Origin of the sequence: Flavobacterium sp. (assembly GCF_044377315.1) — a bacterium.
Classification (GTDB): domain Bacteria; phylum Bacteroidota; class Bacteroidia; order Flavobacteriales; family Flavobacteriaceae; genus Flavobacterium.
In genome coordinates, this window is record NZ_JBILJG010000005.1 from 1 (window position 1) to 57,671 (window position 57,671).

General features: G+C 32.2%; 48 protein-coding genes, 3 tRNA genes, 3 pseudogenes and 1 riboswitch (1 of these 55 running past the window's edge). Of the genes and pseudogenes, 28 read left to right on the forward strand and 26 right to left on the reverse strand.

Translation table 11 applies throughout. The features are described from left to right. Nucleotides 1-226, reverse strand: a pseudogene (locus ACIQ66_RS02470) (TonB-dependent receptor); the annotation flags it as partial. Nucleotides 227-256: 30 nt separating this feature from the next. Then, nucleotides 257-525: riboswitch (cobalamin riboswitch) on the reverse strand. A 77-nt stretch (nt 526-602) separates the two neighbouring features. Here ACIQ66_RS02470 and ACIQ66_RS02475 point away from each other — a divergent pair. The 4 genes from ACIQ66_RS02475 (at nt 603) to ACIQ66_RS02490 (ending at nt 4,724) form a co-directional block, all read left to right on the forward strand. Then, nucleotides 603-1,472 (forward strand): T9SS type A sorting domain-containing protein, encoded by an 870-nt coding sequence (locus tag ACIQ66_RS02475; protein WP_396211228.1) that lies wholly within the window; start codon nt 603-605, stop codon nt 1,470-1,472. A gap of 230 nt (nt 1,473-1,702) precedes the next feature. Further along, nucleotides 1,703-2,836, forward strand: coding sequence for an ABC transporter substrate-binding protein (locus tag ACIQ66_RS02480; protein ID WP_396211229.1), 1,134 nt, complete (start codon nt 1,703-1,705; stop codon nt 2,834-2,836). Nucleotides 2,837-2,899: 63 nt separating this feature from the next. Beyond that, a complete protein-coding gene (locus ACIQ66_RS02485; RefSeq protein WP_396211230.1) occupies nt 2,900-3,916 on the forward strand; it encodes an iron chelate uptake ABC transporter family permease subunit in 1,017 nt (338 codons plus the stop codon). A 28-nt stretch (nt 3,917-3,944) separates the two neighbouring features. Next, nucleotides 3,945-4,724, forward strand: a complete 780-nt coding sequence (locus ACIQ66_RS02490) for an ABC transporter ATP-binding protein (protein WP_396211231.1) — start codon at nt 3,945-3,947, stop codon at nt 4,722-4,724. Nucleotides 4,725-4,727: 3 nt separating this feature from the next. Here ACIQ66_RS02490 and ACIQ66_RS02495 read toward each other — a convergent pair whose 3' ends face one another. The 4 genes from ACIQ66_RS02495 to ACIQ66_RS02510 all read right to left on the reverse strand — a co-directional run bounded on the left by ACIQ66_RS02495 (nt 4,728) and on the right by ACIQ66_RS02510 (nt 8,154). After that, a complete protein-coding gene (locus ACIQ66_RS02495) occupies nt 4,728-6,077 on the reverse strand; it encodes a glycosyl hydrolase 53 family protein (protein ID WP_396211232.1) in 1,350 nt (449 codons plus the stop codon). Then, a complete protein-coding gene (locus ACIQ66_RS02500; RefSeq protein ID WP_396211233.1) occupies nt 6,078-6,530 on the reverse strand; it encodes a tRNA (cytidine(34)-2'-O)-methyltransferase in 453 nt (150 codons plus the stop codon). Nucleotides 6,531-6,542: 12 nt separating this feature from the next. Further along, complete coding sequence (locus ACIQ66_RS02505) at nt 6,543-7,109, reverse strand: pseudouridine synthase (RefSeq protein WP_396211234.1); 567 nt, start codon at nt 7,107-7,109, stop codon at nt 6,543-6,545. Nucleotides 7,110-7,176: 67 nt separating this feature from the next. Next, entirely contained in the window at nt 7,177-8,154 is a 978-nt protein-coding gene (locus ACIQ66_RS02510; RefSeq protein ID WP_396211235.1) for a DUF4476 domain-containing protein, read from the reverse strand. A 155-nt stretch (nt 8,155-8,309) separates the two neighbouring features. Here ACIQ66_RS02510 and rmuC point away from each other — a divergent pair, with 155 nt between their 5' ends. From rmuC to ACIQ66_RS02525, 3 genes are all read left to right on the forward strand, one after another. Beyond that, nucleotides 8,310-9,680, forward strand: coding sequence for a DNA recombination protein RmuC (rmuC, locus tag ACIQ66_RS02515; protein ID WP_396211236.1), 1,371 nt, complete (start codon nt 8,310-8,312; stop codon nt 9,678-9,680). Between the two features lie 749 nt (nt 9,681-10,429). Beyond that, nucleotides 10,430-11,605 (forward strand): hypothetical protein, encoded by a 1,176-nt coding sequence (locus tag ACIQ66_RS02520; protein WP_396211237.1) that lies wholly within the window; start codon nt 10,430-10,432, stop codon nt 11,603-11,605. A 22-nt stretch (nt 11,606-11,627) separates the two neighbouring features. Continuing rightward, the gene (locus ACIQ66_RS02525) at nt 11,628-13,676 is read left to right on the forward strand and encodes an FG-GAP-like repeat-containing protein (RefSeq protein ID WP_396211238.1); all 2,049 of its coding nucleotides are present in this window, start codon (nt 11,628-11,630) and stop codon (nt 13,674-13,676) included. A 73-nt stretch (nt 13,677-13,749) separates the two neighbouring features. Here ACIQ66_RS02525 and hisS read toward each other — a convergent pair whose 3' ends face one another. After that, on the reverse strand, nt 13,750-15,108 hold the full coding sequence (hisS, locus tag ACIQ66_RS02530; protein ID WP_396211312.1) for a histidine--tRNA ligase: 1,359 nt from the start codon (nt 15,106-15,108) through the stop codon (nt 13,750-13,752). 295 nt (nt 15,109-15,403) lie between these two features. Here hisS and ACIQ66_RS02535 point away from each other — a divergent pair, with 295 nt between their 5' ends. Continuing rightward, nucleotides 15,404-16,648: an ABC transporter permease gene (locus ACIQ66_RS02535; protein ID WP_396211239.1), complete on the forward strand. Its 1,245-nt coding sequence runs from the start codon at nt 15,404-15,406 to the stop codon at nt 16,646-16,648. Between the two features lie 78 nt (nt 16,649-16,726). Here the strand turns inward: ACIQ66_RS02535 and ACIQ66_RS02540 are convergent, their stop codons facing one another. Genes ACIQ66_RS02540 through ACIQ66_RS02550 form a run of 3 tightly spaced genes read right to left on the reverse strand, consistent with a single transcriptional unit; the run spans nt 16,727 to nt 18,542 of the window. Next, entirely contained in the window at nt 16,727-17,089 is a 363-nt protein-coding gene (locus ACIQ66_RS02540) for a four helix bundle protein (RefSeq protein ID WP_396211240.1), read from the reverse strand. A gap of 43 nt (nt 17,090-17,132) precedes the next feature. Then, nucleotides 17,133-18,038: a peptide chain release factor N(5)-glutamine methyltransferase gene (gene prmC, locus ACIQ66_RS02545; RefSeq protein ID WP_396211241.1), complete on the reverse strand. Its 906-nt coding sequence runs from the start codon at nt 18,036-18,038 to the stop codon at nt 17,133-17,135. 27 nt (nt 18,039-18,065) lie between these two features. Beyond that, entirely contained in the window at nt 18,066-18,542 is a 477-nt protein-coding gene (locus ACIQ66_RS02550) for a GNAT family N-acetyltransferase (protein ID WP_396211242.1), read from the reverse strand. A 58-nt stretch (nt 18,543-18,600) separates the two neighbouring features. Here ACIQ66_RS02550 and ribD point away from each other — a divergent pair, with 58 nt between their 5' ends. Genes ribD through ACIQ66_RS02565 form a run of 3 tightly spaced genes read left to right on the forward strand, consistent with a single transcriptional unit; the run spans nt 18,601 to nt 20,853 of the window. Beyond that, entirely contained in the window at nt 18,601-19,623 is a 1,023-nt protein-coding gene (gene ribD, locus ACIQ66_RS02555) for a bifunctional diaminohydroxyphosphoribosylaminopyrimidine deaminase/5-amino-6-(5-phosphoribosylamino)uracil reductase RibD (RefSeq protein WP_396211243.1), read from the forward strand. Continuing rightward, nucleotides 19,601-20,209 carry an HAD family hydrolase gene (locus ACIQ66_RS02560; protein ID WP_396211244.1) on the forward strand — a complete coding sequence of 203 codons (609 nt, stop codon included), beginning with the start codon at nt 19,601-19,603 and terminating at the stop codon, nt 20,207-20,209. The genes ribD and ACIQ66_RS02560 overlap by 23 nt, the downstream gene beginning before the upstream one ends. 38 nt (nt 20,210-20,247) lie before the next feature. Further along, complete coding sequence (locus tag ACIQ66_RS02565; RefSeq protein WP_396211245.1) at nt 20,248-20,853, forward strand: IMPACT family protein; 606 nt, start codon at nt 20,248-20,250, stop codon at nt 20,851-20,853. A 4-nt stretch (nt 20,854-20,857) separates the two neighbouring features. Here the strand turns inward: ACIQ66_RS02565 and ACIQ66_RS02570 are convergent, their stop codons facing one another. Further along, nucleotides 20,858-21,256 (reverse strand): acyl-CoA thioesterase, encoded by a 399-nt coding sequence (locus ACIQ66_RS02570; protein ID WP_396211246.1) that lies wholly within the window; start codon nt 21,254-21,256, stop codon nt 20,858-20,860. Nucleotides 21,257-21,444: 188 nt separating this feature from the next. On the opposite strand from ACIQ66_RS02570, the gene dnaA reads away from it, so the two are divergent. The 3 genes from dnaA to ACIQ66_RS02585 are packed head-to-tail and all read left to right on the forward strand — an operon-like array spanning nt 21,445 to nt 24,110. After that, nucleotides 21,445-22,872 (forward strand): chromosomal replication initiator protein DnaA, encoded by a 1,428-nt coding sequence (gene dnaA, locus ACIQ66_RS02575; protein WP_396211247.1) that lies wholly within the window; start codon nt 21,445-21,447, stop codon nt 22,870-22,872. A 50-nt stretch (nt 22,873-22,922) separates the two neighbouring features. Then, complete coding sequence (locus ACIQ66_RS02580; RefSeq protein ID WP_396211248.1) at nt 22,923-23,390, forward strand: low molecular weight protein-tyrosine-phosphatase; 468 nt, start codon at nt 22,923-22,925, stop codon at nt 23,388-23,390. A gap of 6 nt (nt 23,391-23,396) precedes the next feature. Then, nucleotides 23,397-24,110, forward strand: a complete 714-nt coding sequence (locus ACIQ66_RS02585; RefSeq protein ID WP_396211249.1) for an SAM-dependent methyltransferase — start codon at nt 23,397-23,399, stop codon at nt 24,108-24,110. Nucleotides 24,111-24,114: 4 nt separating this feature from the next. Here ACIQ66_RS02585 and ACIQ66_RS02590 read toward each other — a convergent pair whose 3' ends face one another. The 6 genes from ACIQ66_RS02590 to dapF form a co-directional block, all read right to left on the reverse strand. After that, nucleotides 24,115-24,750 carry a peptidoglycan-binding protein LysM gene (locus ACIQ66_RS02590; protein WP_396211250.1) on the reverse strand — a complete coding sequence of 212 codons (636 nt, stop codon included), beginning with the start codon at nt 24,748-24,750 and terminating at the stop codon, nt 24,115-24,117. 98 nt (nt 24,751-24,848) lie between these two features. Next, a complete protein-coding gene (locus tag ACIQ66_RS02595; RefSeq protein WP_396211251.1) occupies nt 24,849-25,760 on the reverse strand; it encodes a DUF2279 domain-containing protein in 912 nt (303 codons plus the stop codon). 21 nt (nt 25,761-25,781) lie between these two features. Further along, entirely contained in the window at nt 25,782-26,249 is a 468-nt protein-coding gene (locus ACIQ66_RS02600; protein ID WP_396211252.1) for a PEGA domain-containing protein, read from the reverse strand. 28 nt (nt 26,250-26,277) lie between these two features. Next, entirely contained in the window at nt 26,278-27,321 is a 1,044-nt protein-coding gene (gene mltG / locus ACIQ66_RS02605) for an endolytic transglycosylase MltG (protein ID WP_396211253.1), read from the reverse strand. Between the two features lie 89 nt (nt 27,322-27,410). Then, on the reverse strand, nt 27,411-27,941 hold the full coding sequence (locus tag ACIQ66_RS02610; RefSeq protein WP_396211254.1) for a GNAT family N-acetyltransferase: 531 nt from the start codon (nt 27,939-27,941) through the stop codon (nt 27,411-27,413). A gap of 25 nt (nt 27,942-27,966) precedes the next feature. Continuing rightward, nucleotides 27,967-28,755: a diaminopimelate epimerase gene (gene dapF / locus ACIQ66_RS02615; protein ID WP_396211255.1), complete on the reverse strand. Its 789-nt coding sequence runs from the start codon at nt 28,753-28,755 to the stop codon at nt 27,967-27,969. Between the two features lie 132 nt (nt 28,756-28,887). Here dapF and ACIQ66_RS02620 point away from each other — a divergent pair, with 132 nt between their 5' ends. The 5 genes and pseudogenes from ACIQ66_RS02620 (at nt 28,888) to ACIQ66_RS02640 (ending at nt 39,639) form a co-directional block, all read left to right on the forward strand. Further along, nucleotides 28,888-30,276, forward strand: coding sequence for a Do family serine endopeptidase (locus ACIQ66_RS02620; protein WP_396211256.1), 1,389 nt, complete (start codon nt 28,888-28,890; stop codon nt 30,274-30,276). A 149-nt stretch (nt 30,277-30,425) separates the two neighbouring features. Then, nucleotides 30,426-31,874, forward strand: a complete 1,449-nt coding sequence (locus ACIQ66_RS02625) for a glyceraldehyde-3-phosphate dehydrogenase (RefSeq protein ID WP_396211257.1) — start codon at nt 30,426-30,428, stop codon at nt 31,872-31,874. A 140-nt stretch (nt 31,875-32,014) separates the two neighbouring features. Next, nucleotides 32,015-32,760 (forward strand): annotated as a pseudogene (locus ACIQ66_RS02630) (ATP-binding cassette domain-containing protein). 2 nt (nt 32,761-32,762) lie between these two features. After that, complete coding sequence (locus ACIQ66_RS02635) at nt 32,763-35,054, forward strand: choice-of-anchor L domain-containing protein (protein WP_396211258.1); 2,292 nt, start codon at nt 32,763-32,765, stop codon at nt 35,052-35,054. 34 nt (nt 35,055-35,088) lie between these two features. Further along, nucleotides 35,089-39,639, forward strand: coding sequence for a T9SS type B sorting domain-containing protein (locus tag ACIQ66_RS02640; RefSeq protein WP_396211259.1), 4,551 nt, complete (start codon nt 35,089-35,091; stop codon nt 39,637-39,639). Nucleotides 39,640-39,778: 139 nt separating this feature from the next. Here the strand turns inward: ACIQ66_RS02640 and typA are convergent, their stop codons facing one another. Continuing rightward, on the reverse strand, nt 39,779-41,575 hold the full coding sequence (gene typA / locus ACIQ66_RS02645) for a translational GTPase TypA (protein WP_396211260.1): 1,797 nt from the start codon (nt 41,573-41,575) through the stop codon (nt 39,779-39,781). A 163-nt stretch (nt 41,576-41,738) separates the two neighbouring features. On the opposite strand from typA, the gene ACIQ66_RS02650 reads away from it, so the two are divergent. Both ACIQ66_RS02650 and ACIQ66_RS02655 read left to right on the forward strand, forming a co-directional pair. Further along, nucleotides 41,739-43,439, forward strand: coding sequence for a PAS domain-containing protein (locus tag ACIQ66_RS02650; protein WP_396211261.1), 1,701 nt, complete (start codon nt 41,739-41,741; stop codon nt 43,437-43,439). Further along, nucleotides 43,432-43,833 (forward strand): response regulator, encoded by a 402-nt coding sequence (locus ACIQ66_RS02655; RefSeq protein ID WP_396211262.1) that lies wholly within the window; start codon nt 43,432-43,434, stop codon nt 43,831-43,833. The genes ACIQ66_RS02650 and ACIQ66_RS02655 overlap by 8 nt, the downstream gene beginning before the upstream one ends. A 50-nt stretch (nt 43,834-43,883) precedes the next feature. On the opposite strand, the gene rpsT is transcribed toward ACIQ66_RS02655, so the two are convergent. From rpsT to proS, 4 genes are all read right to left on the reverse strand, one after another. Then, entirely contained in the window at nt 43,884-44,135 is a 252-nt protein-coding gene (gene rpsT / locus ACIQ66_RS02660; RefSeq protein ID WP_396211263.1) for a 30S ribosomal protein S20, read from the reverse strand. A gap of 157 nt (nt 44,136-44,292) precedes the next feature. After that, a tRNA-Glu gene (locus tag ACIQ66_RS02665) sits at nt 44,293-44,364 on the reverse strand. A 46-nt stretch (nt 44,365-44,410) separates the two neighbouring features. Beyond that, nucleotides 44,411-44,482, reverse strand: a tRNA-Glu gene (locus tag ACIQ66_RS02670). 83 nt (nt 44,483-44,565) lie between these two features. After that, nucleotides 44,566-46,044 (reverse strand): proline--tRNA ligase, encoded by a 1,479-nt coding sequence (gene proS / locus ACIQ66_RS02675; RefSeq protein WP_396211264.1) that lies wholly within the window; start codon nt 46,042-46,044, stop codon nt 44,566-44,568. A gap of 101 nt (nt 46,045-46,145) precedes the next feature. Here proS and ACIQ66_RS02680 point away from each other — a divergent pair, with 101 nt between their 5' ends. The 3 genes from ACIQ66_RS02680 (at nt 46,146) to rimO (ending at nt 50,257) form a co-directional block, all read left to right on the forward strand. After that, nucleotides 46,146-47,174 (forward strand): hypothetical protein, encoded by a 1,029-nt coding sequence (locus tag ACIQ66_RS02680; RefSeq protein WP_396211265.1) that lies wholly within the window; start codon nt 46,146-46,148, stop codon nt 47,172-47,174. Nucleotides 47,175-47,202: 28 nt separating this feature from the next. Continuing rightward, the gene (locus ACIQ66_RS02685; RefSeq protein WP_396211266.1) at nt 47,203-48,723 is read left to right on the forward strand and encodes an OmpP1/FadL family transporter; all 1,521 of its coding nucleotides are present in this window, start codon (nt 47,203-47,205) and stop codon (nt 48,721-48,723) included. Between the two features lie 220 nt (nt 48,724-48,943). Further along, nucleotides 48,944-50,257, forward strand: a complete 1,314-nt coding sequence (rimO, locus tag ACIQ66_RS02690) for a 30S ribosomal protein S12 methylthiotransferase RimO (RefSeq protein WP_396211267.1) — start codon at nt 48,944-48,946, stop codon at nt 50,255-50,257. 113 nt (nt 50,258-50,370) lie between these two features. Here rimO and trxB read toward each other — a convergent pair whose 3' ends face one another. Beyond that, nucleotides 50,371-51,318 carry a thioredoxin-disulfide reductase gene (gene trxB / locus ACIQ66_RS02695; RefSeq protein WP_396211268.1) on the reverse strand — a complete coding sequence of 316 codons (948 nt, stop codon included), beginning with the start codon at nt 51,316-51,318 and terminating at the stop codon, nt 50,371-50,373. 149 nt (nt 51,319-51,467) lie between these two features. Next, nucleotides 51,468-51,542 (reverse strand) — tRNA-Pro (locus ACIQ66_RS02700). Between the two features lie 121 nt (nt 51,543-51,663). Here ACIQ66_RS02700 and udk point away from each other — a divergent pair. From udk to scpA, 4 genes are all read left to right on the forward strand, one after another. Continuing rightward, nucleotides 51,664-52,272, forward strand: a complete 609-nt coding sequence (gene udk / locus ACIQ66_RS02705; protein ID WP_396211269.1) for a uridine kinase — start codon at nt 51,664-51,666, stop codon at nt 52,270-52,272. A gap of 20 nt (nt 52,273-52,292) precedes the next feature. Continuing rightward, on the forward strand, nt 52,293-52,634 hold the full coding sequence (locus tag ACIQ66_RS02710; protein ID WP_396211270.1) for a septum formation initiator family protein: 342 nt from the start codon (nt 52,293-52,295) through the stop codon (nt 52,632-52,634). A 155-nt stretch (nt 52,635-52,789) separates the two neighbouring features. Further along, nucleotides 52,790-54,154, forward strand: a complete 1,365-nt coding sequence (locus ACIQ66_RS02715) for a methylmalonyl-CoA mutase subunit beta (protein WP_396211271.1) — start codon at nt 52,790-52,792, stop codon at nt 54,152-54,154. A gap of 2 nt (nt 54,155-54,156) precedes the next feature. After that, nucleotides 54,157-56,340, forward strand: coding sequence for a methylmalonyl-CoA mutase (scpA, locus tag ACIQ66_RS02720; protein ID WP_396211272.1), 2,184 nt, complete (start codon nt 54,157-54,159; stop codon nt 56,338-56,340). Between the two features lie 415 nt (nt 56,341-56,755). Here scpA and ACIQ66_RS02725 read toward each other — a convergent pair. The 3 genes and pseudogenes from ACIQ66_RS02725 to ACIQ66_RS02735 form a co-directional block, all read right to left on the reverse strand. Beyond that, a pseudogene (locus ACIQ66_RS02725) lies at nt 56,756-57,092 on the reverse strand (tRNA-binding protein). 21 nt (nt 57,093-57,113) lie between these two features. Then, nucleotides 57,114-57,575, reverse strand: coding sequence for a DUF962 domain-containing protein (locus ACIQ66_RS02730; RefSeq protein ID WP_396211273.1), 462 nt, complete (start codon nt 57,573-57,575; stop codon nt 57,114-57,116). Nucleotides 57,576-57,588: 13 nt separating this feature from the next. Next, nucleotides 57,589-57,671 carry the 3' end of a c-type cytochrome gene (locus ACIQ66_RS02735; protein WP_396211274.1) on the reverse strand. The gene runs 208 nt beyond the window's last position, so 83 of the gene's 291 nt are visible here — the last part of the coding sequence; its start codon lies beyond the right edge, outside the window — the gene reads right to left on this strand; the stop codon is at nt 57,589-57,591.

A 57,671-nucleotide genomic window follows, 5' to 3' on the forward strand; every position in this document is an offset into this window, starting at 1 on the left:
TTTCTTTGAAATAAACTACCGAATTATAATTGAGTAAGGAAGTTAATGAAGATTGATTTTTAGAAATAATAGAATCATTCAGTTTTTGAACCGATAACGAACCCGAAAAAGTGTTTAAATGTAAATCGGAAATCTGAACATCTTTTAAGACAATAGTATCATTTTGCGCCAAAACAAATTGACACACCATCACAAGCACGAAAAAAAACAGTTTTCTTAAAGTCATAATTTCAGAATCTTTTTTCCCGAAGATTCGATATTTGTTAAGAAAAAAGGCAGGTCTCCTGGCTTGCGTCTTGTTGATTGTCTTCCCATTCGCCGGAGCGAACAGTGACCTTGTAGTATCAACAAGCTTAGTAGCTTACAGTTGCGGGAACAGCGTTAGATTTTTGAATTCTGAATTTTGATTTATTTGATTTTTGATTTTAAATCAGAAATCTAAAATCGTTAATCAGCAATCTCCAATCACTAACTTCCCTTTTAATGCGATTCGTGTGAACCACAACCTTAATTCGAGGTCAAAGGTATGAAAATAATTATTTATACAATTTAATTTTTTAAGAAAAATCTCTTATCTTTACACTACTAAAAACCAATTTGTTATGAAAAAACTATTACTTTTTACTTTTTTATTAGTAGGATTTGTTGCAAATGCCACATATGTTCAGGTAACTTTTAATGAAGGTTTTTATATTCAAATTGAAAACCCTAACATAGGATCGCCAAGCACTGGTAATTCTACTACTGACACTTCAATCAATTCGATTTTATTTGATCACAATGTATATAATTGTATTCAAGATTATTCTAGCTATCCAAAAATGATTATTTTTTTCAATTATTCAGGAACAAACATATCTAATTTTGTTGCTGATTTGAATAATAATGGAAACGTTTTTAAAGTTGGACTTTGTTATGAATCCCCTGAATATTATTTTCCAACTTATGCCGATATTCTTATAATTAATTTAGTTGATCTTTCAAATGGAAATCCAATAGGAATAAATTCCAATGGAAATGTATTAACTAACAATACACTATTGAATGAAATTTTTGAAACGTTTAATGTAAAAAAAATGGTTCAAGAATATCCAACTAGTGTTTGTTGTTTAGATGTTTATTCAATTCATTTTGATGGTGATATTGAAGAATTAAAAAATGCATTAGACAATTTAGATTCAATTATTGAATATTCCTTTTTTAAAGAAGTTATGATGTTATTATCAAATAAATCATTCGAAAAATTAGACATCCGAATTTTTCCAAATCCATTTCAAAATAATTTTACTATTGAAACAGAAAAAACAATTACAAATTATTCATTATTTGATCTTACAGGAAAAAAAATAATTGAAACCTTTTCAAAAAATGAAATTGACAACTTTTCATCTCAATTGAATTCAGGAGTTTATTTCTTAAATCTTGAATTTGAAAATGGACAAAAAACTAATCACAAATTGATTAAAGAGTAATTAATTATCTTCTTTCTTTTTAGAAAATTTATAAATCAGCAAAATAAATCCAACTACAAAATGTAGCAAAATGATTCCGCCAACTATGTACATGAAAGTATTTGAATTGTCTCTCATAACTTATTTTTCTGCAAATCTACTAGCTAATTAAATTAGATTTGGTATCAATTGCTTCACAAGCATCAATTTATTAAAACATTGTTTTACTTTTGTCAAAAAAAAATAGCACAATGCCTACTTTCAGATTTATTTTACCACTTTTATTCTTATTTATTTTTGTACAATGCAAACAAGAAACCAAAGCTCAATCTGAAATAACTACCACAAATACAGTCAAATACGCAAAAGGATTTTCGATTGAAAATTACTCAAATTATTCAATCGTAACTGTTAAAAATCCTTGGCCAAAAGCTTCAAAGTCATACCAATATATATTAAAAAATAAAAACGGAATTATTCCCGATTCTTTAAAAAACAATATTGTTATAAATATTCCGGTTCAATCGATTGTTGTAACTTCTACAACACATATTCCGTCTTTAGAAATGCTGAATGAAGAAAAAACGTTGGTTGGTTTTCCAAATCTTGCTTATGTTTCATCAGAAAAAGTTCGTGCTCTGATTGATGCAAAAAAAATCAAAGAATTAGGAAACAATCAGTCCTTGAATACTGAAGTTTTAATCGATTTACAACCTAATGTTATTATTGGTTATGGTTTAGATAACAATAATCCGACTTTAGATAATTTAGAAAAAAGTGGTTTAAAAGTTTTGCTAAACGGCGATTGGAACGAACAAACACCGTTGGGAAAAGCAGAATGGATTAAGTTTTTTGGTGCGTTGTATGACAAACAAGAACAAGCTAACGAAATCTTCTCTAAAATTGAAAACGAATATTTAAAAACGATTGAAATTGCCAAAAAAGCAATAGCAAAACCAACTATTTTAGCAGGCGATATTTTTGAAGGAAAATGGTATTTACCAAGTGGAACAAGTTGGGGAAGTCTGATTTTGAAAGAAGCCAATTCTAATTATTTATGGAAAGAAACAACAGGAACTGGCAGTTTATCATTATCCTTTGAAACTGTTTTTGAAAAAGCAAAAGAAGCCGATTTTTGGATAACATCGGGACAATTCTCTAAATTTAAAGAAATGACAGATGCGAATCCGCATTATGAACAATTTAAAGCTTTTCAAAATAAAAATGTGTATTCGTTTGCTGGAAGAAAAGGAAAAACTGGCGGTGTTTTGTATTATGAATTAGCACCAAATCGCCCTGATATTGTTTTGAAAGATTTAGTAAAAATTTTGCATCCAGAATTATTAGCTGGATATAAACCATTCTTTTTTGAGAAGTTGAAATAAAACACAGATTTCACAAATTATCACAGATTTTTTTTCAACTTTGCAGTTATTCAAACCTTGATAATGTACAAAACCCGAAATGCTTTTCTTTTTTCAATATTGTCATTGCTATTGCTAGTGGCATTTTTATTGAACATTACTTTCGGACAAGTTGCCATTCCTTTAAAAGAAGTTTTCAAGAGTTTATTGGGTTCAACGGCAAGCAAAAACACTTGGGAATACATCATTTTTAACTTTAGATTACCCAAAGCAATAACCGCCATTTTGGTCGGAATTGGATTATCAATTTCAGGTTTATTAATGCAAACTTTATTCCGAAATCCTTTAGCTGGTCCTTATGTATTAGGATTAAGTTCTGGGTCAAGTCTAGGAGTTGCACTTGTAATTTTAGCTTCAAATATTTTGGGTTTTGGAATTTGGAATTTGGAAGTTAGCATCATTATAGCTTCTTGTTTAGGAAGTTTTCTGGTAATGTTACTCGTTTTAATCATTTCTCAAAGATTAAGAGATACCGCAACTATACTAATTGTAGGCTTAATGTTTAGCAGTTTTACCAGTGCGATTGTTTCGGTTCTAACCTATTTTAGTTCGGCAGAACAATTGCAAAAATTTACGTTTTGGAGCATGGGAAATTTGGGTAACTTATCTTGGCAAAATATTTTCATTTTATTTATTGCCGTATTACTTGGTTTGCTATTAAGTTTACTTTCAATAAAATCGCTCGATGCTTTGTTGCTTGGTGAAAATTACGCAAAAAGTATGGGACAGAATGTGAAAAAATCAAGATATATAATCATAATTGCAACCAGTATTTTAGCGGGAAGCATTACGGCTTTTGCAGGGCCAATTGCTTTTGTTGGATTGGCAGTTCCACATTTAGCAAAATTACTTTTTCAAACCAGTAATCATAAAATTTTGTTTTGGAGTACGATTTTAATTGGTGGCATTTTGATGCTTTTTTGTGATATGATTTCGCAATTGCCAGGATTAGATTTTACATTACCTATCAATGCCATAACCTCAATAATTGGTGCGCCTATTGTAATTTGGTTATTGATCAGGAAGAAGAATTTAGTTTGATGGTTTTGAAACAAATAGAAATATAAAAATGAGTAACAACATACTTTCCGCTTCAAATTTATCCATTGGTTATGTTACCAAAAAGGAGAAAATTGTTATTGCATCTAATCTAAACTTAAATTTAAAGGCTGGAAAACTTGTAAGTTTGGTTGGTGCCAACGGAATTGGAAAATCAACTTTATTACGAACACTTTGTGGAATTCAAAAACCTATTTCAGGTATTGTTTTTTTAAATGAAAAAGATATTCAGAGCTTTCAACCGTTAACTTTGGCTCAAAATTTAAGTTTGGTTCTAACCGAAAAATTGCCACCAAGTAATTTGACAGTTTTTGAATTAATAGCATTAGGCAGACAACCTTATACTAATTGGTTAGGAAAACTTTCTGATGAAGATTTGGAAAAAGTTAATCAAGCGATACAACTCACACAAATCGAAAATTTAAAAGATAAAAAGCATTTTGAAATTAGCGATGGTCAACTACAAAAAGTTTTAATTGCTAGAGCATTGGCGCAAGATACACCTTTAATAATCCTTGATGAACCAACAACTCATTTGGATTTGTTACACAAAGTTTCTGTTTTTAAATTATTGAAAAAACTTTCAAAAGAAACCAATAAATCTATTCTATTCTCAACACACGATATTGATTTAGCCATTCAACTTTCAGACGAAATGATTGTTATGACAGAATATACAATTATACAAGATGAACCTTGTAATTTGATTTCAAAAGGTATTTTCAATTCACTTTTTAAAGATGAAAACATTGATTTTGATAATGAAAAAGGGAAATTTATGATTTCATAAAAATTACTCTACCACAATCTTTTTTACAATTTTTTCAGATGCTAAATAGATAGTAAAATAGTAAATACCAGTTTCTAATTCTGAAAAGTGTACTTTGTTTTCTATCAAAAAAGTTTTAACAATTTCTCTTCCATAAACATCAGAAATGATTATTTTAGTGTTGTTTTCAATTCCATCAATAGTAACTTCATTTCTAGCTGGATTTGGATAAATAGTAATCGAATTGAATTTTTGATTCATAACTGAAAGATTATCACAAAAATTGAAAACATCAAAAATTGGTAAAGCTTGGTTATTGTTAGAAAAATTAAAAAAACTCAAGTTTTCGTATGATGAACCTTGTCCCCATAAATCGCACAATGATGAAGAAATCCAATTAGGTTCCCAGTATAAAACACCTTTTCCACCTGCGTTATAAACTGAAGTTGTTAAATCTGAAAAAAACTGTTTTTGACCTTGTGGGCTTACTGGATAAGACAAATTTCCATACGTATTAATACTATTTGAATAACTATCGCTACTACTAGTTGTCCATGGAACACCCGTTTCAAAAATCATTACATCTTTGTTATAGGTTGTTTTTAGAGTAGTAATTAAGTTCCCTAATTGTGATAAATTAGTAAAATTGGACCATTCTGGATAAAAAGAAATTCCAATAATATCATAATTTGTAATGTTCTGTTCTGTAAACAAACCAGCAAGCCAAGAAGTTGTGTTATCTGTAAAATGAACTGCTTTTTTAATTACTGTTGCATTTGCAGCATTAAAATCGTCAACTGCCGAAAGAGCAGTATTAAATTTTGAAGCATCTTCTGTCCAAGACCAACCATCAGTGGTGTTGAAATTGTCTATAAATCCCCAGGTTGTTTCATTACCAATTGCAACGATATCAGGTATTACATTTTGATTTTTTAATTTTTCTAAAGTTGAAAAAGTGTAATTGTAAATGGAATCTAATAGGATCGTTCCCGAAAGTCCAGCCCATGCTTGAGGTCTTTTTTGTTTGCCTGGATCATTAAAATAATCGCCATAATGAATAGCCAACTTTAATTTCATTCCATGTGATTTGGCATTTGTGAAACCTAAAATAACATCATCAATTGTGTTTACTGAAATTGGAACGCCACAACTATTTACATTATTTTGTGGTGAATGAAACAAGCGCATTCGTACCATATTTGCTCCTTTTTCTGCAAACAGTTGATATGGATTTACAACAGTATTGTTTGTGTCTCTATAGATTCCACCATTGGAGAGCACAGTATTTGTATATGACAAATCTGCTCCAACAATAAAGCATTGAGCACATAATTTGATTGAAAAAAGAAAAAGAATTAAAATTAAATTTTTCATTTATTTCAAATTAATCTGTCTTTTTGCTTCACCAACAACAAATGCAACAGAATTAGCAATGTTAAAACTACGAATTAAATTTGACATTGGAATAGTTAAATGATTTTCAAATTTAGCTAAAACTTCTTTCGATAATCCAACGCTTTCTTTGCCAAAAACTAACCAATCACCATCTTTAAATTCGGCATTATATATCGATTTTGTGGTGTGCGAACTCATTAGAAAAACTCTTGACTTATCTACAATTTTATTTTCCCATTCTTCCAGATTTTGATATTCGGTTACATCAAGATGCACCCAATAATCCAAACCTGAACGCTTCAAGTTTTTATCATTTATCACAAATCCAAAAGGATGAATTAAGTGCAAACGACTTTCTGTTCCAACGCACAAACGACCAATATTTCCGGTGTTATTAGGTATTTCGGGTTCTACTAAAACTATGTTTAACATTTTTTATTGTATTTATAATTCAAAATCAGAAACTTCCAGAACTTCTCCAGCTTTTAAATCGTTTAGATATTGATTTCCAACACGAATTCGAACCAATCGCAAGGTTGGAAATCCAACTGCAGAAGTCATTTTTCTAACTTGTCGAAATTTGCCTTCGTTGATAGTTATTGTTAGCCAAGAAGTTGGTCCGTGACGATCATCTCTTATCTTTTTTCCTCGTTCGCCAAATTCTGGATTGTTATTTAAAATTGCTGCTTCACATTTTCTGGTTATATATTTTTTACCATTAAAACCAATTTCAACACCATTTTGTAATTTCTCAATCGCATCTTGATTGATAATGCCATCCACTTGAACATAATATTCTTTTTCAACTTTTTTACTACGAACAATTTCACTCATCATTCCATCGGTTGTTAACAAAAGTAATCCTTCCGAATCTTCATCTAATCTGCCAATTGCCATAATTCCTTCTGGAAAATCATATAATTCACCTAACAACTTTTTATTGCGCTTTAATTCGTATTTAAATTGCGATAAATAACCGTAAGGTTTATGAATAAGGAAATGTTGATGCATCTTTTTTTTACAAAAATAAAAAGACTGCCTAAAATGACAGTCTTTAATTACTATAATCTTTTAAAAATTAATTTCTACTTTGAACGTAATCTGATAATTCATCAACATTACTACTAAAAGTGAAAATTCCGTTTAGTTTGAAATAATTTCTTGGTTCGATACAATAATCGTAAGCGAATTTTGCAAAATTTAATTTAGTATCCTCAAAACTAAATGTATTGGCAATTTCTATAATTTGATCAACATTTAAGCAGTTTACAGTGATAACTTGTTTAGCCGTTTTTAGCCGAGTATCCTCAAAGCTCTGTTTGTTAATTGTTGCCAAAGCTGCATTAAAGTTTCCTGGCGTCATACAAGATCTTCCTCCACAACCTCTTGTATCGTTGTATTGATTACTGCTGTTACCATGGTCATGACCATCATGATTACCATGAGATGCATGTGAAGATGACCTAGTTGTTGTAGTTTGTGTAACAACACCGCCACCCATAGAATCATTTATAGATACACCCATATTGATACCTCCAATGTTTACACCAACACCCATGTTTACACCACCATTTTGAGTGGTAGTTGTGGTTGTTGTTTGTGTTGTACCACCTCTAACAGGCTCCCGAACAACCAAAACCTCTCTTGGCTGACCATAATGAACCACATGAACATTGCTTGGTGGAATAAAATCTGGACGAACAGGAATTGAAGAAAAGTAGTTTAACTTCATTTTTGTTTTGTTGTTCTTATCTCTTCTTATTTTATAGGTTACATCAGCAAAATTTCCATCGACATCTGTTAACATTAAACTATTTTTAGATACATCTTGTAATGTTGTATCAGCAAATTTGATTTTTGCATTGTAGTAAGGCTGATTCAAATCTTCAACTCTCAAATTAGTTTGCGGTTCGTCGTTAATGATTTCTCCGTTTAAAATAAGCGTAAATTTATCACCATCTTCAGAAAAAATGGTCAAATGTCCTACTGGATCAAACTGCGAAAATGATAAACTTGAAATCAGTAATAAGGCTAAAAGTGTAATTTTTCTAGTCATAAATTATGAATTTTAATTTTTTATGTAAATATAGTTTTTTTTCTAATAAATCTAAAATATTCAAAATGATGGCATTTTTTTTAACAAAAAAAAAATTGATGCAACTATTTTAAACAATATATGTATCTTTAAACTTTCAAATTTTATATCATATAATGGATTCATCAATTTTACTTTTACTTACATTTATAATCGCCTTAGCCATAGGAGTTTTCGTTGGCAAAATGCTATATTCAGCCAAATCACAATCAGAAAAAGCTTCTTTAGAAGAAAAATCAAATGGTTTGTTGTCCCAAATGAATCAACTGAAAGAGCAATTTCAAAACGAAAGAAATCAATTTGAAAAACAGTTGGCACTTTCAACTACTGAAAAAGAAACTATTCGCGCTGAGAAAGATTCATTAGCCATTCAATTATCAAAAAAAGAAACCGATTTTGAAAATCTTTGGGAACGAAATAAAGAGCAAAAACAAGAAGTAGAGCAACTTCAAGAAAAGTTTACCAAAGAATTTGAAAATTTGGCGAATAAAATTTTAGAAGAAAAAACTATTAAGTTCACCGAACAAAATAAAGAAAACTTAAAAAACATTCTTTCTCCATTGCAAGATAAAATTCAACTTTTTGAAAAGAAAGTCGAAGATACGCACAAAGAAAGTATTGATTATCACGCAGCTTTACGTCAACAAATTTTAGGCTTGCGAGAAATGAATGAGCAAATGAGTAAAGAAACACTCAACTTGACTAAAGCATTAAAAGGCGATAGCAAAATGCAAGGAAATTGGGGTGAATTGGTTTTGGAACGCGTTTTAGAAAAATCGGGTTTAGAAAAAGACAGAGAATATTTTGTACAGCAAAGTTTTGTAACCGAAGACGGAAATCGTGTTTTTCCTGACGTAATTATCAATCTTCCTGATGGAAAGAAAATGATTGTCGATTCAAAAGTAACCTTGACTGCTTATGAAAGGTATATAAATGAAGAAGATGATAATTTGAAAACGCAACATCTTAAGGAACATGTTGTTTCAATAAATCGTCATGTTGAGCAATTGGGAAACAAAAATTACCAAGATTTATATCAAATGGAAAGTCCAGATTTTGTGTTATTATTTATTCCAATTGAATCAGCATTTGCTATTGCTTTAAACGAAGATACAAGTTTATACAACAAAGCGTTTGAAAAAAACATTGTAATTGTAACACCGTCAACATTATTAGCAACTTTACGAACAATTGATAGTATGTGGGCCAATCAAAAACAGCAAGAAAATGCACTTGAAATTGCACGTCAAGCTGGAGCATTATATGATAAATTTGAAGGTTTTGTTTCCGATTTGGTAAAAATTGGTAAGAAAATGGACGAAGCAAAAATCGAGTATCAAGGCGCAATGAATAAGTTGGTTGAAGGAAAAGGAAACTTGATTACAAGTGTAGAAAAATTGAAAAAAATGGGTGCAAAAGCTAAAAAAGCGTTGCCCGAAAACATAATTAGCAGAGCTGAAAAAGACGAATCTAATAATTTAAACTAAAAACAACCCTAATCAACGTTATAAACATTCTCTTTTCGGGGCGAAACCACTATTATATAACGTAATTTGTTAAGAAAATTTTCCTTTTAAAGTTAGATAAATTGAAGAAATTTTGTAAAACCAAAAAAGTATCAAGGATTCCCATTTCTAAATTGATATTTTCGTCTCATACTAACTTTTATGGTAAAATTTATGAGGGTTATATTCTTTAGCTAAAAAATAAAATTACTTTTGTATGTACCCCAAAATATTCTAGTAGTTATTGTGTTTTGTATCAGTTGATACTTTAGATTTTCTTAATCCTAAATTGATGAGCCTATAAAAGCATCTTTAAATTATACCGTAAATAGCTCTATGGTTTTGGTATTCCAGTAAAGTTAAAAAACACAAACCGTAAAAAAGAAATATTGTAATTCTAGTTTTTTTGCGATAGTTGCAAAAAATGCAAAAGGAACAAATGTAAAGTACCAAAACTCATTTTATCTAAATTAGTCAAATGTTAGACATTTTTAATTGCTGTGTAAAATAATTTCGAATAGAAAAGACAAACAAGAACACGAGGAAGTTTTTGACTACAAATCTCTTTAAGCCTTGAAAAAACTAAAAAAACTATACTATAAAAGTAGCTTTAGATTAAGGCTTTTAACAAATAAATTATTGTTTTCACAAAAAAAACATAACATACCATGCGTTTGATTAGGTAATTATATTTTTTTTTTCTATTTTTGATGTTTATAACAAATTAATCAATGAAAAAAAATTATTTATTCTTATTACCATTTTTTTTATTTTCCCTGTTTGTTTCATGTTCAAAAAATGAAGATGAAAATTATATTAGCGTTGACACTGAAAGTAAGCAAATCGTGAATAACAATAATACCAAAGCCATTTCAATTGATTTATCACAAGTTCCTTACCCTAAATTATCTGATTATCATTTTTTTGTAGGGCAACTTAAACTTCAAAAACCTGGGCATAAAGTATTGCCATACGAGCCTGCAAGTACATTATTTACCGATTACGCGCACAAAAAAAGATTTGTTTGGATGCCTCCGGGCACCAAAGCAACTTATAATGGTGATACAAATATTTTAGAGTTGCCTGTTGGAGCTGTATTAATAAAAAATTTCTATTATGACAATGTTCAAAATGTAGTTCCAGCCGGAGCAACAAGAATCATTGAAACTAGATTAATGATACGTAAAGCAACAGGTTGGATATTTGCTGAATATGTATGGAATAATCAGCAAACAGAAGCCTTCTTAGATTTAAACGGTAGCACAACTTCTATAACATGGATAGATGAAGAAAACGTAACCAAAACTGTTCCTGAATATCGAATTCCAAATGAAGTTCAATGTATTATTTGTCACAAGAAACAAGAGACAATTAATAATGTTTTTGTAACAAAAAATATTCCGATAGCTATCAAACCACAAAATTTGAATTTTCAATATAACTACGGAACTGAAACTGTAAATCAATTGACTAAATGGATTCAGACAGGTTACTTAAATTCCAATTTTTCACTTCCTGCACAAAATGCTACAATTGTAGATTACAGCGATGTATCGAAACCTCTTGATTTAAGAGTTCGCTCTTATTTAGATATAAATTGTGCTCATTGCCATCAAAACGATAGACATTGTGATTACAGACCAATGCGATTTGCATATTCAGAAACCGGGGCTTCTAATGGTTTAACTAATTTAGGTATTTGTGTAAATACCGTTGATATGCAAAGCTTTGCACCAGCATTAAGTAAAATTATTACGCCAGGAAATAAAAATCGTTCAATGTTATACCACAGACTTAATACTAACGATGAAGCATTTAGAATGCCTTTACACGGTAGAACTGTCATTCATACAGAAGCTGTTAACATGATTGAACAGTGGATTAACACCCTACAACCTTGTCCTTAAAAACAATTAAATCAACTATAAAATGAAAAAAATTACTTTTCTAATTACAATGATGTTTTTTATACATCATACCTACTCACAAGACACATGTGACTCAGCTTTGCCTATAACAACAGCAGGTTTGTTTGTTGTTGATGTTGTAAATGGTTCTCAAGTTCCTACTCCTCTATGTGCCGCTAACGGTTCAGGAGCAAACTCTGGAGAATGGTATGCCTATACGCCAACACAAGATTATACAGTTACTGTAAGCAGTAGCATTTCGCAAAACACCCCCTCAGTAGATACACGTTTTCATGTATATACTGGAACATGTTCTTCATTAACATGTTATGCAGGAGATGATGATGCAGGTACAGGTTACTCATCTACCGATACTTTTAATGTTGCAGCTGGAACTACGTATTATATAGCATGGGACAATAGATGGACTTCTAACGGGTTTACATTTCAATTAACCGAAAACGAAATTATAGTTCCTCCAACAACGCCTATAACTTATACAACACAATCCATACCAACTATAAATAGTGCTTATAATATTTGTGTAGCTGACATGAATAATGATAAACTAGATGATATAGTGGGTGTTAGTCAAGGTAATTTAAAAATTCATTATCAGAGAGATAATGGGTCATTCAATATAGTAGAGTTTCCAGTTACTGGCGGTACAAGTAAAATGCCTACTTGGAGCTTGGCGGCTGGTGACTATAACAGAGATGGTTATAACGATTTAATACTTGGAGCAGGAAATGGTTTGTCTGTTTGGAAATCTAATCTTTTACCTGGTTCATTAACTTATACAAGTTTTAACCCAACTGATTATATTTTCTGCCAAAGAACAAACTTCAGCGATATTAACAACGATGGTAATCTTGATATTTTTTCTTGTCATGATATTGCTCCAAACTGTTATTATCTTAATGATGGTTCAGATAATTTAACTTTTTATCAAGCAACAGTAACTCCAGGCGCTATGAATGTTGGTAATTCTGGTGGAAACTATGCTACTTTGTTTTTTGATTACGACAATGACAATGATTCTGATATTTTTATTTCTAAATGTTCTGGCCCTCCTTGTGAATTAATTAGAAATGATGGCAACGATGTCTATACAGATATTTCTGCAGTAGCTGGATTAAACATTACACCTATACAAACATGGTCTTCTGCCATTGCTGATTTTGATAATGATGGTGATATGGATATTATCATTACTGCAAGTGCAGGAAATCATCACTTCTTCAAAAATAATTTAGATACCAGCAACAGTGTTGAGGAGACTTTTTCGGAGATAACCTCAGGTTCAGGATGGGATACTAATGCTTCTACAAATATCGATAACATTGCTTATGATTTTGACAATGACGGCTTTGTTGATGTTTTAGGTGGTGGAAACAAAATCATGTTTAACCAAGGTGATAATACATTTTTTCCTCAAACATATTCAGGAATAAGTGTTGGTGCCGTAGGAGACTTGAATAATGATGGTTATTTAGACATTTTGAATGGAAACACAATAAGATATGCTGTGCCAAATGGTAACAATTGGTTAAAAGTAAAACTAAACGGTGTTGAAAGTAACAGTAATGGTATAGGTGCACGAATTGAAATTTATGGTGCTTGGGGAAAACAAATTAGAGATGTAAGAAGCGGTGAAGGTTTTAAATATATGAGTTCCATTTTTGCTCATTTTGGAATTGGAACTGCTACTGAAATTACAAAGATAGTAGTAAAATGGCCTTCAGGAGTGGTTGATGAAATTCTTAATCCTGGAATAAATCAAATGCTTACAATTACTGAAAACCAAACTAATCTTGCAACTGTAGCTCCTGCAAGTTCATTTTTTAACATTACTCCAAATCCTGTGAATGATGTTATAAACATTACGTTCAAAAATTCAACTTCAGAAATAGCTTCTGCTCAAATAGTTGATCTTGTTGGAAAAGTCGTTTTGAAACCTACTGTAACTACTAACACTATTGATGTAAAATCATTAGCAAATGGGACATATATTTTAGTTCTAAAAGATAAAGATGGAAAACAAACATCAGAAAAATTCTTGAAAAACTAATTCAATTTTAGTTATAACAAAAAAGTCTCAACCATTTATTTGATTGAGACTTTTTTTTATTCACAAAATTATCTTATTGCAAAACTTGAAGCATTTCTTCAAATGAAAGCATTTCTTGTTTTCCAGAAACTAGGTTTTTGAGGGTGAATTTTCCATCTGTAATTTCTTTTACAACAAAAGGAATTTTTCTTCTTTCGGCATATTTAAATTGCTTGTCAATCTTGGTTGCATCTGGATACATTTCAACATTAATGTTGTTTTTTCTCAAATTGTAAACCGTTTGCATAACCTCAAATGACTGGCTTTCGCCAAAATTTAAAAACATTACTTTAGTTGAAGTAATAACCGTTTCTGGAAACAAATTCAATTCGTCTAGAACCAAATAGATTCTGTCTAAACCAAACGATATTCCCACGCCACTCATGTTTTTTAACCCAAAAATTCCTGTCAAATCATCATACCTACCACCGCCACCGATTGAGCCCATTGCAATAGTTTTGGGAGCAGCAACTTCAAAGATGGCACCAGTATAATAATTTAAACCTCTTGCTAAGGTTACATCAAGATCTAAAATGGCTTTTTGCAAACCTAATTTGGTTACGTTTTCGCAAATAAAACTTAATTCTTCAATTCCTTTTTTTCCTTCTTCTGAAGTGGAAAGTAAAGTGGAAAGTTTCTCTATTTTTTCTTGAATTGTTCCTTCAAAATTGAACAAAGGTTGCACTTTTATCAATGCTTCTTCGGAAATTCCTTTTTCGAGCATTTCTTTTTTTACGCCATCTTCACCTATTTTGTCGAGTTTGTCTAGAGCAACTGTAAAATCTATTAACTTATCGGAAGCGCCAATAACTTCGGCAATTCCAGATAAGATTTTGCGATTATTTATTTTGATAGTTACGCCATCCAAACCTAATGCGGCAAAAACAGCATCGTATAATTGCACCAACTCTACTTCTTGCCATAAAGATGTTGAACCTACTACATCGGCATCGCATTGGTAAAATTCTCTAAAACGTCCTTTTTGTGGACGATCGGCACGCCAAACAGGTTGAATTTGGTAACGCTTAAACGGAAACTCAATTTCGCTTTGGTGTTGCACCACATAACGCGCAAAAGGAACAGTTAAGTCGTAGCGAAGGGCTTTTTCGGAGATTTTACCAGTTAATTGTTTAGCGTTTATAGTTTGTAATTCTTCACTTGAAACTTTATCTAAAAAATCTCCAGAATTCAATATCTTAAAAATCAATCTATCGCCTTCATCGCCATATTTTCCCATAAGGGTTTCGGAGTTTTCAAAGGAAGGTGTTTCTATAGGTTGGTAACCGTATTTTTCGAAATGATGTCGCATTATCGAAATGATATAGTTACGTTTGGAAACCTCTACTGGTGAAAAATCTCTTGTTCCTTTTGGGATGCTTGGTTTTGATGCCATTTTAAGAGTTGGATGTTGGGTGTTAGATGAATAAATTTTATGCAAATATCTTGTTTTTTTGATGAAAACACAAGTTATAGTTTGCGGTTTTCAGTTGTGCATTGTCTTTCTGAAGGAATCTCATCAAATTTAGCAAACAAATTCTATAGATACGGTTAGCCCTAGCCCAGATTGCAACGGAAATCCTTTTTATTTTTTCTTTAAAAATAAAAAAATTGCAGTGTAAAGCTGGAAATAGCTTCAAAAAAAACTGAAAAATTGTAACAAATAGTGTACTTTCGTGTCAAACTTGTATATGTTTAAACTTTTTGTAGAAAATAGTAAAATTGCTTTTGGTTCGATACGAACGCAACTGCTGCGCACCGTTCTGACATTGGTGATTATCGCTTTTGGCATCATGTCGCTTGTCGGGATTTTGTCGGTGGTTTCGTCGCTTGATAGCATGCTGAACTCGAAATTTTCGTCGATGGGTTCGAACACTTTTAATATTACACAATACGAATTTGTGACCAGACAACGTGGCGGCGGTGAAGAAGAAAAAATAAATCCGATTATTTCGTATCCTGAAGCTCGATTTTTTAAGGATAAATATAAGTTCCCGTTAACGAGAAGTTCGTTATCATTTACCGCAACAGCAACGGCAGAAATAAAATTTGAAAATCAGAAAACCGATCCAGAAATTCAGGTGCTTGGCGTGGATGAGAATTTTGTAAGCAATTCGGGTCTGGAGGTTATTCAAGGACGAAATTTTAACTCTTTAGATATTCAGAATAACGCTTATATGTGTGTTGTTGGTTCCGATTTTGTGACTAAAGGTTTGCTGAAAGATGTAAATCCGATTGACAAAATAATTTCTATTCGCGGTGCTAAATTTAAAGTTATTGGTGCATTAAAAGAAAAAGGTTCGACATTTGGAAATAGTCAAGATTTACGAATTTTGATTCCGATACAAGTGGCTCGTTCTCTTTATTCTAAACCAAGTATTGATTACACTATTAGCACAATGGTTGATAAAAAAGAAATGCTCGACGAGGCGATTGACCAAGCAACTATAACAATGCGTCAAGTTCGAAAGTTAAATCCAGTTGAAGAAAATAATTTTGGGATTTCAAGAAGTGATGATTTGGTTAACAAAATTGGCGAAATGACTGGGTATTTAAGTATTGCCGCATGGGTTATTGGTATTATTACCATTTTTGGTTCTTCGATTGCGCTTATGAATATTATGATTGTGTCGGTAACCGATAGAACTCGAGAAATTGGCGTGAGAAAATCGCTTGGCGCAACTAAAAATACTATTGCTTGGCAGTTTTTTGTAGAAACCTTAATTATTAGTCAGCTTGGAGGAATACTGGGAATTATATTAGGAATTCTTATTGGTTATGGGATTTCTTCGGCTTTAGATTTTGCATTTGTAATTCCGTGGAAAGCGATTATGGCGGCTTTTGGAACAAGTTTTATAGTAGCAATCGTTTCGGGTTCTTATCCTGCTTTGAAAGCATCGAAGTTGGATCCTATTGAAGCGTTGAGATATGAGTAAATTAAGTACGAGGTACGAAATACGAGGTACGAAATACGAGGTGCGAAATGCGAAATAAGAAGTTGGAATTTTGAAGTTTTATTTTTTGTTTTGATTGTTTCTTGCCGTTTTTATTGAAGCTACTGTTATTGCTAAGATTTCATTTCCTTCTTTTAGAAGTTTTTCTATTTCAACTTTCAGCTCATTATCTTTGTTGATTTCTTGAATAATTTCTAGAAAAAAGCAACTTTCATCAGCTTCTTCTTCAACTATTTTTAGCTTATTGATAAAATCAGCTGTTGATTTTGCTCTTTGTGAAGCTCGATAATTTGCTCCAACCGAACTTGAACACCTAATAAGTTGATTTACATAAGCATTAAACTCTCTACTAGTAGGTAATTTTGAGCAAAATAATGCACAATCAATTGTAAACTTTTTGGTTCTAGCTTTCATATCTATCATAATTATCAAATTTTAATGAATAAACTTTTTCTTTAATCCTTTCCTAATTCGTACCTCGTATATCGTACCTCGTACATTGAATAATTCTATCATTTCCATAAATATCTTTTTTCAAGACAACATCATTGAAGCCTAAATTCTCTAACAATTCAACCGTTTCCTTTCCTAAATATTGGTTTATTTCAAAGTATAATTTTCCGTTTTCTTTTAAGTTTTTCTTGGCTAGTTCGGCTATTTTTCTGTAAAAAAGTAGTGCATCGCTGTCATCTACAAATAAGGCTAAATGTGGTTCGTATTCTAAAACATTTGGTTTTATTTCGGATTTTTCCAAATTTCTCACATACGGTGGATTGGAAACAATCACGTCATATTGGGATGGAAGTTTAGAATTGTAATTTGATAGATTTTCTAAGTCATCAACTTTTAGAATATCTGCCTGTATAAAATTGATAGTAACTTCATTGATTTCAGCATTTTTTTTAGCAGTAGTTAGAGCCTTTTCTGAAACATCAATGGCAAAAACTTGAGAATTTGTAATGTTTTTTGCTAATGAAATAGCTATACAACCACTACCAGTACCAATGTCAAGAATTTTAGGGTTGTAGGTTGTAGGTTGTAGGTTGTAGGATTTGATTATTAATTCAACAAGTTCTTCTGTTTCTGGTCTAGGAATTAATGTGTTTTCGTTTACTAAAAAAGGTAGTCCGTAAAATTCTGTTTCTCCTACAATATATTGTAACGGTTTTTCTTTTTTCAATTCGGCTAAAGTGCTTTGCCAACGTAATAGTTGCAACGCATCCATTTCCATTTCTGGGTATAAGGCTAAGTCGATTCTTTTTTTATTGTGAAAGCTTTCTAAAATAATATAAAAGAAACTTTCAATTTCCATTTCATCATATAAAGGAGAAAGTTCACTAAGAAAAGTAGTCTTGTATTCTTTAACTAACATTGGAATTTGAAATTTTATGGTTGGAATTTATATACTTTTTATCATCCAAACGGGACAACTTGTGTGACCAGTTCCGCCTAAAGGTGAGCAAATATAGTCAAACCCAACTTTTTTGTATAATTTTTGAGCAACAAGCATTTCGGGAAGCGTTTCTAAATAACATTTTTCGTATCCAAATTCTTTTGCTTTTTGCAAACATATTTCAATTATTTGTAAGCCAATTCCTTTACCACGGGCTTCATTTAGAAAATACATCTTTTGCAATTCACAGATGTTTTCATCCGAATTATCCAATTTTGCAATTCCGCCGCCACCTATAATTTTTCCGTTTTCTTCGATTACAAAATAGATAGCTTTTGGTTTATTGTAATTTTCAAACATATAATCTAATTGCGAATCGGCAAATGCAGTTCCGACTTTTGGATAATTATCATCAATAAAAACTTGACGAATTACACATGCAATTTGTTGATTATCTTCGGGTTGAATTTCTCTGATTATCATGAAAATTAAATTTTATACTTTCTAAATTTCTAACTCAAAAAAAACATATTTTTGTGATGTGAAGATACACGAAAAATATATAAAACGTTGCATCGAATTAGCCAAAAATGGTTTGGGAACAACTTATCCTAATCCGTTGGTTGGAAGCGTGATTGTATATAATAATGAAATAATTGGCGAAGGATGGCATCAAAAAGCAGGCGAACCGCACGCTGAAGTCATTGCTATAAATTCTGTTAAGGATAAATCATTACTTTCTAAGTCAACAATTTATGTAAGTTTAGAACCTTGTAGCCATTTTGGAAAAACACCACCATGTTGTGATTTGATTATAGCAAAAAAAATTCCGAATGTGGTAATTGGAACCATTGATCCATTTGCAAAAGTTGCTGGTAACGGCGTTAAAAGATTACTCGAAGCAGGAAAAAAAGTTACAGTTGGTATTTTGGAAGACGAATGCAATGAACTAAACAAACGATTTTTTACTTTTCATAACAAAAAAAGACCCTATATAATTTTAAAATGGGCAGAAAGTCAAGACGGATTTATAGCACCATTATCAAAAGACAAGCAAGAGCCAGTTTGGCTAACTAACATATTTTCAAGACAATTAGTTCATAAATGGCGAAGTGAAGAACAAGCTATTTTGGTTGGAACCAGGACTGTTATTGATGATAATCCGAGTTTAACCACAAGAGATTGGGCTGGAAATAATCCAATTAGAATAGTTTTAGACCAAAACAACCGAATTTCAAAAGAAAGTCATATCTTTGATAATCAAGCAAAAACCATTTCAATCACAAAAAGCAATATCAATTTCAGCAACAATATTGCACAAGAAATTGGTGACTTCTTATTTAATGAAGGAATTCAATCGGTGATTATAGAAGGTGGAAGTAAGACTTTGCAAACGTTTATAGATACAAATCTTTGGGATGAAGCAAGAGTTTTTAAGTCAAAAATAATATTGAATCAAGGTACAAAAGCACCCAAAATTAAATTTAAAAAAGTAAATAGGAATGAAATTTTAGAAGATGAATTACTAATTTTTTTCAATTATGATAACAACAATTATTTTTGACTTTGGTGATGTTTTTCTCAATTTAGAGAAAGAAGCACAAATGGAAGCCTTCAAACATTTGGGTTTAGAGGGGCTAAACGAAGAGTTGACTGCCAAAAATGATTTGTTTGAAAAAGGAGAAATTTCAGAATCAGATTTTTTAGAAAGTTTTATTAAGTTTATACCAAATGCAAGTGTTGAAGAAATAAAAAAGGCTTGGAACACTATTATAGGTGATTTTCCATTATATAGATTGGAATTTCTACAAATGCTTTCCTATAAATACAAACTTTTTTTATTGACAAATACTGATGAAATTCATATCGCTCGTTTTGAGAAAAAAGTAGGTATTTCATTTTTTAGTGACTTTTATCAGTGCTTTGAAAAAGTCTACTATTCTTATGAGATGGGAATGAGAAAACCTGATGAAAAGATATTTACAACCATTTTAAATAAACACGAATTATCTCCAAAACGAACTTTGTTTGTAGATGACAAAAAAGTAAATACAGACGCAGCCGAGAGTTTGGGAATTCATGTATGGAATTTGCAAGTAGGTAAAGAAGATGTTGTAGATTTGCACAAACAAAAACAGTTACCTTTGTAAAATATTTTTCTCGCACATTGTAATTTGTACTACTAACCTTGAAAGACATCTATAAAACTATTGCTTTTCCTTCGGAAGAGATTTTATTTAAAGAAAAGAACAGTAAGTTTTTTGGTTATGCATTTCCTGTAACTACTGAAGACGAAATAAAAAATCATTTAGAAATATTACGCAAAAAACATTTTGGTGCTGTGCATTGTTGTTATGCATTTCAGCTTGGAACCGACAAAATTCAATTTCGTGCTAATGATGATGGTGAGCCAAGTAATACGGCTGGAATGCCTATTTATGGTCAAATTCAATCTTTTGGACTAACAAATATTTTAGTTGTAGTAGTTCGTTTTTTTGGAGGCATTAAGTTAGGCGTCGGCGGATTGATAGCTGCTTATCGAACTTCGGCACAAATGGCATTAGAAAATGCTGAGATTATTGAAAAAACTATCGACATTCATTATGCTATTTCCTTTGATTATAAGAATATGAATAAAGTAATGCGAGTTATCAAAGAAAAAAACATAGAAATCATTTCACAAAAAATGGAAATGAGTTGTGAAATTGAAATTGCCACTCGAAAAAAAAATGCCGAAATGGTATTCGACATTTTTTCAAATTTGTTTGAAGTTGAAATTAAATTAAAAGAGTAGTTCCTTACTCTTTCAATAACTCTAAAATATATTCAGGAGGAAAAACAGGTCGGCCTGTTTTCATATCTACAAACACCAAAGTTGAGTTAGCAATTGTTAACAACTCATCTTTCTCATTTCTTATCTCATAATCAAACTCAATTTTGACTGATTCTTGTTTTTTAAAAATTGTTTTAACAATTAATAAATCATCATATCTGGCAGGTTTTTTGTAATTTATATTTAAAGAAACTACTGGAAGCATAATTCCATTTTCTTCCATCCATTTGTATGAAATCCCTATGTTTCTAAGCCATTCAACGCGTCCCATTTCAAAATATTGTGCATAATTGCCATGATAAACGACTCCCATTTGGTCTGTTTCTGAATAACGAACTCTTACATTAATTTCGTGCTGTTTCATTTAGTTTATTTTAATTTTTTATATATTTACATCATCAAAAAAATAACACTTACAACATTATTTTTTAAAAATCAATAGCAATTTTATTTTTTTTTAACAAAAAATGTTCACATATTTGTTATCCCAAATTTATAGAGGAAAATGACCTTTTCTTTATGTAAGATAACCTTTAATACTAACTAGAATTTATGAGCAAAACTGCGCAATCTGTATGGGAAAATTGTCTAGCGTTTATAAAAGACAATATTCAAGACCAAGCATACAAAACTTGGTTCGAGCCGATTAAGTCTGTTGAGCTAACCGATAATGCACTTTACATTCAGGTTCCAAGCAAATTCTTTTACGAATGGCTAGAAGAACATTATGTTAAACTATTAAAAGTTGCACTCACCAAAGAACTCGGAAAAAATGCAAAGTTACTCTATAAAATTAAAATGGAGAACACTTATGGAAATAAACAACCTTTTACTGAACAATTGCCAAGCAATAATAGAAGCTCTGTAAAAACACAAGAGGTTGACGCACCATTCAAAAATCTTAATCCTGAATTGAAAAATCCATTTGTAATTCCTGGAATTAGAAATCTTAAAATTGAGTCACAGCTTAATGCTAACTACAGTTTTGACAATTTCCTAGAAGGAGATTCTAACCGTTTAGCTCGATCGGCTGGAATGGCTGTTGCCAATAAACCAGGCGGAACTTCATTCAATCCTCTATTAATTTTTGGAGGTGTTGGTCTAGGTAAAACACACTTAGCACACGCTATTGGAGTTGAAATAAAAGATAAATACCCTGAAAAAACGGTATTGTATATTTCTGCTGAGATATTTACACAACAATATATTGATTCTGTTAAGAAAAACAACAGAAACGACTTTATCCATTTTTATCAACTAATTGATGTATTGATTATTGACGACGTTCAATTTCTTTCAGGAAAAACAGGAACGCAAGATGTTTTCTTCCATATTTTTAATTATTTACATCAAAATGGAAAACAAGTAATTCTTACTTCTGATAAGGCTCCAGTTGATATGCAAGATATTGAACAACGCTTATTATCTCGCTTCAAATGGGGACTTTCTGCCGAATTACACCAACCAGATTATGAAACAAGAATTTCTATCTTAAAAAATATTCTGTATCGTGACGGTGTTGATATGCCAGACGAAATTATAGAATATGTTGCTAGAAATATCAAATCAAATGTTAGAGAATTAGAAGGTGCCATTATCTCGTTAATTGCTCAATCTTCTTTCAATAAAAAAGAAGTTACTTTAGATTTGGCTAAGCAAATTGTAGAAAAATTTGTTAAAAATGTTAAACGTGAAATTTCTATTGATTATATCCAGAAAGTTGTTTCTGATTATTTCCAATTAGATTTAGACATTTTGCAATCTAAAACTAGAAAACGTCATGTGGTTCAAGCTAGACAGTTGGCTATGTTTTTTGCAAAAAAATTCACTAAAGCATCTTTGGCAAATATTGGTTCACAAATTGGAGATAGAGATCACGCTACAGTTCTTCATGCATGCAAAACTGTTGACAATCTAGTTTCTACTGACAAGCAATTCAAGAAATTTGTTGAAGATATTCACAAGAAATTATCATTATAATTTTTAGTTGTTTATTTTTGTAGCCTAAAATCTGCATAAAATATTTTTTAATGACAACTAAAATCTTAATGGTGTGTCTTGGTAATATTTGCCGTTCACCATTGGCAGAAGGAATATTAGCATCTAAACTTGCTCCAAATAAATTCACTGTTGACTCAGCGGGAACTGGAAATTGGCATATTGGAAAAAAACCCGATGAGCGTTCAATTGCCGTTGCACACAAAAACGGATTGGATATTTCTATTCAAAAAGCACGCCAATTTTCTAAAACAGATTTTGACAGTTATGACTACATCTTTGTAATGGATAATTCCAATTATAATGATGTAATTAGTCTTGCCGAAAACGAATCACAAAAAAACAAAGTTAACCTAATTTTGAATGCGCTTTTCCCAAATGAAAACGTCGATGTTCCCGATCCATACTACGGATTAGCAAATGGGTTTGATAATGTATATCAAATGTTAGATGAAGCATGTACAGTTGTAGCTTCAAAATTAATTGAAAAACATCCCTAATAAATTATGCAACAATTTGGTAAACTTTATCTTATTCCAACTACAATGGGCGACTGCGAACCAATGGATGTTTTGCCACAAACGGTAAAAAGATGCCTTGATTTTATAGATGATTACATTGTTGAAAATGAAAAAACAGCAAGAAAGTTTATCAAAAGTGTACAGCCTGAGAAAGTGCAATCATCATTGATATTGAACGCCTTAAACAAACATACCGAAATTTCTGAACACTACAAGATGATTCAACCTTGTTTGGAAGGAAAAAATATTGGATTAATGAGTGAAGCTGGTTGCCCTGGAATTGCCGATCCTGGTGCTGCAATAGTAAAAATTGCTCACGAAAAAGGAATTCAAGTTGTACCATTGGTTGGCCCATCTTCCATATTATTAGCCATGATGGCTTCTGGAATGAACGGTCAAAGTTTTACTTTCAATGGTTATTTACCAATAGACAAATCGGAGAAAAAAAGCGCATTAAAAAATCTTGAAAAGTTATCTCACGATAAAAACCAATCGCAAATTTTTATTGAAACACCTTATCGAAATAATAAATTACTAGAAGATTTAATCCAAACGTTGCAACCAAACACTCATTTGTGTATAGCAACAGATATAACTCTTCCGACAGAATTTATTAAAACTTTACGTGTAAATGACTGGAAAAAAACTAAAGTTGATTTACATAATAGACCAACTATTTTTATAATTCATAAAATGTAATTCATCATCTTACTCTTGCATTATTATTAGCTACTATTCCAGAAGTTTCATAACCACCGAACATTCTCATGTAACTTTTTACAGAAGAACCGTATTTATCTTTACATTTTTTTTGACCGTTAGTATGCAAAAATCTTTTTACTGAACCAGCACCACCAAGATGTGCTGCTGCCAAGATTCCAGATTCAGTTACTTTTACACCACCAACAATTTTTCCTAAATACTTATTTATTTCGTTTTTTAATTCCCATTTGTTTTTAGAAACAAGAGCTACAAATGCTTTTTCTTGCATTTTAGGATTATTTAAAAAAGCTAGACTATTAGTAATACCAACAGATTTAAGGGTTTCTTTACCAAATTGGTATTTTCCCATATACCCTAAGGTATTTATCATTTTATATTTTCCCTGTGATTCTTTAAAAGCGATTGCTTCTTTGAAACCAATAAAATATTTTCCTGTAAAAGGAACATTTAAACTTTTATATTCTATTGGATTTTCTGAAGGGAATAAGAAATGTAATTCATCATCATCGTTTACTTTAAACCAATCTTGATTTTTGGTTTGTAAAGGTTTAAAACCAAAACTTAAAAAAGCAACTATTACTAGTAACGACGAGTAAAATATCCATTTCTTTATCATAAAGTAGATTTCTTCGAAGACTGTCACTCTAGGAAATTTCTGCTCAGCAAAGATACATTAATATTTTAATAAACTGAATAACAATACGTTAATATTATCTAAAAATAGATTAAATGCCATTTAACATCATTAAAATGCTTAAACTCGATTGTTGGACTAGGGATTTTCACAGTGTTAAAAATGGAAAAAATGGTTTTTAACACATGGGATTTTGTTTCAATTTTGGTCAAATCAACATCAAAACTTAGGTAATATTGTCTTGCTCTTTTTGATTCTGGAAGGAAAATAGTATTGGTAAAACTATCGTTTCCTGTAATCATTCCTTCAGCTCCATAACCAACAGCTAAATTTAACCATTTAGGAATTTTTGAACCTTTTAAAAAGGAATGTATATTAACAGAAAGCCAGTAGGTTTGTCCGTTGTAATCTTTAAAAACTTGTTCTGTGACTGAACTTCCCAATACATTTGGTCTTGCCGAAGCATAAGGTGTTGTGTGAAAAGAAAACTTTGGAACGATACGCTGCTCTTTCCATACTAATTCTTGAGAAACATATAAAGTAGTTCCAGAAGCATTTGCTAATAAATCGCCAACAGATGCGCCCCATTTACTTGAATATCCGTCTAAAACTTCGATTGCAGAAATCATTAGGAATCCTGAAGTTGCGCCAAAAAGCAATTGATTTTTTTTGCTTACACCACTCCAAGCCAAGGCATCACTACTAGCTTTACTTAAATGATAAGCTGAGAAAACATGACCCGCTTTATCCATTTGGAGCCATTCGGCATTATCGTTTATAGTATGAAAGTTAGATTTTGGATACTCTTTGTACCAAAGTTCGTTGAGTCCAATAAAAGTTGTGGTTGCAATTGCTGCTTGCGAAATTATAACGCTATTTCTCCTTTGAATATCTAAAGAATCGGCTGGTTTTAGAAAATTTTCAATAGTAGATTGAGCCAAAGAAAATTGACACAAAAAATATAGTAGGTTTGATAAAAAGCTGAACTTCATAAACAAATAATCTAATATGTGCTATTCAGAAACTTCAAGTTGTCCAACTTTCTCCCAATTTTTATCAACATCTAATGTAGCATAAATGTAAACATTACTATTCTCACTTTTTTTATGTGCTAAATCCTTTGCCAAAACAGCTTTTAAGTCATTTGGTGACAAACGATATATAGCACCAGTAGAAACATCTACAATATATCCAACAATTCCGCCAATCAGAATATTTCCCCATATCCAACCATTCATTTTTTTCTTTAAATTAACTTCATATGCCTTATACCCATCTAACTGTATCTTTACCTTATAATTACCATTTCTTTTTAATTTAGTTACAAAAGGTGTTTTTCCAATCTCAACATTATCAACATAAATTTTAGCATTTGTTGGTGTGCTATCAAATTTAATTTTTTGTTTAGATCCAGATACTATTGTAGCACAGCTAGCTATCAAAAAAAATACAAGTAAACTGATTATGATTTTTGTCTTCATTATATAATTATTACGTTTCTATTAATTTCTATCTTTTTATTCCTTGATTGTTAACCCATTCAATATATTTTTGGCGGTTAACTTCGTGTTGTGCTGGTGTTTCGGCAAATTCGTGGTAACCAAAGTTAGTCACGCTTGCGCAGAAATAAATATAGTTGTGTTTTGCGGGATTTAGAACAGCATCTAAAGCCGTAATGTCTGGCATTGCAATAGGCCCTGGTGGCAAACCATTGTACATATACATATTATATGGTGAAACCGTTTTTAAATCTTTGTTTAAAACACGTTTGATAACTAAGCTAAAATCGTTTGCATTTTTCTTTACGGCATAAATTACTGTTGGATCAGCTTCTAGTTTTATACCTTTGTTTAATCTATTAAGGTAAACGCCTGCAACAGTTGGACGTTCGTCTTTTTTAACAGTTTCTTTGTGTACAATTGAAGCTAAAATTGAAACTTGAATTGGCGTCAAATTCTGTGCTTTAGCTTTGGCTTGTCGTTCTTCAGTCCAGAATTTACGGTATTCTTTTGCCATTTTATCTCTGAATTTTTCGGCCGTTGTGTTCCAGAAATATTCGTATGAATTTGGTATACAAACCGCTAAAACATTCTCTTCGGTAAAACCATTTTCTTCTAAAAATTGTTTGTCTTTGAAAGCATTTAGAATACTCAAACTATCGCATTCTAGTTGTGAAGCAATTCTTCCTGCGAAATCTTCTAATCTTTCTTGGTTATTGAAAGCTAAATTTACGGGAACATTTTGACGAAGTGAGTTAATTATTGCGTTGCTTCCCATTCCTTTTTTAAGTAAAAAGCGTCCTGATTTTACATTTCTTGGATATGATTTTTTGTTGGCAGTTGTTTCAAACTTGTCCATATCTTCAATATAAGGACTTATAATTTTCTTTACATTTTCAAATTCGGAATCGGTTGGAATTTCAACATAAACTTGATCTTGCGTAAATTTGGTATTGGCACTAAAAATATCTCTGTATAATTTATAACCATAAACTCCAGCAATTGTGATGATTACAACTGCAATAATGCTAACTACTTTCTTTATTTTATTCATATTTTAAAATATTATTTTTTATCGGTAAAATATGGAATCGCTTTTTAATGATTGGTGTTTGCTATGCAAACTTTTATTTAGTGGCGATTTCAAAACTTTTTATTTATTAATTGATATAAACTTTCATCTTGGTACTTACCGTCGATATAATTCCATTCTTTTTTGTCGCCTATTTTTTGGAATCCAAATTTAGTAAAAAGGTTTACACTTGGTTCATTTTGTGGATTAATATTAGCAAATAATTGATGTAAGTTTAATTTTGAAAAAGCATAATCTATCAACAAACCCAATGATTCTGTACCAACTCCCGAATTTCTATCTTGATTTTTTTTGATAACAATTCCAATTCCAGCTCGGTTATTACTAGGATCGAAATCGAATAAATCTATTAATCCGATTGCAGTAAAGTCATTGTTTTTACAAATAGCTAATCGTAATTGTTTGGCTTCATATATGTCTTGATGCGCATTTTCTAAATATTGACGAATAAGAAATTTGCTGTAAGGTGTTTGGGTGTTACTCACGTGCCAAATCGATTCATCGTTTTCTATTGCGTAGATAAACTCCAAATCGTCAGGCTCGAGTGCTCGTATGTAAATATTGTTTCCTTTTAAAGTCATTTTTTTAGTTTAAAGGTTAAGGAGTTTAAGAGTTTACTTCTATTTTCCCTTCAAAAACAAATGCTGCTTTTCCTTCTAAAAAGACATTCTGATAACCTTTTGTTGTTTTTTCAAATGAAACTTTCAATTTTCCGCCTTGAACATCTAGATCAATTTGAGATGATTTAGTTTTTTCTATTGCGTTCATGGCTATTGCTACTGCTGTTGCACCTGTTCCGCAAGATAACGTTTCGTCTTCAACACCACGTTCGTAGGTTCTTAATCTAAAATGATTATCAGCTAATTGTGATACAAAATTTACATTACTACCTGCTTTTCCATATAAATCGGAATAGCGAATTTCGGCTCCATTTGCTTTTACATCATAATTTTGAATATCATTAACCAAAGTTACATGATGTGGCGAACCCGTATTTAGGTAAATATATTCGTCTTCAATTTTTATTGTGTCAACATCTTTCATTTGAAGCGAAACAATTCCGTTTTCAAAAATCGTTGCTTGGTGTAAACCGTCAGTAGCTATGAAAGTAGTTTTATCTTGAATGACATTCAAACTTTTGGCAAAAGCTACGATACATCTTCCACCATTGCCACACATGGAACTCTCATTTCCGTCAGAATTGTAATAAACCATTCTAAAGTCTGTCGAATTGTCATTTTCTAACAATATCAATCCGTCAGCACCTATACCAAAACGGCGGTCACAAATTTTTTCTATTAGATTGGTATCATTTTTGGGGAAATAATTTTGACGATTATCAATCATGATAAAATCATTTCCGGTTCCTTGGTATTTGTAAAATTGAATGTTCATTTTTATTTTTGTCTTGGAACAAAAGTACAAACTATTAATGAAAAGTTAATCATTGTTAAACACGCGTTAAACTAGTTTTTTGTTAAAATTTTAGATTTAATTTTACGTTAGTATTTCAAAACACATAATAATATGAAAAAATTTGGAAGTTTATTTTTAGTTTCTCTATTAAGTGGCGCCACAACTTTAGGTGCTTACAAATTATTTTTTGAAAACAATAATCCATCAGATTCAATCGTCTCGATGGCGCCAAGTAATTTTACTAGGAATGTTGGTTCTGCTGATGGAAATTTAGATTTTACGCAAGCTGCCGACAAGACGGTTCATTCAGTTGTTCACGTAAAAAATGTCTCATTTAGAACAGTTTCTAATCCAATTATGGAATTTTTCTACGGCTTTAGAGGTGGACAACAGCAAGAGCAAGTTGGTACAGGTTCGGGTGTTATTATTTCTGAAGATGGTTATATCGTAACAAATAATCACGTGATTAAAGATGCATCTGAAATTGAAATTACCTTGAATAATAAAAAATCGTACAAAGCCAAATTGATTGGAACCGACTCCAAAATGGATATTGCTTTACTAAAAATTGATGCTGATGAAAAATTGCCATACACCGTTTTTGCCGATTCTGATACTGTAAAAGTTGGGGAATGGGTTTTAGCAGTCGGAAATCCGTATAATTTGAATTCGACAGTTACTGCTGGAATTGTTTCGGCAAAAGCTAGAAATTTAGATACTCGTGGCATTCAATCATTTATTCAAACCGATGCTGCAGTAAACCCAGGAAATAGCGGTGGCGCATTGGTAAATACTCGTGGCGAATTGATTGGAATTAATACTATGATTTCATCGCAAACTGGTTCTTATGTGGGTTATTCATTTGCAGTTCCGTCTAATATTACTAAAAAAATCATTGAAGATTTGATGGAATATGGAAATGTACAACGAGGAATTTTAGGCGTTGAAGGTGCTGAATTGAATGGTGCAGCTTCTAAAGAATTAGGAATTAAACAAACGCAAGGTTTTTACGTAAGTAAAGTAAATAAAAATTCTGGTGCCGAAAAATCGGGAATAAAAAGTGGTGATGTGATTATAAAATTAGACAATCAAAGTATTGGAACTTATGCTGAATTATCAGGATATATAAACACAAAACGACCAAATGATAAAATTCAAGTAACCATTATTCGTGATGGAAATACCAAAGTTATTCCTGTGACTTTGACCAAAAATGAATTTATTTCAACTGAATTTAAAGGTTTAGAATTAGAAAATATCGATGCTTCGGATAAGAAAAAATTCAATATTAATTACGGTGTTCGTATCAAAGATTTGTCTAATGAAAGATTGGAGCAATATGCAGATGAACTAAAAGGCGGAGTAATTTTGAAAATTGGAAATGTAAAAATTAATGATATCGAAACACTTTCAAAAATCATTTCAGAAGTTAATGAAAACCAAAGTGTTCAAATGGAATTGCTTACTGCAAATGGTCAAATTATTCGATTGATTTTGTAAAAAGGTGATTAATAATTAAAGAAAGTTAGGTTTTAATACCGGCTTTTTTTAATTAAAAAATTGTTACGAAATCGTTTTCGTAAATCGTTATTATTTTATATTTTTGCGCCAAATTTGTAAAACAACACTAACATTTTTATCTTTTTTACATGACAAATAGTAATTTATACGAAAAAGAAGTTTCTTTTCAAGCCGACAGAAGACGAGCAGCTGTTGAGTTAATCAAAATTATTAGCGATTTATGGTACGACAAATCTATTGAGATTGTATTGTTCAGAAATCAAATGATTAACCTAAATGTAAGCGATATTATCAACTTGCATGAATATGCAGGCGAATTTGTTGGGAAACCAATTTCTGTTTTCGATTCGGTTGAAATTGCAAAAGCTATTCTAACATCTGATTTGCCACCATCTAAATTAGATATCGGGAAACTTACTTACGAATTCCATTTAGAAGAAAACAATTATAGTGATGCAAAATCATTTGTAGTAAACAAATTAAAAGATGCGAAAGAATTCCACACCAACAAACCAAAAGATGTTGTTTTGTACGGATTTGGTAGAATCGGTCGTTTATTAGCAAGAGAGTTAATGTCTAAAATGGGGAAAGGAACACAATTACGCCTTCGTGCCATTGTAACTCGTGATAAAAATGATGCTGTTTCGTTAGAAAAAAGAGCTTCTTTGTTACGTTATGATTCCATACATGGTGATTTTGAAGGTTCTGTAATAGCTGATGTTGCTAACAATGCATTGATAATAAATGGAACTACAGTTCACATCATTACTGCAAATGCTCCTGAAGAAATTGATTATACTCAATATGGTTTTGATAATGCCTTAGTCATAGATAATACTGGAGCTTTCACAACACAAGAAGCATTAGCAAGACATTTAACAAGCAAAGGTGTTGACAAAGTTTTACTAACAGCACCAGGAAAAGGTGTTCCTAATATTGTTCATGGTGTCAACCAAAACGATTATAATCCTGATGAAGTGAACATTTTCTCAGCTGCTTCGTGTACTACAAATGCTATTACACCTGTTTTAAAAGCAATTGAAGATACTTTAGGTGTTGTAAAAGGTCATTTAGAAACCATTCATGCTTATACAAACGACCAAAATTTGGTAGATAATATGCATAAAAAATACCGTCGTGGTCGTGCTGCTGCTTTAAACATGGTTATTACCGAAACTGGAGCTGGAAGCGCAGTTGCAAAAGCATTACCAAGTTTAGCAGGAAAATTAACTTCAAATGCTATTCGTGTTCCAGTTCCAAATGGTTCGCTTGTGGTTTTAAATCTTGAAGTTGGAAGAGAAACTTCGGTTGATGAAATCAATGCCATTATGAAAAAATATGCACTTGAAGGTGACTTAGTTGAGCAAATTAAATATTCATTAAACAACGAATTGGTTTCTTCAGATATTGTTGGCACTTCTGCTCCATCGATATATGATAGTAATGCAACAATTGTTTCTGGAGATGGCAAAAATATTGTTTTATATATTTGGTATGATAATGAATTTGGTTATAGCCACCAAGTAATTCGTTTGGCAAAATACATTGCTAAAGTAAGACGCTATACTTACTATTAATAGATTTTACAGTTTAAATAATTAGAAAATCCGTTTCATTATAATATGAAGCGGTTTTTTTTATGACAAATACTTATCATATTTGTCGTACTATTAAACCAATCAAACTTTTAAAGTCATCTTATAGATCAAAAATCTGAATAAACATTCAAGATAAAATTCACGCTCTAAATAATGTTTCACAAGAAATTCAAAAAGGAAATGTTTACGGAATTCTTGGTCTAAATAACTAGGAAAAACCTACCAATTTGGGCATTATTCTAAATATTGTCAACAAAACTTCTGGCGAATACAGTTGGTTTGGCGGCAAAATGCAAACACAAAAGGCTTTAAAAAAAGTTGGTACCATAATAGAACGTCCCAATTTTTACCCGTATTTGACTGCCAAAGAAAATTTGGAATTGGTTGGTAAGATCAAAAATACCAATTATGCCAAAGTTGAAGAAAACTAGAATTGGTTGGACTTGTAGAAAGAAAATAGCAAATAAAGCACATTTTCATTTGGAATGAAACAACGATTAGCCATTGCTTCTACCCTACTTAATGATATCGAAATTTTATTCTTGATGAACCAACAAACGGATTAGACACAGAAGATATTCATCAAATTAGAGATATTATTCGATTGATAACCTCACTAAGGAATAACATTTTATTGGTAATAGTAATTGTTTCGATAATGGAAAATGAATATACTTACGAAACTTTGAAACAAAATCGTATTGATGGAATAAGAAAAAAAGAATTTATTTTGTCAAAATTCATAACTGTACTTTTTTTTGCATTTGCTATTATTCAGTTCATTTTTCAAAAATTTAAATTGTTTTATTTTTATGTTATAAATTACTCCAAAAAAGAGATTTGTAGTATCTTTGCAGTGCTATGAACATGTATAAAAAACTGCTTTCAATTTTACTTTTTTTTGTATTGTCCTCATCATCTTTTGGACAATATATTACTGTTACAGAAAATAAAACAATTAATGAGTTAGTTGAAGACATTCTTATAAACAGCCCATGTGCAAATGTTACCAATATTTCGGTAAACAGTCTCAATCAAGCTGGAGGTGATAGTTATGGGTATTTTACATCAGGAACAAGTATTTTTCCTTTTGCTGATGGTATTATTTTGAGTACTGGAAGAGCCGTTTCGGCTGTTGGCCCTAATAGTAATATTCTTAGCGAAGGTTCTACTAGCTGGTCGGGCGATGCTGATTTACAAAATGCTCTAGGTATTTCCAACTCCATAAACGCAACCGTTTTAGAATTTGATTTTCAGCCAGTTTCCAATAAAATAAGCTTTGAATATATTTTTTCATCCGAGCAGTATTTATCCAATCCTTCCCAAAATCAATGTAATTTTACAGATGGTTTTGTTTTTCTTCTCAAAGAAGTTGGTTCAACAAATCCTTATCAAAATTTAGCAGTAATTCCTGGTACTACAATTCCAGTAAAAGTAAATACTGTTAGAGGGCAAGGTACAATTTGCCCACCTGCAAATGAGGAGTTTTTTGGTGGATTCAATGGTTTTGATCATCCGACTAACTTCAATGGACAAACCAAAGCACTAATTGCCCAAGCAAACGTAACAGCCGGCACTATTTATCATATTAAACTAGTGGTGGCTGACCAAGGAAACAATCTTTATGACTCGGCCATTTTCCTTAAAGGTGGCAGTTTTAATATTGGTGTAAATTTAGATGAAGACCGATTATTTGCTACCCAAAATCCTTTGTGTGATGGAGAAAAAGTGCTATTGAATGGAGCAGTTTCTGGAGCATCAAATTATAAATGGTTCAAAGATGGTAATTTACTTATTGGAGAAAGTAATGCTACTTACGAAGTAACTTCGGCAGGTATATACAAAGTTGAAGTTGAAATAAGTGCTTCCTGCACTGCAACTGATGAAATTGTTATTGAGTATGCTGCGCCAATTATTACTAGTGTTCTAACTCTTTTGCAATGTGATGATAATAGCGATGGAATTTCGACTTTTAATCTAACCAAAGCAAATGGATTAATTGCCTCAAATCTTACTATTGAAGATTATTATCTTACTCAAATTGATGCTGAAAATGAAACTACTAAAATTCAAAATCCTACCAACTTCTCAAACTCTATTGCAAATCAAGTCATTGTTAGGGTTCGAAATGAATTTGGATGTATCGGTTTTGTTACACTTCAACTTCAAATACCAAATAATATAACTAGTTCTGTAACCAAAGAATATTGCGATCAAGACAATAATCAAGATGGATTGACCCAATTTACAATTCAAGATTTTGATGCCGTTTCATTAGAAATTTTAACCACATTACCATCTGGTTATTCACTTTCTTATCATACTACTATTCAAGATGCTGTGCTACAGGCTAATGCTATTTCGATGCCATTTTCTAATACAATTGCATCTTTGCAAACTCTTTATGCTAGGGTTATAAATGGCGAAGATTGCTACGGAATCATTCCTGTAAATCTAATAATTAATACCTTTTCACCATTAAATTTTGAAGATGAAACTATTGGTATTTGCTCTGGAATTCCACAAATAATTGGTATTGACACTGGATTTTCAAGCTATAGTTGGAATGCGAACCCTACGCTAACATCAAATCAAATTAGTGTTTCTCAACCTGGAACTTACATAGTTGAAGTTACAAATTTAAAAAATTGCAAAGCCTCCAAAACATTTTTTATAACAGCATCAGAAAGCGCTATAATTGGTTCTATCTCAATTGATGATTTTAATGGGCAAAATAATTCGGTCTTAATAAATTATACTGGAATTGGAGATTATGAGTTTTCATTAGATGGTTCTACTTTTCAGGAAAGTAATTATTTTACTAATGTTCTTCCAGGCGATTATACTGTCTATATTATTGATAAAAAGGGTTGTGATACTGTAAAAACAGAAATCACAGTTATAACTTACCCAACCTTTTTTACTCCAAATGGTGATGGCTATAATGATACTTGGAAGATAAAAAACATAGATATTTACCCAAATTGTTCGTTAGAAATATATGACAGATACGGTAAATTGTTAAAAAACTTATCTGCTAATGATTCTGGTTGGAATGGAAAAATATCAAACGAAAATCTTCCTGCCGACGACTATTGGTTTATACTCACTTTAAGTAATAAAAAAGAAATTAAAGGTCATTTTAGTTTGAAAAGATAATTTTTTTCTATCTTTAAATTCTTTTTTTAAATTTATGAAAAAAATTGCGTTACTTTTCTTCTTTTTACTAACCAATACTGGTTTCTCACAACTAAGTAAAACTCATTATATACCGCCAATTACTTGCTCAAATAATGAGTTCTCAATTGCAGAAGAACAATTTATATATATATCAACACCAAGTATTAATCCAGTAAATTTCAGAATAATTCAACTTGGTTCATCAACTATTTTGGGAACCGTATCGAGAAATAATCCGTATTCTTTTAGTATTGGTACTGGAACTTATACACAATTTATATTAGACAACAGTTTGGTTGGATCAATAGCATCTGACAAAGGTTTTATTATAGAAGCAGAAAGTGTAGTTTATGTTTCTGTTAGATTAAATGGTGGAGGTTCAAATCAAGCTGGTCAAATAACTTCAAAAGGACTCGCGGCTTTAGGCAAAGAGTATAGAGTTGGAGCATTTCGAAATAATAACTTACAAGGTTTTGGCTCTAACAATATTACTTTCGCATCAGTTTTGGCCACCGAAAACAATACCGTCGTAACTTTTAATAATATAAAAAATGGTGTAACTTTATTAAATTCTTCAACTGGAAACACTCCTTTTTCTATAACTCTAAATAATGGTCAAAGCTATGTAATAGCAACAAGCGGAAATACTACAAGCGCTAATAGAGATGGGCTAATTGGAATGAAAATTTCTTCAGATAAAGATATTGTGGTTAATTGTGGCTCAACAACTGGATCTAATGGGTCTTCAAATACAGATTATGGAATTGATCAATTAGTATCGTTTGAAAAAACGGGAAAAGAATATATTTTTATAAAAAGTACTGGCCAAGCTGTTACAGAAGTTCCCTTATTAGTTGCTAATAAAGATACCAAAGTTTTTCTCAATGGTAATAATGATAATGACAATCCTGATTTTCTAATTAACGAAGGTAGTTATTTGGCATTTAATGGAAATGATTATGATGAAAATGGTAATTTATATATCAGAACTTCTGAAAATATTTTTGCATATCAGTGTGTTGGCGACAATACACGTACTGACTTCGCTAATCAAAATATGTTTTTTGTACCACCACTTAGTTGCGAAACACCAAAAGGAATTGATAACATTCCAAATATTAACAAAATTGGGAGTAAAGATTTTATTGGTAGAGTTGCTATAACAACTAAAACTGGTTCTATTTTAAACTTCATTATAAATGGCACATCTTATACATATGAAGAATTAGCATTTGCTGGCTACACAACAAATGGTCCAAATACTGTAACTGGAAATGCTAATTATGTAACTTATACAATAACTGGTTTAACAGGTAATGTGGCAGTATATTCTACTAGTGAATTATATCTTGCTTCACTTGGAAGCGTTGGAGCTGCAACATTTGGCGGTTATTATTCAGGCTTTATTTTAAAACCTGAAATTTCATTTACAACAATCAATCCGTTACTCAGTAGTTGTATTCCAAATGCTACTTTGTCAGTTGGAACAATATCATCTTTTGACGAGTTTAAATGGTATTTTAATGGTACACAAATTGGAACAGGAACTTCTATTCAACCCAATCAACCGGGTGAATATTATGTTTCTGCAACAAATACTGCATGTAATCGAACTGAAGTATCAGATATTATTCCTGTAAGTGATTGCACAAATGATTATGATAATGATGGTGTAAATGATAATATAGATATTGATTTAGATAATGATGGAATTGTAAATTGCATTGAAAGTAACTTAACTCCACAAATTAACCTTTCCAATACAAATAGTGGAACAATTTCTGTCAACTCATCTTTACCAATTTATGACACTACCTTTACTGGACAAATTACAACATCATTTAATGCTGTTGCCAACCCTATAATTGGAAATATTGACGGTAGCTTTAGTAGCGAAGTTCCAGCAGGAAAAACAAGCTTTGTTTCTTACACGCTTTCATTAACAGATGCAACAAAAAGTTTTCCTTTGGGTTTTAAATATTGTTCCGCTGGAAGTCCGAATTTACTTAATGCAGATGCCGAATTTGTAATTAAAGTTCCTGTTAACAAAAGTATTTCAGTAATTAATCCGGACAACCAACTATTAATTGACACCAATTATGATGGTAATTACGAAAGTGGTGTAACACAATTTACAGCATTTGAAATACGATTTAGACTTAATGGCTCAATTCCTCTAGCAGCTGGAACAGGTACATTTACCTTTAAAACTATTGCCACAAATTCAATAACTATTATTCATAAAAACCTATCAGATACAAATTCAAACAAAGTTGGTTTTATTTTATTTAGCGATTGTATTGGAAATAGTATACAAACCATTGCTATACAAAAGAAATTTGACTTAGATTCTGATGATGATGGTATATTAGATTTTGTAGAAGCTCAAGGAACAAATCCTATCCAACTTTCTAATACCGATGCTAATCGTGATGGTTTAGACGATGCTTTTGGTGCTGGAATTATTCCTATTGATTCAGATAATGATGGAATTCCAAATTATATTGACGTTGATTCTGATAATGATGGAATTTTTGATATTGTCGAATCTGGAATAAATCTCACTGGTTTAAACAACAGTTTGGGTTCATTTGGAGGAACTAATTTTGGGAATAATGGAATTCAAAATGCGGTTGAAACTACTCCAGACAATGGTATAGTAAACTATATTTTACTAGATAATGACAATGACGGAATTGCAAATTACATTGATTCTGACTCTGATGGTGATGGTTGCAATGATGTAATTGAAGCTGGTTTTACTGATGCAAACAATGATGGCTATTTAGGAAATAATTTTCCAGTGACAATTAATACTAATGGAATAGTTCTAGGAACAGCAAATGGTTACACAACTCCAAATATTAATTATAGTTTAGCTGCTCCTATTTTTATATTGTCTCAACCAACTAATCAAACTACTTGCCAATTAGAAAATGCTACATTTACTATTGCAACAAATGCTGTAGATAGTTACCAATGGCAAGTTTCAAATGACAATGGCACTTCGTGGCAAAATATAACTAATTCACTAATTTATTCAGGAACAGCTACTAATTCACTAACAATTAGTAAAATACCTGCTAATTTTAGTAATCATCTTTATAGAGTTTTCTTGCAAAAAAATGGTAATTCATGTGGATTAATTTCAAACGTAGCCACGATTAATTTTTTATCTCTACCCAACTTAAATTCCCCAATTTCTATTGTGCAATGTGAAGATGATGGCACTGTAGATGGATTTTCAATACTAAATTTGAGACAAAAAGAAGATATAAGTTTATCACCAAATGCACTAAACGAAACATTTTCATATTACAAAACACAACAAGGTGCTATTGATGCTGATGCTTCTCAGCTAATTTTAAATCCTGAAAGTTATGATAATTCACTAGGAAATACCGTTTGGATAAGAGTTGTAAATAGCAACAACTGCTATAATGTTGCACAACTAAATATTGTGGTAACCTCATCACAAATTTCTAATTCATTTAGTTTGGAATTTAAAGAATGTGATGATTTTATTTCAAATTTTAGCGAAAGTAATGATGGCATTGCAACATTTGATTTTAGCAGTGCTATACAAGCTATTTTAGACGAACTTCCTATTTCCAACACTTATTTTGTTCGTTTTTATACCAATCAGAATGATGCTTTATCAGAATTGAATCCTATTCCAGAAGTTGCAATTCCTGGATCAAACCAATATGGAGTGGTTTCAAATTTTAGAAATACAACACCTAATTTACAACAAATTTGGGTTAGAGTAGACAATACACTCTCTAACGAATGCTTTGCTCTTGGACCTTACATTAACCTAATTGTTACCAAAAAGCCAGATATAAAACTTACTGATGAAGCAATAATTTGCCTTAACAAGCCATTTGAAACAGTAACACTAACTGCTGGCATACAAGATGGTAGTCCAGCGTCTAATTATACTTATGAATGGTTTAAAGATTCTGTTGCCTTGAATATTATAACATCAACAATAAATATTACAAGTAGTGGCGACTATAAAGTAATTGTAACTTCACTAGTAGGTTGTACAGAAGAAAGAATGATTACTGTAAAACCTTCTGAAATAGCCACTTTACAAACTATAACAATTTCAGATTTGGTAAATGAAAATTCAATAATTGTGAATGTTTCGGGTGTTGGTGATTATGTTTATAGCATTGATGCACCTAATTCATTTCAAGAGTCTAATCAGTTTACGAATGTTTCTAGCGGAACACATGCGGTTTATATTAAAGATAGTAATGGTTGTGGATTAGTTGGTCCAATTGAAATTACTGTTATGAGTTTTCCAAAATTCTTTACACCCAATGGTGATGGTTTTAATGACACATGGAATATTAGCGGCTACAATTTAGATATAAATGAAAGTGTAATTATAAGAATATATGATCGTTTTGGAAAACTTATAAAGCAAATAAGTCCAGAAGGAATGGGTTGGAATGGAACATTTGACGGAACTGCTATGCCTGCCGATGATTATTGGTTTATATATGAATTTGAAAACGGGCGAACTGTAAAAGGGCATTTTAGTTTGAAAAGATAAATGTGTTTTAGCCCTGATCGCAACGGCATCCTTGCTGGGCGGTGTTCGCACAGCAAGATATAGTGAAGAGCAGGATTAGCTTCAAAAAAAAACCACCAACTTTCGTTAATGGCTTAGTTTATTTAGATTTAAAATTTAATTATAGTTTAAATCTTTTTCTATCATTTTCTGTTAAATAGATTTTTCTCAAACGAATAGATTTTGGTGTAACCTCAACATACTCATCTTTTTGAATATACTCTAAAGCTTCTTCAAGAGAGAAAATAATTGGTGGAATAATTCTAGCTTTTTCATCATTTCCAGAAGAACGAACGTTAGATTGTTTTTTAGCTTTTGTTACGTTAATACACATATCATCGCTACGAGAATTTTCTCCAATAACTTGACCTTCATAAATTTCGTCGTTTGGATTAACAAAGAATTTACCACGATCTTGTAATTTATCGATAGAATACGGAATTGCTTTTCCGTTTTCCATAGAAATTAATGAACCGTTGTTTCTTCCAGGAATATCGCCTTTGAAAGGTTCGTATCCTATGTAACGGTGCGACATGATAGCTTCACCAGCAGTAGCAGTAAGCAATTGATTACGCAATCCTATAATTCCTCGAGAAGGAATATTGAATTTTACAATCATACGTTCACCTTTAGCTTCCATAGATAACATTTCACCTTTACGGATAGAAACGAATTCAACAGCACGACCGGATAAAGTTTCAGGTAAATCAATGGTTAATTCTTCAATTGGTTCACATTTTTTACCATCAATTTCTTTAATAATAACCTGTGGTTGACCAATTTGAAGCTCATAACCTTCTCTTCTCATTGTTTCAATAAGAACCGATAAGTGAAGAACTCCACGACCAAAAACCATAAATTTATCTGCAGAATCAGTTTCACCCATTCTCATCGCTAGGTTTTTCTCTAATTCTTTAGACAATCTATCTCTAATATGACGAGAAGTAACAAATTTACCTTCTTTACCAAAGAAAGGAGAATCGTTAATAGTGAACAACATACTCATTGTAGGCTCATCAATAGCAATTGTTTGCAATGCTTCTGGATTTTCAAAATCAGCGATTGTATCACCAATTTCAAAACCTTCAACACCCACAATTGCACAAATATCACCAGCTATAACTTCTTGCACTTTTTTACGACCTAAACCTTCAAAAGTGTGTAATTCTTTAATTCTTGACTTCATTATTGTACCATCTCTTTTTACCAAAGAAATTGGCATACCTTCTTTAAGAACTCCTCTTTCAAGACGGCCAATTGCTATTCGACCTGTAAAAGATGAGAAATCTAAAGATGTAATCAACATTTGAGGTGTTCCCTCAGAAACTTTAGGAGCAGGAACATTACCAATTACCATATCTAATAATGGTTCAATATTATCGGTTACATTTTCCCAATGATCTGACATCCAGTTATTTTTAGCAGAACCATAAACAGTTGGGAAATCCAATTGCCATTCTTCGGCACCCAATTCAAACATTAAGTCAAAAACTTTTTCGTGCACTTCTTCAGGTGTACAGTTTTCTTTATCAACTTTATTGATAACCACACAAGGTTTTAAACCTAAATCAATCGCTTTTTGAAGAACGAAACGAGTTTGTGGCATTGGTCCTTCAAAAGCATCAACCAAAAGGCAAACACCATCGGCCATGTTCAATACACGTTCTACCTCACCACCAAAATCGGCGTGACCAGGCGTATCAATAATATTAATTTTTGTCCCTTTATATGAAACAGAAACGTTTTTAGAAGTAATTGTAATTCCTCTTTCACGTTCAAGGTCATTGTTGTCAAGAATTAAGTCGCCAGTATTCTCGTTTTCACGAAAAAGTTGACAATGATACATAATTTTGTCAACCAATGTAGTTTTACCGTGGTCAACGTGAGCAATAATTGCAATGTTTCTAATAGATTCCATCTGAGTTTTTTAATGGGTGCAAAAGTACACTTTTTTTTGATATAAAAAACCTAAAAAATATCAGCATAATGATTTAATAAAATTCAAACTAGAAAATTATAAAATTGCAATTTTTATTGTAGTTATTTTCGATTTGAGAATATAATTTTTATCTTTGGTACAAATGAAAAAATCTGCATTACAATATACATTATTCTTAATCTCAATACCAACTACACTTGTTATTATAAGTCATTATATCTTAATTCAATACAAACATTTACCCAATTATGGCTTATTCTATTTTATCAAAGATATTGTTATTATCTTTATATCGTCATTAGTTGCCTATGTGGTAATTTTAAAAAATAACAAGAGAAACCTTAAAAAAAATGAGCGCATTAGATTATCTAATGAAAGATATGATATTGTGGCCAAAGCAACCAGTGATACAATTTGGGATTGGGATTTAACAACCGATCATTTCACATGGAATAAAGGTATTCAAGGGATTTTTGGATATAAAAAAGGAGATGTTGGAAAAACAAGTAAATGGTTTTTTGATAAAATCCATCCAAATGATAGTTTAAAAATGTCGGTAAAAATGTATTCTTATGCAGAGAATAAAATTGAAAGATGGCAGGAAAACTATAGTTTCATGTGCGCAGACGGAAGTGTTAAACATGTTTTAGACAGAGGTTTTCTTGTAATAAATGAAAAAGGAATTCCCGTCAGAATGATTGGAGCAATGCAAGATATTACCAAACAAAGAGTAGAAGAATTAAGATTAAAACTACTTGAAACCGTAATTCTTCAATCAAAAAACGCCATTGCCATTACCGAAGCTAACGAAACAAAAGCAACAATTCCAACAATTGTTTATGTTAACCCAGCCTTTACAACTATTACTGGCTTTAATCCTAAAGACATTTTAGGAAAGCCCGCAACTGAATATTTTAATAGAAACTCAGTTAAAAATAATCTAAACAAACTCTCACAAGCATTAAAAAACAAGCAAGAATATAAATTTGAATCTCATAACGTAAGAAAAAATGGGGAGCAATACTGGCTGAATATTACTTTATTACCAATATCTAATATTGAAGGAGAACATTCGCATTGGATTTCTATACAAAGAGAAATAACTTTAGAAAAAGAAAGAGAAAAAGAAAGAGAGCAACTTATAAACGAGCTAACACAAAACAATAAAGATTTAAAGCAATTTTCATATATTACTTCTCATAATTTGAGAGCTCCATTATCAAACTTAACTGGTTTATTAGACTTATTAAATGATATTCCAATTGAAAATAAAGCACTAAAAGAAATACTTAATGGTTTCTCGAGCTCAACCAAGATGTTAAATGATACAATAAATGACTTAGCTAAAGTTATTGTAATAAAAGACAGTCTGTCGATAGCCAAAGAGAAACTCATAATTGGTGATATTCTTACCTCTACACTACATCAACTTACTAATATAATCTCACTTAATAAACCTGAAATAAAATTAAGTTTAGATAAAGCTCCCGAAATTTATGCTAATAAAACTTTTTTTGAAAGTATATTATTAAACTTGCTAACTAATGCTTTAAAATACAAGGCAAAAGACAAACAACTAAAAATAGCAATTTCATCAAAGGAACTAAACAACAAAATAATTTTAACTTTTTGTGATAATGGAATTGGAATAGACCTTAAAAGAAATAAAGATAAGGTTTTTGGGCTCTATCAACGTTTTCATGATTATCCGGACAGCAAAGGGCTTGGACTATATTTAGTAAAATCTCAAGTAGAAAGTATGGGCGGTAAAATAGAAATTGAAAGTGAAGTAAATTTAGGCACAACATTCACGCTAACCTTTAATAAAGAAGAAAATGATTAAAACTGTATTATGTGTTGATGATGATCCAATTACACTTATGCTTAACGAAATGGTATTGAATAAAGCTTCTTTTTGTAACGAACTTGTAACTGCAAAAAACGGGGAAGAGGCAATTCTTTATTTTGAAAACTTACTTATTACAACTAATAATGATAATTATCCTAAGTTAATATTTCTAGATTTAAATATGCCTGTAATGAATGGATGGGAATTCTTGGATACTTTTATAGAAAAAAAGTTTCACCATATTTTCAAGAAAATAAAAGTTATTATTTTATCTTCTACCGTTGACCCGAATGACATTGAAAAATCTAAAAAACATCCAATTGTTATTAAATTTCTGCCAAAGCCAATAAACAAAGAAATGCTTGAAAGCTTGAAAGATATTGAATAAAAAAAAGCTCTCAAATTATGAGAGCTTTTTTATTTTAACTGAGAAATTAATTACAATTTAGTAACGAATTTAGTCAATTTTGATTTTAAGTTAGAAGCTTTGTTATCATGAATAACATTTTTCTTAGCTAATTTATCAATCATCGAAATTACACTAGCTAATTTAGATGCTGCATCAGATTTATCAGTTGACATTCTCAATGCTTTTATTGCATTACGAGTAGTTTTATGCTGATATCTGTTTAATACTCTTCTTTTTTCGTTGCTTCTTATTCTTTTTAAAGCTGACTTATGATTTGCCATTTTCTTTTAATTTAATTGTAATTATTATTATTAATACATAGTTAAAAAAGAAAAACCTCCCACATTCGCATCGGCGAACACTTTGGTTTTAACTAATAAAATAAAAAATCGAGACACTGACTTTTTACTTTATAAAACTAATTTACAACTAACGTTGTAGCCCGTAGGGGAATCGAACCCCTCTTACCAGGATGAAAACCTGGCGTCCTAACCGATAGACGAACGGGCCATCATTATCTTTATAGATACTATTTTTTCAATAAAAACTGAACTTGTAGCCCGTAGGGGAATCGAACCCCTCTTACCAGGATGAAAACCTGGCGTCCTAACCGATAGACGAACGGGCCATTACACATTTTTGTAATGCGAGTGCAAAAATACAACTATTTTTATTTCACACAATAGCAGCAAGCACTTTTTTTATTTTTTTTTAGTATGCTTTTGCAAACAACACTCTACCAGTAGATTTAGCTCCTGAAAAAACACAGGCTCCTTCTTCATTATTTCTATCCAAAGGAATACAACGAATGGTTGCCTTAGTTAAATCCTTAATTTTTTCTTCCGTTTCTGATGTTCCATCCCAATGTGCAGAAATGAAACCTGTCTTATTTTCTAAAACATCTTTGAATTCTTCAAAAGAATTTACTTCAGTAATATGTGTATCTCTATAATTCAATGCTTTATCGAATAAATCAGCCTGAATTGTATCTAACAAATCATTTATATATGCCACAATTCCATCTTTAGAAACAACTTCTTTAGATAAAGTATCTCGTCTGGCTACTTCAAAAGTTCCGTTTTCTAAATCTTTTGGACCAATAGCTATTCTAACTGGAACACCTTTTAATTCCCATTCTGCAAATTTGAATCCAGGTTTTTGTGTTGTTCTATTGTCAAATTTAACAGAGATTTTTAATCTTTTAAACTGTGAGACCAAATCGTTAACTATAACTGTTATATTTTCTAATTCTTCATCAGTTTTAAAAATAGGTACAATTACAACTTGAATTGGAGCCAAGTTTGGAGGAAGTACTAATCCATTATCATCTGAATGTGTCATAACTAATGCGCCCATCAAACGAGTAGAAACTCCCCAAGAAGTTCCCCAAACGTATTCTTGTTTTCCTTCTTGATTAGCAAATTTAACATCAAATGCTTTAGCAAAATTTTGCCCTAAAAAGTGAGAAGTTCCCGCTTGTAAAGCTTTTCCATCTTGCATCAATGCTTCAATACAATAAGTTTCATCAGCTCCAGCAAAACGTTCAGTTTCAGTTTTCAAACCTTTTATTACTGGAATTGCCATAAAATTTTGAGCAAAATCAGCATATACATTCATCATTTTTTCAGATTCTTCAATAGCTTCTGCTTTGGTTGCATGAGCCGTGTGTCCTTCTTGCCACAAAAACTCTGCAGTCCTCAAAAATAAACGCGTTCTCATTTCCCAACGAACCACATTAGCCCATTGATTAATCAACAAAGGTAAATCTCTATAAGATTGAACCCAATTTTTATAGGTACTCCAAATAATAGCTTCACTTGTAGGACGAACAATTAATTCTTCTTCCAATTTAGCATTTGGATCAACCATCAACTTTCCTGGTTTATCTGGATCATTTTTTAAGCGATAATGTGTCACAATAGCACATTCTTTAGCAAATCCTTCTGCATTTTTTTCTTCTGCCTCAAACATACTTTTGGGAACAAAAAGCGGAAAATAGGCATTACTATGACCTGTTTCTTTAAACATTCTGTCTAATTCTGCTTGCATTTTTTCCCAAATTGCGTAGCCATACGGTTTGATTACCATACAACCTCTAACGCCTGAATTCTCAGCTAAATCAGCTTTTACTACAAGCTCGTTATACCATTTGGAATAGTCTTCTGCTCTCTTTGTTAAGTTCTTACTCATGATGAATAGTTTGGCATAAAAATTGTTTAATATTTAATTAACTAAATAGTTCGGCAAAACTAACTATTTTTGTAATGACCAACAATAAAAATGCTATAGTTATGAAAACAAATTATTATAATTCCAGAAAATTGTCCGTTTATTCATTATTTGGACTAGTTGCAGTTATTTTTACATCATGTGGTTCTTATCAAAACAAATCTTATTATGATAGAGATGGAATTTATGGTGGTGAAAGTGAAAAAGTAGCTCAAACAGCTGCAAATGATGGTCAAGCCAAAGTAACCGAAAGTAATAAATATACTGACTATTTCAATTCTCTTCGTGATGATCAACAAGATGAAGTTTTTACCGATGTTGAACGCTATTCTACTTACAACGACACAACTGCCTCACAAAACAGAAATCAATCAGCAGCATGGGGTTCTAATCCTTCTAATGTTACTGTAAACGTTTATGACAATAACTGGGGATGGAATAATGCCGCATGGAACTCATGGAATGGTTGGGGATGGAACAATTGGGGAATGGGTTGGAATAATTGGGGTTGGAATTCATGGTACGGACCAAACTGGGGAATGGGTTGGAATAATTGGGGAATGGGTTGGAATTCATGGTACGGACCAAATTGGGGCATGGGTTGGAACAATTGGTATGGAAATGGTTTTTACGGAAACAACTATCATAACAACTATGCTTATGGAAATGGTAGAAGAGGTTCAACCTACGGAAGGCCAGAAGGAAACTCGTCAAGAGATTATAGAAGAAGCAGCAACACTATAACTAGAAACACTACGGTTACTGGCTCTCGAAGAACCGACTATGTTCCTACTAGAACTACAACTACTAGAAATAATACTATAAGAAGTAATAGCTACTCTCCTGTTAGAACTTACAATGGTTCTAATAGCACAAGAAACAATTCAAGCAATTCAACTAGAACAACTACTTCGCCTACAAGAAATAATACTTATACACCAAGCAACAACTCATCAAACAGCACTCGTTCAAACAACTATTCACCGAGTAATTCATCTTCTACAAGATCAAGTTCAGGTGCTGGTGGCGGAGGTTCTAGATCTGGTGGTGGTGGCGGAGGTTCTCGTTCAGGTGGCGGAGGTAGACGATAAAATTTAGTATCTATTTAAATTTAGAAAAATGAAAAAATATATTTTAGCAATCTCAGCTATCATTAGTATAAACTATGCCAATGCTCAAGAAATTCCTGATGCAATTAGATTGGCTCAAGAAAACTTGAACGGAACTGCTCGTTTCAGAGCTATGGGCGGTGCATTTGGAGCACTTGGTGGTGACTTATCAGCTATAAATGTGAATCCGGCGGGAAGTGTTGTGTTCGCAAACAATCAAGCTGGTGGAACTTTATCTAGTTTAAATACAAAAAATAATGCTGATTATTTTGGTTCGAAAACAAGTCAATCTGAAAATGCGTTTGACTTAAACCAAGCTGGTGCTGTTTTCATTTTTGAAGACCGTTCTGGCAAAAGTGATTGGAACAAATTTTCATTTGCCTTAAACTACGAAAACACCAATAATTATGATAATTCTTTGTTTACAAAAGGCACAAACCCGAATAATTCTGTGGCAAATTATTTTTTGAGTTATGCTAATCCTAGTGCGACTCAAGGCGGTATTTTTCTAGATGTTTTAGAAAACGCCTATTACGATGAATTGAATTATGCCGACCAACAAGCCTTTCTAGGATATCAAGGTTATGTAATAAATCCTCTTACAAATGATGTAAATAATACAAGCTATTTGATAAATAATCCAGGAGGAAATTATTATCAACAGAATTCAATAGTTGCTACTGGATTTAATGGAAAACTGACTTTTAATGGTGCAGCTTCCTATAAAGATAAAATCTTTATAGGTTTGAGTTTGAATTCACATTTCACAGATTATGTTCAATCTTCTAGGTTTTACGAAAGCAATAACAATAGCTCAACAAATGGTTTAAGAAACCTTACATTTGGAAACGATTTATACACTTACGGAACTGGTTTTTCATTCAACTTAGGGATCATCGGAAAAATAAATAAAGAAATACGCGCTGGTTTATCTTATGAATCGCCAACTTGGTACAGATTGAATGATGAGTTACTACAAACACTTTCGTCAACTGGATACAATTATGGTACTCCTGCAAATCCAAATCTCTCTAATACTACTGTTGACTCTAACATCACTATAATTTATGATCCATACAAATTAAGAACTCCATCAAAATTTACAGGAAGTTTTGCTTATATTTTTGGTAAAAAAGGATTGATTAGTATTGACTATAGCATTAAAGATTATAGCAACACTAAATTTAGAGATCCTCACGGAGATTTTGCAAGAGTAAATAATAGAATGAATGATATTCTTGATACAACAGGTGAAATTAGAATTGGAGCCGAATACAGAATCAAACAATTTAGCCTTAGAGCAGGTCACAGAAGCGAAGAAAGTCCTTATAAAAACAATTGGACTATTGGAAACTTAAAAAGTTATTCTGGTGGACTTGGTTATAATTTCGGAGATACTAAATTAGATTTGTCATATACTTATGCCAAAAGAAATTCAAATCCTAGTTTTTTTGAGCAAGGATTTACAGACGCAGCCAGAATTAATAACATTAACAACAATGTTTCGTTAACGTTATTATTTGAATTGTAATTGAAACTAAACGATCTATACAAAACCATTCGTCTTTCGAGTGGTTTTTTTATGCCCAAAACTCAAATTCTAGCCCAGATTGTAGTGAAAATCCTTTTCTTTTTTCTTTAAAAAAGAAAAGATTGTAGCGAAAAGCTGGAACGAACCTTTCTGAAAATGCCCAAAAGTTAGTGCTCCTAAAAATAAATACTGTAATTTTGCACTTCAATAAAAAAGAAGCATGAGAACCAAATCGGTAAAAAAGAATAAAATTAACGTAATAACGCTAGGTTGTTCGAAAAATATTTATGACAGTGAAGTCCTAATGGGACAACTAAAAGCAAGCGGAAAAGAAGTTGAACACGAAGCTCCAGCTGAAACAGAAGGAAATATTATTGTAATAAATACCTGTGGATTTATAGACAATGCCAAAGCAGAATCGGTAAACATGATTCTGGAATATGCCGACAAAAAAGAACGCGGATTGGTTGACAAAGTCTTCGTTACAGGTTGTTTGTCGGAAAGATACCGCCCAGATTTGGAGAAAGAAATTCCAAATGTTGATCAGTTTTTTGGTACTACTGAATTGCCTTTGTTGCTAAAAGCACTTGGTGCAGATTATAAACACGAATTATTAGGCGAACGATTAACGACAACTCCTAAAAACTATGCTTATCTAAAAATTGCCGAAGGTTGTGATAGACCGTGTAGCTTTTGTGCAATTCCAATTATGCGTGGCAAACACGTTTCGCAACCTATTGAAAAATTGGTTAAAGAAGCTGAAGGTTTAGCTCGTGATGGTGTGAAAGAATTGATTTTGATTGCACAAGATTTGACCTATTATGGTTTGGATATTTACAAAAAACGAAATCTTGCAGAGTTATTAGAAGCATTGGTAAAAGTAGAAGGAATTGAGTGGATTAGACTGCATTACGCCTTTCCTACAGGTTTTCCGATGGATGTTTTGGATGTTTTGAAACGTGAACCAAAAATTTGTAACTATATTGATATTCCGTTGCAACATATTTCGGATAACATCCTAAAATCGATGCGTCGTGGAACTACCAAAGAAAAAACGACTCAATTATTAAAAGATTTTCGTGCTGCTGTTCCCGGAATGGCTATTCGTACCACACTAATAGTTGGTTATCCTGGCGAAACGCGTGAAGATTTTGAAACATTGAAAGATTTTGTTCAGGAAATGAAATTTGACCGAATGGGTTGTTTTGCGTATTCTCACGAAGAAAATACTCATGCTTATTTACTAGAGGACGACGTTCCTGCCGAAGTAAAACAAGAAAGAGTAAATGAACTAATGGAATTGCAATCGCAAATTTCATGGGATTTAAATCAGGAAAAAGTCGGACAAGTTTTCAAATGTATTATTGACCGAAAAGAAGGAAATCATTTTATTGGTAGAACCGAATTTGATAGTCCAGATGTTGACAATGAAGTGTTGCTAGATGCTACCAAAAATTACCTAAAAACAGGCGAATTCATCAACGTAAAAATCACCGAAGCAACTGAATTCGATTTGTACGGAGAAGTTGTTTAGAAATTAGAAAGCAGAATTTAGAATACAAAAAAAGTGATGAAACAAACCTCATCACTTTTTTTTATATATTCAATAAACTGTCAACCGACAACTGTCAACCGACGACCAAAAATCTACTCCAAAGAAGCCAAATATCGTTCAGCATCCAAAGCTGCCATACAACCAGTTCCTGCGGCAGTTATAGCTTGTCTGTAAACATGATCGGCGGCATCGCCCGATACAAAGACACCCGTAACATTGGTTTTAGAACTTCCTGGAACATTTACAATGTAACCTGTTTCGTCTAGTGTGATAAAGTCTTTGAAAATATCGGTATTCGGTTTGTGACCAATCGCAACAAAAAATCCAGTCGCTGGAATTTCATGCTCAGTGTTAGTAGTTTTATTCAAAACCTTAACAGAAGTCACAACCTGTCCATCACCTAAAACTTCTACGGTATCGTGGTTCATCAAGATTTCGATATTTTCAGTTTTACGAACACGTGCTTCCATAATTTTAGAAGCTCTAAATTGTTCGCTACGAACCAACATAGTTACTTTTTTACATAATTTAGATAAATAGTGTGCTTCTTCACAAGCCGAATCCCCTGCTCCCACTATTACAACTTCTTGGTTTCTATAAAAGAATCCGTCGCAAACAGCACAAGCAGAAACTCCTCCACCCATTTGCAAATAATGTTGTTCCGATGGTAATCCTAAATATTTTGCAGAGGCACCAGTTGAAATAATTACCGTTTCGCAATGCAATTCTTTTCCGTCATGAATCCACACTTTGTGAATAGGCCCAGTAAAATCTACTTTGGTTACCCAACCATCACGAACATCGGTTCCAAAACGTTGTGCTTGCTCTTGCAAACCAACCATCATTTGTGGCCCAGTAATTCCTTCTGGATTTCCTGGCCAATTCTCTACTTCATTAGTGGTGGTCAATTGTCCACCAGGTTGTGTTCCTTGATATAGAACTGGAAACATATTAGCTCTAGAAGCATAAATAGCAGCAGTATAGCCTGCTGGCCCAGAACCTATTATTAAACATTTTACTTTTTCGATTGTATCAGACATATTTGTGATTTTTTTTGTTTTCAAAAATAGGTAATTTGTATGAATTCAAATGTAATATAAGTAACAAAAAATCTATTTTTATTATAAGTAAGGATTACATAAGCATTCTAAAAACAAAAAAACCTTTCCACATCGTGAAAAGGATTCTGTCGGGGTGGCAGGATTCGAACCTGCGGCCTCCTGCTCCCAAAGCAGGCGCGATAACCGGGCTACGCTACACCCCGTATTGTGAGCGCAAATATAAAGCTAAATCTAACATTACCAAACTATTTCTAAAAATAATTATTTAGACAAAATTTTATTCTAAATATTACTTAAATTTGCACAAACACAAACATATTATTTATGCTCATTATCGGAATTGCAGGCGGAACAGGAAGTGGAAAAACAACGGTCGTTCATCAAATTATGAATGAATTACCAGAAACTGAAGTCGGTATCATATCACAAGACTCTTATTACAAACAAAATATTGGTATGAGCTATGAAGAACGTAGCAATATCAACTTCGACCACCCTAGAGCCATCGATTTTGAACTTTTAGTTTGTCATCTCAAAGATTTAAAAGCGGGTAAAACCATTGACCAACCTGTCTATTCATTTGTAACACACAATCGCACCGACGATACTATTTCAACGCATCCAAGAAAGGTAATGATTGTCGAAGGAATTCTTATTCTTACCAATCCAGAACTTCGCGAAATGTTTGACGTAAAAGTCTTTGTGCATGCCGATTCTGACGAACGTCTTATTCGTCGACTAAAACGCGATATTGCCGAGCGTGGTCGTGACATGGAAGAAGTGCTAAATCGTTACCAAACAACGCTTAAACCAATGCACCAGCAATTCATCGAACCTACCAAAGCCTTTGCCGATATCATCATTCCTAACGATAAATATAACACAGTAGCTATTGATGTTGTTAGAGCGGTAATTAATCAACGTTTATCATAATTTTTTAGTACCTTTAATAAATGGAAAATCCAAAAAAAAAGAAATCAGCTCTACTCCAATTTATTAGCAATAAATACGTTTGGGTGTTGTTGTTCTTTATCATTTGGATGTTTTTTCTGGACAACTATTCCTATTTTGACCATCGTTTTCTAAACAAACAAATCGATGAACTCGAAACCAACAAAGAATACTATCAAGAAGAAATCAAAAAAGACGAACAAAACATTAAATTACTAAAAAATCCCAATCAAATAGAAAAATACGCTCGCGAAAAATACTATATGAAAAAGGACAGCGAAGATATTTACATAATAGAATTTGAAGATCAAAGAATAAAAGATAGCCTATTAGAAGCACAATAATAGTGGTTCTAACAGATTCAGTCCTGCTCTCCATTATACCTGCAGGCAGGCAGGTAGGTATTTTTCTTTTTAAAGAAAAAAGAAAAAGGATGCCATTACGATCAGGGCTATTTTAGACTTTTTATTTTCTTTTACAACCATAAAAAATTAAAAAAGTGTCAAACAACAACCTTTTTTCCAATTTCGACCCTATTTCTTCCAAACAATGGAAACAACAAATTCAGTACGAACTTAAAGGAGCCGATTATAACGAAACCTTAGTATGGGAAAGCCCTGAAGGCATCAAAGTAAAACCTTTTTATCACCTTGACGAATTGGATGTCAAAAACAATGTATCAGCACCAACAAACGCTTTTACTATTTTACAAAACATCTTTGTTTACGACGTTAAAAAATCTAACAAAACAGCTTTAGAAACCTTATCGCGTGGCGCAGAAAGCATCCGATTTACAATAGAAAACGAAACCATTTCTATCGAAGAGCTAATGCAAAATCTTCCTTTAGAAAAAGTTTCCTATTACTTTTATTTGTCATTTCTTTCAATCGATTTCGTTACCAAGCTAACTAACTTTGCTTCCCAAAATAAAGCAAATTTCAAAATCCTACTAGATCCAATCGGACAATTAGCCAAAGACGGAAACTGGTTTGAAAATCTTGATAAGGATTTCGAAAAACTAAATGCAATCGCTGCTAAATCAACAAATCCATTTTTAAGTTGCAACGCCAATTTATATGATAATACTGGCGCTAATATGGTGCAGCAAGTTGCCTACACAATAGCGCACATAAACGAATATTTCAACAGAATTCCTTCTATAAACCAACCTATAACTATTGAAGTTTCAGTTGGAACCAATTATTTCTTCGAAATTGCCAAACTTCGTGCTTTGCGACTGGTTTTCAACTCACTTGCTAAAGAATACAACCATCATTTTGATTGTCATATTGTAACAACACCAACCAAACGCAACAAAACATTATACGATTACAATGTAAATATGCTACGCACCACAACCGAATGTATGTCGGCTATACTTGGTGGTGCCAATGCCGTTGCCAACTTACCTTATGACGCATTATATCACAAAGACAATGAATTTGGTGACAGAATTTCGAGAAATCAATTATTGGTTCTTAAGCACGAGAGTTATTTTGACAAAGTAAACAATCCTGCTGATGGTGCTTATTATATCGAAAGCATCACGCAACAACTAGCCGAAAAAGCACTCGATTTATTCAAAGATATTGAACGAAATAGTGGTTTCATTACCCAACTTATAGAAGGAACTATCCAAAGAAAAATTTCCGAAAGCGCTGCCAAACAACAAGAGTTATTCGATTCTGGAAAAGAAGTTTTACTGGGAACAAACAAATATCCCAACAAAAACGACCGAATGAAAGACGAATTGGAATTGTACCCATTTGTAAAACAAAATCCAAGAAAAACGTTAATCACACCTATAATCGAAAAACGTTTAGCCGAAAAATTGGAACAAGAAAGATTATCTCAAGAACAATAACCATGAGAAAAGATATCCAAAATATTACGTTACAAAATTCCAAAAAAGAAATTCCAAATTCCAACAACTTGGAACTTGAAACCTTAAACTTGGAACCAACTTTCCACACTGCCGAAAACATTGAGCTAAAACCAATCTATTCCAAACAAGACATCGAAAACTTGGAACATCTAGGTTTTGGAGCTGGTTTTGCCCCCAACCTTCGCGGACCTTATGCCACCATGTACGTTCGCAGACCTTGGACCATAAGACAATACGCTGGTTTTTCAACTGCCGAAGAAAGTAACGCTTTTTACAGACGAAATCTTGCGGCAGGACAGAAAGGGCTTTCTGTAGCCTTTGACCTTGCTACTCATCGCGGTTACGATTCTGACCACGAACGTGTGGTTGGCGATGTCGGAAAAGCAGGTGTTGCCATCGACTCGGTGGAAGATATGAAAGTGCTTTTTGACCAAATTCCATTAGGAGAAATGTCGGTTTCTATGACAATGAACGGTGCCGTTTTGCCTATCATGGCTTTTTACATCGTGGCTGCCGAAGAACAAGGTGTTTCATCCAATTTACTTTCAGGAACTATTCAAAATGATATTCTTAAGGAATTCATGGTGCGTAATACTTATATTTATCCGCCAACGCCTTCGATGAAAATCATTGCTGATATTTTTGAATATACTAGCAAAAATATGCCCAAATTTAACTCTATTTCTATTTCGGGTTACCACATGCAAGAAGCTGGTGCTACGGCCGATATCGAACTAGCATACACATTAGCCGACGGTTTAGAATACATTCGAACCGGATTGGCAACAGGTATGAAAATAGACGAGTTTGCTCCTCGCCTATCGTTCTTTTGGGCTATTGGTATGAACCATTTTATGGAAATTGCCAAAATGCGAGCAGGTAGAATGTTATGGGCAAAACTCCTAAAACAATTCAATCCGCAAGACGAAAAATCTTTAGCATTGCGAACACACTGCCAAACTTCGGGTTGGAGTTTAACCGAGCAAGATCCTTTCAATAATGTGGCAAGAACAGCTATCGAAGCGGCGGCAGCTGCTTTTGGAGGAACTCAATCGTTACACACCAATGCGCTAGACGAAGCGATTGCATTACCAACCGATTTCTCGGCACGAATTGCTCGTAACACACAAATATTTTTGCAAGAAGAAACCAAAATTTGCAAAACCGTTGACCCTTGGGCTGGTAGCTATTATGTAGAAAGCCTAACCAACGAAATTGCACAAAACGCTTGGAAACTAATTGAAGAAGTCGAAGAATTGGGCGGTATGACCAAAGCCATCGAAGCCGGAATTCCGAAATTACGTATTGAAGAAGCTTCGGCACGTAAACAAGCGCGTATTGACAGCAACCAAGATATTATTGTGGGTATCAATAAATACCGCTTGGAAAAAGAAGATCCATTGCATATTTTAGATGTCGATAACCAAATGGTTCGCAAGCAACAAATAGAACGTTTGGATCATATAAAAGCCACTCGCGACAACAACAAAGTAAAAGCAAGTTTAGCAAAATTAACCAATTGTGCAAAAGCATTTAGTACAAAAACAACAGATTCTGATTTGCATCAGAATGACAATTTACTAGCTTTGGCAGTAGAAGCCGCACGCAACAGAGCAACACTAGGCGAAATTAGCGATGCACTCGAAGCGGTTTTTGGAAGATACAAAGCACAAATAAAAACTTTTAGTGGTGTGTATAGCAAAGAAATAAAAAACGATGCAAGCTTTGAAAAAGCAAAACAATTGGCCGATGCTTTCGCCAAAAAAGAAGGCCGTCGACCACGTATTATGATTGCCAAAATGGGACAAGATGGTCACGACCGTGGTGCCAAAGTAGTAGCAACAGGTTACGCAGATGTAGGTTTTGATGTGGATATAGGCCCACTTTTCCAAACACCTGCCGAAGCGGCTAAACAAGCCGTAGAAAACGACGTGCATATTTTGGGCGTTTCTTCACTAGCAGCTGGACACAAAACATTGGTGCCACAAGTTATTGAAGAACTCAAAAAATACGGACGCGAAGATATTATGATCATTGTAGGTGGCGTTATACCCGCACAAGACTACCAATATCTTTTTGATGCTGGTGCCGTAGCTGTTTTTGGTCCTGGTACTAAAATTAGCGATGCTGCTATTAGTATTTTAGAAGTTCTTTTGGAGGAATAGAATAGTTAGTAAACCTGACAGGTTTTAAAAACCAGTCAGGTTTAAAAGATAAATTTTATGGAAAAACAGGAACTGAAAAATGTGATAAACTAGAAAAAGGTTACGAGCATTTCAAACTTGGGGCAAAAATTTACGAGGTAAAAATTTACGAGGTAAAAATTGAAAAAGGTTTAACACGAGAAGAACTTGCTCAGAAAATTGGTAATTGTTAAATACAAGTTTTGTATATATTTTATAATCAATAGTTTTGAAAATCATATACTTTATGAAGCTCGAGAACGTTTTTCTATTTCAGATATAAATAGTTGCCAAAGAAAGGATCTCGTTGTAACCTAAACAGTTCTATAAGACAATCAGTTTTTGAATAGCTAAGTTAGTTTCCTAGCTGTTTTTTTTTATAAATTATAACTCAATATCAACCAACTCTCAACCCATTTCCCACTTTCAAATCTGATGACAACAAAACAATATCATCTTCATTGATAGAACCTAAAATCAAACATTCACTGCTAAAATTTCCTATTTGCTTTTTTGTAAAATTGACTACGGCGATAATTTATTTACCAACCAAATCTTTTCTCGAATAAAGCTTTGTTAGTTGTGCAGAAGATTTTTTTATTCCTATTTCGTTACCAAAATCAATTCGTAATTGATAAGCTGGTTTTCTTGCTTCGGGAAAAATCACTTACTTCAAGAATTGTGCCTACTCGCATTTCTATTTTTTCAAAATCATCCCAAGAAATCAACTCCATAATATAATTCAAAATAAATTTCTATTTACCAAACAAATTTTCTGCAACCCAAGCTGGTCCAATTAGTAGAAATTGTAAATCTTTTAGGAAAGAAGGCTTTTTCCCTTCGACATTATGACCGTAAAATTGACCAATCCAAGCAATACTAAAAATAGTCATTGAAAAAATCCATAAGGATACATATTGACTTATATAGAAGTTTAAAACCAAACATAAAACGGCGAAAATTGCAATCTTAAATGCCATTTTAATAGACAATCTAAGATAAAACAGAAGTACAAAAATAAGTACAACTGTTGCCCAGTTTTCTATAATAGGTAAATTTAAAGAAAGTACTGATTTTAAAAAATCACTTGGAATACTCATCAGCAAACCAACAATAGAAAAGAAAATCATTGGCACACAAATATAATGAATAGCTTTATTCACAGGATTTTTATGACTTTCTCCATATTCATCAAACCATTGTTGTAGTGTTTTCATATTTTAAATAGGTTTAATTCATAGTCAAATAAGCATATATTTTTTCTCTTTCTTGATCTGTAATTTTGGCTTTCTCTTGCATACTTACTAAAATTG

Bases quoted from the DNA above. Each gene is read 5' to 3' on its own strand.
- ACIQ66_RS02475 (WP_396211228.1), top strand. From the start codon at position 603: ATGAAAAAACTATTACTTTTTACTTTTTTATTAGTAGGATTTGTTGCA.
- ACIQ66_RS02480 (WP_396211229.1), top strand. From the start codon at position 1,703: ATGCCTACTTTCAGATTTATTTTACCACTTTTATTCTTATTTATTTTT.
- ACIQ66_RS02485 (WP_396211230.1), top strand. From the start codon at position 2,900: ATGTACAAAACCCGAAATGCTTTTCTTTTTTCAATATTGTCATTGCTA.
- ACIQ66_RS02490 (WP_396211231.1), top strand. From the start codon at position 3,945: ATGAGTAACAACATACTTTCCGCTTCAAATTTATCCATTGGTTATGTT.
- ACIQ66_RS02495 (WP_396211232.1), bottom strand. From the start codon at position 6,077: ATGAAAAATTTAATTTTAATTCTTTTTCTTTTTTCAATCAAATTATGT.
- ACIQ66_RS02500 (WP_396211233.1), bottom strand. From the start codon at position 6,530: ATGTTAAACATAGTTTTAGTAGAACCCGAAATACCTAATAACACCGGA.
- ACIQ66_RS02505 (WP_396211234.1), bottom strand. From the start codon at position 7,109: ATGCATCAACATTTCCTTATTCATAAACCTTACGGTTATTTATCGCAA.
- ACIQ66_RS02510 (WP_396211235.1), bottom strand. From the start codon at position 8,154: ATGACTAGAAAAATTACACTTTTAGCCTTATTACTGATTTCAAGTTTA.
- rmuC (WP_396211236.1), top strand. From the start codon at position 8,310: ATGGATTCATCAATTTTACTTTTACTTACATTTATAATCGCCTTAGCC.
- ACIQ66_RS02520 (WP_396211237.1), top strand. From the start codon at position 10,430: ATGAAAAAAAATTATTTATTCTTATTACCATTTTTTTTATTTTCCCTG.
- ACIQ66_RS02525 (WP_396211238.1), top strand. From the start codon at position 11,628: ATGAAAAAAATTACTTTTCTAATTACAATGATGTTTTTTATACATCAT.
- hisS (WP_396211312.1), bottom strand. From the start codon at position 15,108: ATGGCATCAAAACCAAGCATCCCAAAAGGAACAAGAGATTTTTCACCA.
- ACIQ66_RS02535 (WP_396211239.1), top strand. From the start codon at position 15,404: ATGTTTAAACTTTTTGTAGAAAATAGTAAAATTGCTTTTGGTTCGATA.
- ACIQ66_RS02540 (WP_396211240.1), bottom strand. From the start codon at position 17,089: ATGATAGATATGAAAGCTAGAACCAAAAAGTTTACAATTGATTGTGCA.
- prmC (WP_396211241.1), bottom strand. From the start codon at position 18,038: ATGTTAGTTAAAGAATACAAGACTACTTTTCTTAGTGAACTTTCTCCT.
- ACIQ66_RS02550 (WP_396211242.1), bottom strand. From the start codon at position 18,542: ATGATAATCAGAGAAATTCAACCCGAAGATAATCAACAAATTGCATGT.
- ACIQ66_RS02560 (WP_396211244.1), top strand. From the start codon at position 19,601: ATGATAACAACAATTATTTTTGACTTTGGTGATGTTTTTCTCAATTTA.
- ACIQ66_RS02570 (WP_396211246.1), bottom strand. From the start codon at position 21,256: ATGAAACAGCACGAAATTAATGTAAGAGTTCGTTATTCAGAAACAGAC.
- dnaA (WP_396211247.1), top strand. From the start codon at position 21,445: ATGAGCAAAACTGCGCAATCTGTATGGGAAAATTGTCTAGCGTTTATA.
- ACIQ66_RS02580 (WP_396211248.1), top strand. From the start codon at position 22,923: ATGACAACTAAAATCTTAATGGTGTGTCTTGGTAATATTTGCCGTTCA.
- ACIQ66_RS02585 (WP_396211249.1), top strand. From the start codon at position 23,397: ATGCAACAATTTGGTAAACTTTATCTTATTCCAACTACAATGGGCGAC.
- ACIQ66_RS02590 (WP_396211250.1), bottom strand. From the start codon at position 24,750: ATGATAAAGAAATGGATATTTTACTCGTCGTTACTAGTAATAGTTGCT.
- ACIQ66_RS02595 (WP_396211251.1), bottom strand. From the start codon at position 25,760: ATGAAGTTCAGCTTTTTATCAAACCTACTATATTTTTTGTGTCAATTT.
- ACIQ66_RS02600 (WP_396211252.1), bottom strand. From the start codon at position 26,249: ATGAAGACAAAAATCATAATCAGTTTACTTGTATTTTTTTTGATAGCT.
- mltG (WP_396211253.1), bottom strand. From the start codon at position 27,321: ATGAATAAAATAAAGAAAGTAGTTAGCATTATTGCAGTTGTAATCATC.
- ACIQ66_RS02610 (WP_396211254.1), bottom strand. From the start codon at position 27,941: ATGACTTTAAAAGGAAACAATATTTACATACGAGCACTCGAGCCTGAC.
- dapF (WP_396211255.1), bottom strand. From the start codon at position 28,755: ATGAACATTCAATTTTACAAATACCAAGGAACCGGAAATGATTTTATC.
- ACIQ66_RS02620 (WP_396211256.1), top strand. From the start codon at position 28,888: ATGAAAAAATTTGGAAGTTTATTTTTAGTTTCTCTATTAAGTGGCGCC.
- ACIQ66_RS02625 (WP_396211257.1), top strand. From the start codon at position 30,426: ATGACAAATAGTAATTTATACGAAAAAGAAGTTTCTTTTCAAGCCGAC.
- ACIQ66_RS02635 (WP_396211258.1), top strand. From the start codon at position 32,763: ATGTATAAAAAACTGCTTTCAATTTTACTTTTTTTTGTATTGTCCTCA.
- ACIQ66_RS02640 (WP_396211259.1), top strand. From the start codon at position 35,089: ATGAAAAAAATTGCGTTACTTTTCTTCTTTTTACTAACCAATACTGGT.
- typA (WP_396211260.1), bottom strand. From the start codon at position 41,575: ATGGAATCTATTAGAAACATTGCAATTATTGCTCACGTTGACCACGGT.
- ACIQ66_RS02650 (WP_396211261.1), top strand. From the start codon at position 41,739: ATGAAAAAATCTGCATTACAATATACATTATTCTTAATCTCAATACCA.
- ACIQ66_RS02655 (WP_396211262.1), top strand. From the start codon at position 43,432: ATGATTAAAACTGTATTATGTGTTGATGATGATCCAATTACACTTATG.
- rpsT (WP_396211263.1), bottom strand. From the start codon at position 44,135: ATGGCAAATCATAAGTCAGCTTTAAAAAGAATAAGAAGCAACGAAAAA.
- proS (WP_396211264.1), bottom strand. From the start codon at position 46,044: ATGAGTAAGAACTTAACAAAGAGAGCAGAAGACTATTCCAAATGGTAT.
- ACIQ66_RS02680 (WP_396211265.1), top strand. From the start codon at position 46,146: ATGAAAACAAATTATTATAATTCCAGAAAATTGTCCGTTTATTCATTA.
- ACIQ66_RS02685 (WP_396211266.1), top strand. From the start codon at position 47,203: ATGAAAAAATATATTTTAGCAATCTCAGCTATCATTAGTATAAACTAT.
- rimO (WP_396211267.1), top strand. From the start codon at position 48,944: ATGAGAACCAAATCGGTAAAAAAGAATAAAATTAACGTAATAACGCTA.
- trxB (WP_396211268.1), bottom strand. From the start codon at position 51,318: ATGTCTGATACAATCGAAAAAGTAAAATGTTTAATAATAGGTTCTGGG.
- udk (WP_396211269.1), top strand. From the start codon at position 51,664: ATGCTCATTATCGGAATTGCAGGCGGAACAGGAAGTGGAAAAACAACG.
- ACIQ66_RS02710 (WP_396211270.1), top strand. From the start codon at position 52,293: ATGGAAAATCCAAAAAAAAAGAAATCAGCTCTACTCCAATTTATTAGC.
- scpA (WP_396211272.1), top strand. From the start codon at position 54,157: ATGAGAAAAGATATCCAAAATATTACGTTACAAAATTCCAAAAAAGAA.
- ACIQ66_RS02730 (WP_396211273.1), bottom strand. From the start codon at position 57,575: ATGAAAACACTACAACAATGGTTTGATGAATATGGAGAAAGTCATAAA.